At 46.4% G+C, this 57671-nt stretch carries 44 protein-coding genes (2 of these 44 cut by a window edge); 36 read left to right on the top strand and 8 right to left on the bottom strand.

Annotated elements, in window-relative coordinates:
• The 13 genes from MKX68_RS00465 to MKX68_RS00405 form a co-directional block, all read left to right on the top strand.
• Positions 1-575, top strand: the 3' end of a protein-coding gene (locus MKX68_RS00465; protein ID WP_340908314.1) for a response regulator. 1054 nt of this gene lie to the left of the window's left edge; the window shows 575 of its 1629 coding nt (coding positions 1055-1629); its start codon lies off the left edge, out of view; the stop codon is at positions 573-575.
• A 123-nt stretch (positions 576-698) separates the two neighbouring features.
• Positions 699-2390: a sugar ABC transporter gene (locus tag MKX68_RS00460; protein WP_339300570.1), complete on the top strand. Its 1692-nt coding sequence runs from the start codon at positions 699-701 to the stop codon at positions 2388-2390.
• 192 nt (positions 2391-2582) lie between these two features.
• Positions 2583-3473, top strand: coding sequence for an ABC transporter permease (locus MKX68_RS00455; RefSeq protein ID WP_074094500.1), 891 nt, complete (start codon positions 2583-2585; stop codon positions 3471-3473).
• A 29-nt stretch (positions 3474-3502) separates the two neighbouring features.
• Complete coding sequence (locus MKX68_RS00450; protein WP_074094501.1) at positions 3503-4381, top strand: carbohydrate ABC transporter permease; 879 nt, start codon at positions 3503-3505, stop codon at positions 4379-4381.
• Positions 4382-4413: 32 nt separating this feature from the next.
• Entirely contained in the window at positions 4414-5499 is a 1086-nt protein-coding gene (locus tag MKX68_RS00445; RefSeq protein ID WP_340908310.1) for a glycoside hydrolase family 53 protein, read from the top strand.
• Between the two features lie 131 nt (positions 5500-5630).
• Complete coding sequence (locus MKX68_RS00440) at positions 5631-7703, top strand: beta-galactosidase (RefSeq protein ID WP_340908308.1); 2073 nt, start codon at positions 5631-5633, stop codon at positions 7701-7703.
• Positions 7704-7912: 209 nt separating this feature from the next.
• Positions 7913-9352, top strand: a complete 1440-nt coding sequence (locus tag MKX68_RS00435) for an NAD-dependent malic enzyme (protein WP_340908307.1) — start codon at positions 7913-7915, stop codon at positions 9350-9352.
• Between the two features lies 1 nt (position 9353).
• Positions 9354-10076: an HD domain-containing protein gene (locus MKX68_RS00430; protein ID WP_340908306.1), complete on the top strand. Its 723-nt coding sequence runs from the start codon at positions 9354-9356 to the stop codon at positions 10074-10076.
• A gap of 300 nt (positions 10077-10376) precedes the next feature.
• Positions 10377-11444 carry an FUSC family protein gene (locus MKX68_RS00425; RefSeq protein ID WP_091032071.1) on the top strand — a complete coding sequence of 356 codons (1068 nt, stop codon included), beginning with the start codon at positions 10377-10379 and terminating at the stop codon, positions 11442-11444.
• A gap of 101 nt (positions 11445-11545) precedes the next feature.
• Positions 11546-12037: a pyridoxamine 5'-phosphate oxidase family protein gene (locus MKX68_RS00420; protein ID WP_340908303.1), complete on the top strand. Its 492-nt coding sequence runs from the start codon at positions 11546-11548 to the stop codon at positions 12035-12037.
• A gap of 245 nt (positions 12038-12282) precedes the next feature.
• Entirely contained in the window at positions 12283-14658 is a 2376-nt protein-coding gene (helD, locus tag MKX68_RS00415; RefSeq protein WP_340908301.1) for an RNA polymerase recycling motor HelD, read from the top strand.
• A gap of 312 nt (positions 14659-14970) precedes the next feature.
• Complete coding sequence (locus MKX68_RS00410; RefSeq protein WP_340908298.1) at positions 14971-16830, top strand: adenine deaminase; 1860 nt, start codon at positions 14971-14973, stop codon at positions 16828-16830.
• Positions 16831-17216: 386 nt separating this feature from the next.
• On the top strand, positions 17217-18137 hold the full coding sequence (locus MKX68_RS00405; RefSeq protein WP_338593733.1) for a hypothetical protein: 921 nt from the start codon (positions 17217-17219) through the stop codon (positions 18135-18137).
• Between the two features lie 157 nt (positions 18138-18294).
• Here the strand turns inward: MKX68_RS00405 and MKX68_RS00400 are convergent, their stop codons facing one another.
• Positions 18295-19215, bottom strand: coding sequence for an AraC family transcriptional regulator (locus MKX68_RS00400; protein WP_340908296.1), 921 nt, complete (start codon positions 19213-19215; stop codon positions 18295-18297).
• 172 nt (positions 19216-19387) lie between these two features.
• Here MKX68_RS00400 and yicI point away from each other — a divergent pair, with 172 nt between their 5' ends.
• The 4 genes from yicI to MKX68_RS00380 all read left to right on the top strand — a co-directional run bounded on the left by yicI (position 19388) and on the right by MKX68_RS00380 (position 27148).
• Positions 19388-21706 carry an alpha-xylosidase gene (yicI, locus tag MKX68_RS00395; protein WP_340908294.1) on the top strand — a complete coding sequence of 773 codons (2319 nt, stop codon included), beginning with the start codon at positions 19388-19390 and terminating at the stop codon, positions 21704-21706.
• 76 nt (positions 21707-21782) lie between these two features.
• Complete coding sequence (locus MKX68_RS00390) at positions 21783-22793, top strand: phosphotransferase family protein (RefSeq protein ID WP_340908292.1); 1011 nt, start codon at positions 21783-21785, stop codon at positions 22791-22793.
• Between the two features lie 19 nt (positions 22794-22812).
• Positions 22813-25764 carry a glycoside hydrolase family 3 C-terminal domain-containing protein gene (locus MKX68_RS00385; RefSeq protein WP_340908290.1) on the top strand — a complete coding sequence of 984 codons (2952 nt, stop codon included), beginning with the start codon at positions 22813-22815 and terminating at the stop codon, positions 25762-25764.
• 82 nt (positions 25765-25846) lie between these two features.
• A complete protein-coding gene (locus tag MKX68_RS00380) occupies positions 25847-27148 on the top strand; it encodes an MFS transporter (protein ID WP_338593740.1) in 1302 nt (433 codons plus the stop codon).
• Between the two features lie 153 nt (positions 27149-27301).
• On the opposite strand, the gene MKX68_RS00375 is transcribed toward MKX68_RS00380, so the two are convergent.
• Positions 27302-28645 (bottom strand): MFS transporter, encoded by a 1344-nt coding sequence (locus MKX68_RS00375; RefSeq protein WP_340908288.1) that lies wholly within the window; start codon positions 28643-28645, stop codon positions 27302-27304.
• Between the two features lie 30 nt (positions 28646-28675).
• Entirely contained in the window at positions 28676-29098 is a 423-nt protein-coding gene (locus tag MKX68_RS00370) for a MarR family winged helix-turn-helix transcriptional regulator (RefSeq protein WP_340908286.1), read from the bottom strand.
• A 260-nt stretch (positions 29099-29358) separates the two neighbouring features.
• Here MKX68_RS00370 and MKX68_RS00365 point away from each other — a divergent pair, with 260 nt between their 5' ends.
• From MKX68_RS00365 to MKX68_RS00350, 4 genes are all read left to right on the top strand, one after another.
• A complete protein-coding gene (locus MKX68_RS00365) occupies positions 29359-29832 on the top strand; it encodes an RbsD/FucU family protein (RefSeq protein ID WP_036609525.1) in 474 nt (157 codons plus the stop codon).
• A gap of 20 nt (positions 29833-29852) precedes the next feature.
• A complete protein-coding gene (locus MKX68_RS00360; RefSeq protein ID WP_340908285.1) occupies positions 29853-30068 on the top strand; it encodes a hypothetical protein in 216 nt (71 codons plus the stop codon).
• 6 nt (positions 30069-30074) lie between these two features.
• Positions 30075-30560 carry a GNAT family N-acetyltransferase gene (locus tag MKX68_RS00355; protein ID WP_445671054.1) on the top strand — a complete coding sequence of 162 codons (486 nt, stop codon included), beginning with the start codon at positions 30075-30077 and terminating at the stop codon, positions 30558-30560.
• A 77-nt stretch (positions 30561-30637) separates the two neighbouring features.
• Positions 30638-31258 carry a TraX family protein gene (locus MKX68_RS00350; RefSeq protein WP_339784660.1) on the top strand — a complete coding sequence of 207 codons (621 nt, stop codon included), beginning with the start codon at positions 30638-30640 and terminating at the stop codon, positions 31256-31258.
• 115 nt (positions 31259-31373) lie between these two features.
• Here MKX68_RS00350 and MKX68_RS00345 read toward each other — a convergent pair whose 3' ends face one another.
• Together MKX68_RS00345 and MKX68_RS00340 are read right to left on the bottom strand one after the other, a co-directional pair.
• Entirely contained in the window at positions 31374-35048 is a 3675-nt protein-coding gene (locus MKX68_RS00345; protein ID WP_445671098.1) for a non-ribosomal peptide synthetase family protein, read from the bottom strand.
• A gap of 79 nt (positions 35049-35127) precedes the next feature.
• Complete coding sequence (locus tag MKX68_RS00340) at positions 35128-36870, bottom strand: methyl-accepting chemotaxis protein (RefSeq protein ID WP_340915227.1); 1743 nt, start codon at positions 36868-36870, stop codon at positions 35128-35130.
• A gap of 510 nt (positions 36871-37380) precedes the next feature.
• Here MKX68_RS00340 and rpiA point away from each other — a divergent pair.
• From rpiA to MKX68_RS00275, 13 genes are all read left to right on the top strand, one after another.
• Entirely contained in the window at positions 37381-38052 is a 672-nt protein-coding gene (gene rpiA, locus MKX68_RS00335; RefSeq protein WP_091032039.1) for a ribose-5-phosphate isomerase RpiA, read from the top strand.
• A 25-nt stretch (positions 38053-38077) separates the two neighbouring features.
• Positions 38078-38677 carry a GNAT family N-acetyltransferase gene (locus MKX68_RS00330; RefSeq protein ID WP_340908279.1) on the top strand — a complete coding sequence of 200 codons (600 nt, stop codon included), beginning with the start codon at positions 38078-38080 and terminating at the stop codon, positions 38675-38677.
• 15 nt (positions 38678-38692) lie between these two features.
• Positions 38693-39154 carry a MarR family winged helix-turn-helix transcriptional regulator gene (locus MKX68_RS00325; protein ID WP_017689273.1) on the top strand — a complete coding sequence of 154 codons (462 nt, stop codon included), beginning with the start codon at positions 38693-38695 and terminating at the stop codon, positions 39152-39154.
• Between the two features lie 285 nt (positions 39155-39439).
• Positions 39440-40528: a cobalamin B12-binding domain-containing protein gene (locus MKX68_RS00320; protein WP_340908276.1), complete on the top strand. Its 1089-nt coding sequence runs from the start codon at positions 39440-39442 to the stop codon at positions 40526-40528.
• A gap of 15 nt (positions 40529-40543) precedes the next feature.
• Positions 40544-42253: an ATP-binding protein gene (locus MKX68_RS00315; protein WP_340908275.1), complete on the top strand. Its 1710-nt coding sequence runs from the start codon at positions 40544-40546 to the stop codon at positions 42251-42253.
• 36 nt (positions 42254-42289) lie between these two features.
• Entirely contained in the window at positions 42290-43243 is a 954-nt protein-coding gene (locus MKX68_RS00310) for an alpha/beta hydrolase (RefSeq protein ID WP_338593754.1), read from the top strand.
• A gap of 68 nt (positions 43244-43311) precedes the next feature.
• Entirely contained in the window at positions 43312-44025 is a 714-nt protein-coding gene (locus tag MKX68_RS00305) for a class I SAM-dependent methyltransferase (RefSeq protein ID WP_338593755.1), read from the top strand.
• 68 nt (positions 44026-44093) lie between these two features.
• A complete protein-coding gene (locus MKX68_RS00300) occupies positions 44094-45089 on the top strand; it encodes a BadF/BadG/BcrA/BcrD ATPase family protein (RefSeq protein WP_340908273.1) in 996 nt (331 codons plus the stop codon).
• A 55-nt stretch (positions 45090-45144) separates the two neighbouring features.
• Positions 45145-45582, top strand: coding sequence for a GNAT family N-acetyltransferase (locus MKX68_RS00295; protein ID WP_036609514.1), 438 nt, complete (start codon positions 45145-45147; stop codon positions 45580-45582).
• 217 nt (positions 45583-45799) lie between these two features.
• Complete coding sequence (locus MKX68_RS00290) at positions 45800-46258, top strand: MarR family winged helix-turn-helix transcriptional regulator (protein WP_338593757.1); 459 nt, start codon at positions 45800-45802, stop codon at positions 46256-46258.
• A complete protein-coding gene (locus MKX68_RS00285) occupies positions 46255-49422 on the top strand; it encodes an MMPL family transporter (protein ID WP_340908270.1) in 3168 nt (1055 codons plus the stop codon). Before MKX68_RS00290 ends, MKX68_RS00285 begins: the two co-directional genes overlap by 4 nt.
• A 202-nt stretch (positions 49423-49624) precedes the next feature.
• Complete coding sequence (locus tag MKX68_RS00280) at positions 49625-50251, top strand: GDSL-type esterase/lipase family protein (RefSeq protein WP_338593759.1); 627 nt, start codon at positions 49625-49627, stop codon at positions 50249-50251.
• Positions 50252-50343: 92 nt separating this feature from the next.
• On the top strand, positions 50344-51405 hold the full coding sequence (locus MKX68_RS00275) for a phosphotransferase (RefSeq protein WP_340908267.1): 1062 nt from the start codon (positions 50344-50346) through the stop codon (positions 51403-51405).
• A 120-nt stretch (positions 51406-51525) separates the two neighbouring features.
• Here the strand turns inward: MKX68_RS00275 and MKX68_RS00270 are convergent, their stop codons facing one another.
• From MKX68_RS00270 to MKX68_RS00260, 3 genes are all read right to left on the bottom strand, one after another.
• Positions 51526-52203, bottom strand: coding sequence for a tetratricopeptide repeat protein (locus MKX68_RS00270; protein WP_339784633.1), 678 nt, complete (start codon positions 52201-52203; stop codon positions 51526-51528).
• A gap of 14 nt (positions 52204-52217) precedes the next feature.
• A complete protein-coding gene (locus MKX68_RS00265; RefSeq protein ID WP_340908265.1) occupies positions 52218-54206 on the bottom strand; it encodes a translation factor GTPase family protein in 1989 nt (662 codons plus the stop codon).
• A 141-nt stretch (positions 54207-54347) separates the two neighbouring features.
• Complete coding sequence (locus MKX68_RS00260) at positions 54348-55274, bottom strand: AraC family transcriptional regulator (protein ID WP_340908263.1); 927 nt, start codon at positions 55272-55274, stop codon at positions 54348-54350.
• Positions 55275-55415: 141 nt separating this feature from the next.
• Between MKX68_RS00260 and MKX68_RS00255 the strand changes: the two genes are divergently transcribed.
• Complete coding sequence (locus tag MKX68_RS00255; protein WP_340908260.1) at positions 55416-56933, top strand: tagaturonate reductase; 1518 nt, start codon at positions 55416-55418, stop codon at positions 56931-56933.
• On the top strand, positions 56930-57671 hold the beginning of the coding sequence (locus tag MKX68_RS00250; protein ID WP_339784621.1) for a UxaA family hydrolase. The gene runs 773 nt beyond the window's last position; only the first 742 of its 1515 coding nucleotides appear in the window; it begins with the start codon at positions 56930-56932; its stop codon lies beyond the right edge, outside the window. Before MKX68_RS00255 ends, MKX68_RS00250 begins: the two co-directional genes overlap by 4 nt.

Raw genomic sequence — 57671 nt, 5'->3', positions numbered from 1 at the left:
TGAACACGGTTTTTGACGAGGCAGAACAGGTGCGATTGTCCAGAGAACACGTGTATGAGATGTATCTGTCGGTAACCAATGCATTTATGTATATCGCCCATAAACAGGGGCATCTGGTGCATGAGATTGATCATGCGGGATTCGATCTGCTCCTTGCGCATCAGTTGATTCAATCCCCCGAGAAGCTGCGGCGCTGGGCAACCGAGATGCTGGCGAAGCTTCAGGAAGAGTTGTCCGATCAGGAAGGTGTGCAGAGTCGCAGACATGTGATCAAACAGGTTCAGGAGTTGGTTACAAGAGATACAGGACAGGATCTGTCAGTGAAGATGATTGCGGACAAGGTATATCTACACCCCGTATATCTATCAAAAATTTACAAGGCAGAGACAGGGGAAGGTCTTGGGGACTACATGATTCGTATGCGCATGGAGCGTGCTCTGTATCTGCTTAAGAATAGCAACAAAAAAATATACGAGATTACAAGTGAGCTTGGCTATCAAAATCCGCAATATTTCAGCAAAATGTTCAAAAAACATTATGGTATGACACCAAATGAATTTCGGGATCAGGCATAATTACAACAACATTCCAGAATATAGGTTGGCAAAGGTGCAGAAATCTTGATTTCGTATCATAGGCTCAAAGGCCTGGTCAGCCTATAATGAAAGGGTAACCAAAACGATTTAAGGGGGAACAACATGAGAGCGCAATCAACGAAAAAGAGATTCTTGACGCTTCTCGCTACAACGCTGAGTCTAACTGTCGTTCTTGCAGGATGTTCAGGCGGCAGTGGGGGCGGAGATAGTGCAACACCAAGTACATCTGGAACCCAAAACGAATACAAAGAAAAGTATGATCCGGCAGTAACCATTACTACAGCATGGGGAATCGATCCTGAGCTGAAATTTAAAAATGGCGAATCCATGGAAAATAACGTGGCAACCAAGTGGGCCAAGGACAAATTCGGAATTGAAATCAAATCGTTGTGGTCCGTGACAGATACGAACAGTGCATTTGCGACCAAGCTTCGTCTTGCTATGTCCTCCGGCCAAGAAATGCCGGATATTGTGACAATAGGGCAGCCGGATAATTTAGTTGCTCAAGATTTAATTGACTCCGGTATGTATCAGGAAGTTGGACCACTGTTCGACAAATACGCTTCCGACACATGGAAAAAAGCAATGGAGCAGGACCCTAATGTATGGAACCCGTACAGTCGTGATGGCAAAAGAATGGGTGTCCCTGTTCTGGACTATGCCTACAACAATGACTACCTTCTCTGGATTCGTCAGGACTGGCTGGACAAGCTGAACATGAAGGCACCAAAAACCATCGACGAACTGGAAGCAGTGATGGAAGCATTTAAGAATAATAACCCTGACGGCTTGGCTCCAGATAAAGTCACTCCGCTCAGCGTCGGCTTCAAAACATCCATGAATACATGGATGGGAGATGTATCCTGGATCTTTGGTGCATATGGCACCTTACCTCAACAATGGAATCTGGCTGCGGATGGCAAGCTGGAGTATGGTTCTATCAATCCAGGTATGAAGCCAGGTTTGACCAAATTGAGCGAATGGCTCACGAAAGGTTATATCCCGCAGGAAGCAGCGTTGTGGGATGAAAACAAAACGGCAGAGCCAGCAGTTGCAGGCACAGCCGGCATTATCCCGGGTCCATACTGGATGAGCGGATGGCCGCTGAAGGATACGGTAAAAAATGCCCCAGGTGCGGTTTGGAAACCGATTGAAATTCCAACTGGCCCTGAAGGCAAAGCGATGCGTCATGGTACACATTTTGTTAATGGTGTAACATTGATCAAGAAAGATATGAAAAATCCGGAAGCATTCTTTACTTACCAAAACTACCTTTATGATAAATACGCAGATCCGCAACCAGGAAGTGAATATGATAACGGTCTATTTGCAGGCTATGACTATCAATTGGATGGAAATGGTAAACAAATGCCGATTGAAGAAATTGATGGCGGTTATGTAAACGTTGTGCGTTATTTGCTCGTGCGTGATGGCGCTCGTATTCCGGACGCCCAGATGAAAGCTCTGATGAATTTGGCGGACGGCAAAGAGCCGGAAACCAAGCTCGAAAAAGATGTTGCCGTGAACTATGGTAAGGAAACCCCTGCTGCTGCGAAAGTATTGCTGAGCCAAGAAGAAATTTCCTTCAAAAACATGTTCACAGGTCCAACAACGCAGACGATGAAATCCAAGCTGGACTATCTGAACAAAATCGAGAATCAAGCATTTAACGAAATTATCTATGGCAAAAATCCAGCGGATGCGTTTGATACGTTTGTACAAACGTGGAAATCCGGTGGCGGTGACCAGATCACTCAAGAGGTCAATGAATGGTATGACGGTGTGAAAAAATAGTTTTAAACGGCGCACAGACGGTACTCGTCTGTGCGCTTTTTTTTATGTGTATTTAGGATGAAGGGAAGTGGTTGAATTTGTGCCATTTATATTGCTTTTATGTGCTGTTTGGACCCCGTAAAAGGTTGATATAATCGCATTATAAGCCACTCAGGGAGTACTTGAGTAGGAAGAAATACAGGGGGAGCAATCATGAGAACTTTGAAACGCACTTGGCCATTCCACGTTATGCTGTTGCCAGCCATTATCTTTCTGATTATCTTCAGTTATGTGCCTATGGGCGGGATCATTATGGCATTCCAGAACTACAAGCCATGGCTTGGGATTAGCGGTTCTGAATGGGTCGGGCTGGACAACTTTAGATATTTGTTTGAACGTGAAGACAGCTTACAGGTTATCTGGAACACATTGATTATTGCTGTACTTAAACTGATTTTTAATTTATTTGTTCCATTTGTTTTTGCCATTCTTTTGAATGAGGTTCGCAAGATGGCTATACAGCGGACGATTCAAACACTTGTCTATTTACCTCACTTCTTGTCCTGGGTCATTCTGGGCGGGATTTTGATAGATCTGTTGTCAACAGGCGGCTTGGTTAACCGGGTTCTGGGAACCTTCGGACTTGGGCCATATTTCTTCCTTGGAGACAATAGTTGGTTCCGATCTACGGTCATTCTGACAGATGTGTGGAAAGAATTTGGCTATAACATGATTGTCTTTCTGGCTGCCCTTGCCGGAATTAATCCAGCATTGTACGAAGCAGCGGAAATTGACGGAGCAGGACGCTGGAAACAGACACTGCACATTACAATTCCTTCGCTTGTGCCGATGCTGATGGTTGTAGGAACACTGGCACTTGGTAACGTACTGAATGCCGGATTTGACCAGATATTCAACTTGTATAACCCGCTCGTATATCAAACGGGTGACATCATTGATACATTCGTATATCGTTCCGCAATGCAAAATGGTGAGATGGGCTTTGCAACCGCGATCGGATTATTCAAATCGGTCATTAGTATGATCTTGATTCTTGTATCTTACAGCTTAGCCAAAAAATACGCTGGATACCGCATATTCTAAACGAATGAACAGAGAAAGAAGGGACCACGATGTATCATAAATCATTGCCTTATCGCGTGTTTAATATAGTCAATACCTGCTTTCTGATTTTGATCGCCATTATGTGTATCGTACCGATGATTCATGTACTGGCAGTATCCTTTAGTACAAAGGCTGCTGCCGATGCAAATCTGGTCAATCTCTGGCCCGTAGGTTTTTCACTTGAGGCGTACAAAAAAACGATGAACAATCCAATTTTCTTGAACTCGCTCTGGATCTCACTTCTACGTACAGTGATCGGTACAGCCATTACGTTGCTGATTACTTTCCTGGCGGCGTATCCATTGTCCAAAGAGAATAGTGAGTTCAAAGGAAGAACGATCTACTCCTGGATTTTTGTATTCAGTATGATTTTCAACGGGGGACTGGTGCCATTCTACATGGTTATCCAGAAGATCGGGTTGATGGATTCCTTCTGGGTACTGGTACTCCCAGGAGCAGTTAACACATTCCTTGTCATTCTGATGCTGAACTTCTTCCGCGGTATTCCAAAAGAGCTGGAGGAAGCGGCGCTGATGGATGGAGCTAACCATTTCAGAACATTGTTCAGTATCTTCCTTCCCATCTCGATGCCGTCCATTGCAACAATTGCATTGTTCAGTATGGTGTTCCACTGGAATTCCTGGTTTGATGGATTGCTCTACATGAATAACGCCAAGGATTACCCACTTGCTACATTTATGCAAACGGTCATTATTGGACGTGATATGAGTAGCATGAGCATGAATCCAAAAGAAATGGAAGCTCTCTCTCAAACGACGGTAAGGGCTGCTCAGATCTTCATCGGAAGTGCACCGATCTTGATTGTGTATCCGTTCCTGCAACGTTTCTTTGTCAAAGGTATGACGTTGGGCTCAGTTAAAGGCTGAGCCTGTACCCCAAATTAATGGAGGTTGATACAGTGAGCAACTTGACGGAAAAGACATTCATTCTGGGAATGGATGTGTCTTTTATGGATGAAATCGAACAGCATGGCGGGAGTTATAGTGATGTGGATGGCAAGGAACAAGACTTGCTGTCCATCCTGAAGATTAATGACGCTAACGCGATACGACTTCGAATCTGGAATGATCCTGTTGGTGGATTCTGCAATCTGGAGCGGACGGTGGAGGTAGCCAAACGGATCAAGGAACAGGGCTTGAAATTTTTGCTTGATTTCCATTATTCTGATCGCTGGGCTGACCCAGCCAATCAATGGAAGCCGAAAGCATGGGAGAATCTGACCTATGAAGAGCTTCAACGTGCGGTATGCATGTATACGGCTGACGTTCTGAGAACGTTGAAGGAACACGATGCGCTTCCAGACATGGTGCAGGTGGGCAACGAGATTACACCAGGCATGTTATGGAGTGAGGGACGTGTCGGTGGAGAAGAGCATGATACGGATGAACAATGGGAGCGTTTTGCAGGCCTTGTGAAGTACGGAATTGCTGCGGTCAAATCCGTTGACGCGGATATTCAGATTATGATACATATTGACCGTGGTGGAGATAACGCCGAGAGCCGCAAGTTTTACGATCGCTTTGAAGCACTGGGTGTGGAGTTTGATATCATTGGTCTCTCGTATTATCCTTGGTGGCATGGCACACTTGATGCGTTACGTGATAATCTTCATGATCTGGCTGAGCGTTATGGCAAACCGATCAATGTAGTTGAAACCGCTTATCCATGGACGCTTGAGCAGCCGGAAGGCATTGAATGGATTTTGAATCAGGAAGATATGTTGTTACCAGGATACCCTGCAAGTGTAGAGGGACAGACCAAATATCTGAAGGATCTATTGCAGATTATCCGCGAAGTTCCTGGTGGTTTGGGGCATGGATTCTATTATTGGGAACCTGCCTGGATACCAAGTAAAGAAGAATGGTCGGTCGGACATCCGAATAACTGGGGCAACCTCACCATGTTTGATTTTAAAGGTCGCAAGTTGGAATCGTTTACAGCGCTTGCTACTGTTGAAGAATCAGATGTCGTGACATACGTGTAATATCATACAGGTTCGCAAGTTGTATCTGATAAAAAACATGAAGTCATGCCAGATGATGCTTGGTAATTTGAGCCTTGAATATTGTTGTATCAAATAAAAATTGTAATTCAAAAAGCAAGGGAGTTGTCCTTATGACATACAAATTTCCACCTGTAAGTTCCAAAGCCCCGCACATGTTGCATGGCGCAGACTATAACCCGGAGCAATGGCTCCGCTATCCTGAAGTTCTGGAAGAAGATATTCGCTTGATGAAGCTTGCCAAGTGTAACGTGATGTCCATTGGTATCTTCTCGTGGGTATCCCTTGAGCCGGAAGAGGGCGTATACACGTTTGAATGGCTGGATCAGGTGTTGGATCGTTTCGCAGCAAACGGCATCTATGCATTCCTGGCTACACCAAGTGGTGCCAGACCTGCCTGGATGTCCGCAAAGTACCCGGAAGTGCTCCGCGTATCCGAGAAGCGTGTCCGCAATCTGCACGGTTTCCGTCACAACCATTGTTATACTTCCCCGGTATACCGTGAGAAGGTTACTGCGATCAACACAAGACTGGCGGAACGTTATTCGGATCATCCGGCTGTAATCGGCTGGCATATCTCAAACGAGTTCGGCGGCGACTGTCATTGTGATTATTGTCAGGAAGCGTTCCGTGGTTGGGTTCAGAAGAAGTATCAAACACTTGATGAACTGAATCATTCCTGGTGGACGACATTCTGGAGCCATACGGTTACAGACTGGAGTCAAGTGGAATCTCCGGCTCCACACGGTGAGACACAGGTACACGCGATGAATCTGGATTGGCGCCGTTTCGTTACGGATCAGACAGCTGATTTTATCGTGCATGAAACGAAACCGTTGAAAGCTCAGAATCCTGATCTGCCAGTCACAACAAACCTGATGGAATTTTATGGTGGCCTGAACTATTGGAAGTTCGCTGATATTCTGGATTTCCTCTCTTGGGACAGTTATCCGACTTGGCACGATGCAGATGACGACGCGAAACAGGCATCCCGTATCGCCATGATGCATGATATCGTTCGTTCCATCAAAGGCGGTCAGCCGTTCTTGCTGATGGAGAGCACTCCAAGTTCTACGAATTGGCAAGATGTGAGCAAGCTGAAAAAACCTGGCATGCATTTGCTCTCTTCTCTCCAGGCTGTGGCACACGGTTCCGATAGTGTTCAGTACTTCCAGTGGAGAAAAAGCCGGGGGTCCAGTGAGAAACTTCATGGTGCGGTGGTAGACCACGTAGGAACGGAACACACTCGAGTGTTCCAAGATGTCACCGACGTAGGAACGGCTCTTGAAGGCATGGAAGCTATTGTAGGAACAGCGGTTCCGGCAGAAGTTGCGATCATATTTGATTGGGAAAACCGCTGGGCCGTTAATGATTCCCAGGGTCCACGCAATATCGGTGTGAAGTATGAGCAGACCGTGGAAGAGCATTATGAAGCGTTTTGGAAAAAGGGAGTCGCTGTAGACGTTATCGATATGGATGCAGATCTGTCCAAGTACAAGCTGCTGATTGCTCCAATGCTCTATCTGGTACGTGAAGGTGTCGGGGAACGCATTGAGAAGTTTGTAGAACAAGGTGGTACGTTTGTAGCAACTTACTGGTCTGGTATTGTTAATGAAAACGATCTGTGTTTCCTGGGTGGATTCCCAGGCCCACTGCGTAAGACACTTGGCATCTGGTCCGAGGAAATTGACGGATTGCATGATCGTGATCTGAACGGAATCATTCCTGAGAAGGGCAATGAGCTTCAGCTCAATACAGCGTATGATGCAATTGAACTGTGTGATCTGATTCATCTGGAAGGCGCGAAGTCTCTGGCTACGTACCGTTCTGACTTCTATGCCGGACGTCCGGCATTGACGGTCAACCAATTGGGTTCAGGAAAAGCATATTACGTAGCGACACGTCTGAAAGCACCATTCTATGATGATTTCTATGCGAAGCTAATCGCTGACCTGAACATTGAGCGTGGACTTGAAACAGAGCTGCCTGCCGGAACAACGGCACATACACGTACTGATGGTACAGCAGATTATGTGTTTGTACAGAACTACACACCAGATGAGAAACTGGTTGAATTAGATGGACAGTCCTATACCGATCTGCTCAGTGGTGATGCTGTGGAAGCAAGTCTCAGCTTGAAGCCATATGACATTTGTGTTCTGCGCAGACCGGCTGCCCGGAAATAATATAGATTTTATATGTTACTAAATAAATGAAATTAGTATTAAGAAGAGATGCCCTGAACGCCTGCATTGGTGTTCAGGGCATCTTTTTTATTTTATGTATTTGGCTGTTGAACGACTTTTTCTGGACAAGATAAAGGATAAACGTGTCCGCGCAGCGAAGACAAACACGTAACATGTAACTCAAGACTTTCAGTCTGGGAGGAATGGAAATGAATCAAAGAAATCTGGATGGTAACAGCATTATTATTCGACTGGAAATGACAACTAAGGATATCAAGTTTGGCGAAGTGGCTTCGGCCATCTCGGAAGCTGGGGGAGACATCATTGCCATCGACGTGATTTCCACCAATCAGGATGTAAGCGTGCGCGACTTGACGGTCGCCGTTACAGATGCGCAAGATAACAGTAAAATTATAGAAGGGGTGCGCCAGCTCAAAGGTGTGTCCATTATTAACGTATCGGATCGGACGTTCCTGCTTCATCTGGGCGGTAAGATCGAAGTAACACCAAAGACCCCGATTCAAAACCGAGAAGATCTGTCACGTGTGTACACACCGGATGTGGCTCGTGTATGTTCAGCCATTTCAGAAGAACCCGGCAAAGCCTTCTCATTGACAATTAAACGGAATACAGTGGCAGTCATATCTGATGGCAGTGCGGTGCTTGGACTTGGTAATATTGGTCCTCGTGCAGCGATGCCTGTGATGGAAGGTAAAGCGATGTTATTCAAACAGTTTGCAGGTGTGGATGCCTTCCCAATCTGCCTGGACACACAGGATACGGAGGAAATCATACGTACTGTGAAAGCGATATCACCTGGTTTTGGCGGCATTAATCTGGAGGATATCTCGTCACCGCGTTGTTTCGAAATTGAACGTCGTCTGAATGAGGAATTGGATATTCCTGTATTTCATGATGACCAGCATGGCACAGCGGTTGTGTTATATGCCGGTCTGATCAATGCGCTCAAACTGGTGGGCAAGTCCATTGATGATGTGAAGATTGTGGTCTGTGGTATCGGTGCAGCAGGTGTAGCATGCAGCAACATATTATTGTCCGCGGGAGCCAGCCGGCTTATAGGTGTCGATCGTGAGGGTGCGATTGTACGGACACATACCTATGAGAATGAAGTCTGGAGTGATTATGCAGCTCGTACTAATCCCGAACTGGAGACTGGCTCGCTGCGTGATGTCATTCGTGGAGCCGATGTGTTCATTGGCCTGTCCCGCGGGAATCTGTTAACTCGCGAAGATGTGCAGACCATGGCAGAAGATCCAATCGTGTTTGCAATGGCAAACCCGGTACCAGAGATTATGCCTGCATTGGTGGAAGACATTGTTGCGGTAATGGCAACAGGCCGATCCGATTATCCGAATCAGATCAACAACGTGTTATGTTTCCCGGGTATCTTCAGAGCAGTTTTGGATTGCCGTGCTACTGAAATTAATGAAGAAATGAAGCTGGCAGCTGCTCAAGCGATTGCTTCGGCCATTACGGATGAAGAGCGTACACGTTATTACATTATTCCGAGTGTGTTCAATGATAAAGTGGTCAAATCGATGCGCAGTCGCGTGATTGAAGCAGCTATTAAGACGGGTGTAGCTCGGCGTATTCCACGTGAACAGGCCCGTGAAGGCGGGGAATCGTAAGATGTCAGAGAACCCTCTTCAATCTGGTGGGAATCTGCAGGAATTAGGGCACATGCATAATATAGATGGAATAACGGCAGGAGAGGCTGTTCTGCGCGCCGCCCGATCCTTTGTTCAAGGGGACTCATCCAAGCATAGTGATGGTCATGACTGGCCGCACATTGAACGGGTAACCGCACTTGCGGTTGAACTCGCTCACCGCATGGGTGCAGATCCATTTGTCTGCGAACTGGCCGCATTATTACATGATGTACCGGATGAGAAGCTGAATGAGAGCTTGGAAGCCGGGATGGCCAAACTGAATGACTGGCTGGATACCCAGCCTCTTGACCCGGATATACGTAATAAGGTTGTGGGTATTATTAGCACCATCTCATATGCGGGAGGCCAACGTCCTGCAGTCAGTTCACTTGAAGCACAGGTTGTTCAGGATGCGGATCGACTGGATGCACTGGGTGCGATTGGGATCGCGCGAACCTTTGCCTTTTCAGGCGCCAGAGGGCGTGAGATGTACGATCCGTCCCTCCCCCCACGGGAGCAGATGACCCGTGAGGAATATCGCAATGGGCGCAGCACAACGATAAATCACTTTTACGAGAAGTTGTTCAAGCTCAAGGATCTGATGAATACCTCCTATGGCAGGGAGCTGGCGGAACAGCGTCATGATTATATGGTGCAGTTTGTGGACCAGTTCAAAAGGGAATGGGAGGGCACGGACCGTTAGGCAGGCATAATAAGCATGAGCATTCCACAAAGTATAATTAAGTAACGGAGGCGAATCTTTGAAGTGGTGAAAATCCATTTTGAAGATTTGCTTCTTTTTGGGTTAATAATGTGTATTAACATACATAAGGAAATCAATTTCACAATACCTCTGACTTATGACATGGCAACGGAAGACCTTACATGGTACAATAAATCGTTCTCCTGAATGAATTCAGGCAAAAAAAGAAATATGGGGTAATAATGAAAATGATCATCAAATGTAAAATTTCAGGTTCGGTAAAGAGGAGGGGTCACCACCATGTCGTTTGGTGCACGTGTACTTAAGACGGGGATCGCGGTCACGCTTGCCTTGTACCTAAGCAGCCTGTTCTTGAACCCGCAATCTCCCGTGCCTGCCGCAATCGCGGCTATATTCGCCATGCAGCCTTCGATCTATCGTTCTTGGAAATACTTCCTGGATCAGTTGCAAACGACCACGCTGGGAGCTATTGTCGCCCTTCTGGGGGGCATGGTGCTGTCCAATGAGCCAATCGCCGTTGGATTAATTATTGTACTTGTCATCATGATCTGTCTTAAATTGAATATGGGTGAGACGGTTGGCCTGACACTGGTCACGGTTGTATCCATTATGGAAGCCTCGGGTGACTGGCATTTTGCACTCAATCGTTTTCTGTTGACACTGGTTGGTATTGTCTCGGCGTTTCTCATCAACATTACGGTATTTCCTCCGAAACCGAAGGTTCAGTTCGTGAAGCAGATCCATAGTGTATTCAGCGGTATGTCGTTGCTTCTGCGAACCTCGATCTCGGATGAGATCAAGGAAGTTGTATTCCGGGAGGAGAAAAGCAACCTGGGCGGTTCCATTAAGTCTTTGTCCGACAAGTATAACTTGTTCGAAGAGGAACAGAAAAAGATGAAACGTTCCAAATTCAGCGAAACTCGGCAGATGGTGGTCTACAAACAAATGCTGCTGAGTTTGCAAAAAGGGTATGAGGTGCTGGATTCGGTGGAACGGCACTATTTCCAGGCACCGCGGACAACGGCCATGGATCAGTTTTTTGACTCACATCTTGAACTGGTTATCAAATTCCATGAGCATGCACTGCTCAAGTTCGAGGATAAGCTGAAACCTAATGGGGAAGAGGCCGCACAGTTTGTATTGGATAATGACCGTTTCATGGAGCAGGCGATCACCCAGTTTGATATCGACAAGGAAGGGATGTTACGATTGTCGATCGTGGCTGCTGCGATCTATGATTACGGATATCAGCTGGAACGTCTGAATCGACTTGCCGAACATGTGCATAGTGCCAGTGAAGACAAAGAATCACAGGACAAAATTTTGAACTGGCTTAAGTGGCCTTGATAACGAATTGCGCACCTGCTTTGTGATCATATACAATGGAACTACAACATTGCCCGGACAATCGTGTCCGGGTTGTTTTGTCATACATAAGGCTGAATGGCATGAATATTAACGAACCGAGGGATAGAGACATGATTATTGAGGAATTAGACGCTGAACTAATGGAATGGTTGAGTGGGACAAATCTGGAGCATAAACAGCATGAGGCCATGCAACTGCTGACCGTATCTGAGGATCAATGGCCGCATCAGGCGATGATCAGTATGGGGGAAGTGATTGCGATCAATCCGCATCAGCTTAGACTTGCTTTATGGCAAGGTACACAGACCAGTATGAACATGAGCAAAACAGGCAAGGCTACCTTGATTGCGGTTCAAGGACATCGATTGCTGCATATCCGTATAGAAGTAGAACGGTTACCTGAGATTAAGAGCGCTGTTCATCCGAGAGATCGTTTTGAAGCACATGTGCTCCATGTACGTGTGGATCACGCGCCATATGCGGAGATCACTTCAGGAATAACCTTTCAATTAAAAGATGAACTTGGGGCAATTACACGCTGGAAAGAGACGATTGAAGAATTACGAAAGTAGGCAGGAGTTAGCTAAGCCAGTTGAGGACCCGGTGATAGGGTAATAATGAAGAAGAAAACAACAAAAAACGCCTCCGCTTGCATCGGGACGTTGTCACTGGTAAAATAAAAAATGGTTTTCAGAAAATTAGAACTAATTAACATATAATTAAAATGTTTACTTTCTAATAATTATACCATTGCCTTTTCGGGCTTGTCAAATGGGATTTTGAGGACACAATCCGGGGAAAGAGGGGCTATTAACATATGAGTACAGAGCAGCAGTGGAGTGAAGAACAACAACGGGTCAATACGGTGACCGATCAGATTGAGCGCAAGATCACAACGTTAGAAGATGAAGTAGGCTCCTTCCGTGACGAAGTGGTAGGGATGAGAAAAGATTTCTGGGACGAAGTCACGATGAACTTTAGCGAAGCGGACGATGTCGGAGAGACATCAACGAGCATGCGGCAGCAGTCACAGGTACTATCCGATCGGGAGCGCAGCCATCTAAATACAGCGGCTGCATTGGACAAAATGAAACGACTGCATCACTCACCATATTTTGGCCGCATTGATTTCAAGGAAGACGGGTATCCAAATGCAGAACGCATTTATCTGGGTATTGCATCGTTGCTGGATGAGAAGGAAGAATCCTTTCTGGTTTACGACTGGCGTGCACCGATCTCCAACCTGTATTATGACGGAGCACCGGGTCCAATCACGTATCATACACCCAGTGGGGAGATCAGCGGTGATATAGAGATGAAGCGACAGTTTGTCATTCGGGACGGTCGTATCCGGTTTATGTTTGACACAGGGGTTACGATTGGTGATGAGTTGTTGCAGGCCGTGCTCAGTCGAACTTCGGATGCACAGATGAAGAGTATTGTAGCGACCATTCAGAAGGAGCAAAACCGGATTATCCGTAATGACCGGACACGTATGCTCATTGTGCAAGGCGCAGCCGGCAGTGGCAAAACATCCGCGGCGCTCCAGCGTGTGGCATATCTTCTCTATAAATACCGCGAGCATCTGCAAGCGGATCAGATGGTTCTTTTTTCACCGAATCCAATGTTCAACAGTTATGTCTCTACGGTACTGCCTGAGCTTGGGGAGGAAAACATGTTGCAAACGACCTTCCAGGAGTATCTGGAGCGCCGTTTGGGTCGTGAATATCAACTGGAAGATCCGTTTATTCAGCTCGAATATGTACTTACGGGGACGGAAGATCCTGATTACGATGTGCGCATGTCCAGCATTCGGTTCAAGTCATCCGAATCTTTCCTGAAAGTCATTACGCGTTACAAGGAAAGCATGTTGTCAGGTGGCATGAAATTCAAGCCAGTTCGCTTCCAGGGCCGAGCGATTGTCACGTCAGAGGCTATGGCTGAGAAATTCTACAGCTTCGAGTCATCCGTTAAGCTGGTGAGTCGACTGGAGATGTTACGGGACTGGATGCTGAAAGAACTGTCTGCCTTTGGTAAAGGTGAACTGGATGCGCCTTGGGTGGATCAGCAGCTTGATCTGATGGAGCCGGAGGATCTGCAACGTGCGTATCAACGGTTGAAGCGCAAGCAAAAAGGAAAGACCCATACGTTTAATGACTTTGAGCAGGAAAGAGAAATTCTGGCACGTATGGTGGTCAGTGACCGACTCAAACCGTTGCGGAAATGGATCAAGTCATTACGATTCGTTGATATAAGACAATTGTATGCACATCTGTTCAGCGATCAGGCTCAGATGGAGCGATTGCTGGGTGACGAAGCGCTCCCTGCTCAGTGGGATGAAATTGGTAAGATGACTTTACGCAGATTGAAGCTTCAGGAGTTGGCATATGAAGATATTACGCCATACTTGTACTTGCGTGAGCTTATGCTTGGATTCCATATTAACTCCAATATCCGCCATGTCATCATTGATGAAGCTCAGGATTATTCTGCGTTTCAGTTGGCATTCATGAAGAGATTGTTCCCACGGGCGAAAATAACAGCCCTTGGTGACTTTAATCAGGCCATCTATGCCCACTCTTCAGTGCTTAGTGGAACAGGACCTCTGACTAATCTGTACGGTCCAGACAATACAGAGGTCATTGAGCTGACGAGAAGTTATCGATCTACTCGGGAGATCGTGGAGTTTACCCGTGGCATGGTGCCTGGTGGGGAAGAGATTATTCCATTTAACCGTAGCGGCGAGAAGCCTAAAGTGATCGTTTCTTCTGATGCCGAGCATCATATGAACGTCATCACGACAGATCTCAAACACTTGATTGGGGAAGGATATGAATCAGTTGCAGTTATCTGCAAGACCGCCGAAGAGAGCAGAGACGTACATGCTGCATTGAGCAAGGCACTGCCCACAGCACCGAAGTTAATCAAAAAAACGACGCTGGCTTTTGAGCAGGGTGTTCATGTTATCCCGGCGTATCTGGCCAAAGGTGTGGAATTCGATGCTGTCCTGATCTATGACGGCTCTGTGGAGCAGTATGCCCAGGAGCATGAACGCAAATTGTTCTACACGGCCTGTACACGAGCGATGCATCTGTTGCATGTCTATTGTGTGGGCACACCGAGTCCGTTCATTACCGCCCAGTCGGAAGAATGGTATGATCTTGGCAAGGTGTCTGCTGCGCAAGTGGACTGACATAACACGTTCATGTGCTTGAAGAAGGCTTCCGTTCAATGGAACGGGAGTCTTTCTGTATATGATACATATATCGGGAAGAAGCTAGCTTAGCGAGGGAAGTATACATGATGAGGTTCCGGCCATATAGGTGATCGTATTGAATGAAAATAACTAACGTGAACTCGTAAGGATTGGGTCCCGTGGATAAATATGACTTGATAATTTGTATTCAAGCACAATGGATGTGATTTTTCTTTACACATGAGTTCCGGACTCATATAATCGTAACAATATATTTTTTTTGGATCGTTTATTAAAGGAGGCAACAATATGAACAAATCATCTTTTGAACGGCCACTGATGGCCGATTGTGTACCTGATCTGGTCGCTACAGCGCGGGGAGATTTGCCGGCGACTTTGGTCATTCGGGGAGGTACGCTGGTCAACGTGATATCGGGTGAGATTTTGCCGGAGATGTCCATAGCAGTACAGGGAGCTCGAATCGCTTATGTCGGTAAAGATGTAAGCCACACCATCGGAGAACATACCCGGATTATTGAAGCGAACGGTAAGTATATCGCTCCTGGTTTGCTGGATGGACACTGCCATATCGAAAGTACACAGATGAAAGTAACCGAGTTTGCGAGAGCGGTCTTGCCTTCAGGCACGACCGGAGGTTTCTTTGACCCGCATGAGATCTCTAACGTGCTTGGTCTCAAAGGTCTGAGACTGATGCTGGATGAAGCGCGGACCACACCGATGGCTGCTTATATGCAGGTGGCTTCCTGTGTGCCTTCCACCCATCCAGGACTGGAGACAACAGGTGCTTATATCGGGCCTGAAGAGGTGGCAGAGGCTCTTTCCTGGGGTCCGGACATGATTGGTCTTGGTGAAGTGATGAACTTCCCTGGGGTAGTCTATGGGGACGAGACGATGATCGGTGAGATACAGGCGACCCTCCGGGCAGGTAAAGTGGCAGATGGTCATTTCACCTGGGCAGCAGATGACTGGCGTCTGCCAGCGTATGCAGCGAGTGGGGTTACAGGGGATCATGAATGTGTGACCAAGGAAGATGTGGTCGAACGTCTGCGACTCGGGATGTACGCGAAGATGCGCCAAGGTTCGGCATGGCATGATGTGGCTGAGACAATCAAAGCTTGTACCGAGCTTGGACTGGATACACGCCGGATGATGCTGGTGACCGATGACCGAAGCTCTGAATCCCTTCTCAAAGAAGGACATATGGACTTTGTTGTTCGTCTAGCAATCTCCCAAGGTGTGAAGCCGGTTACGGCTTTCCAAATGGCGACCATTAACACAGCTGAGCGCTTCGGTGTTGCGCGCGATATTGGTGCGGTTATTCCGGGCAATATAGCCGATATTATTCTACTGGACGGCCGTTTGGCGGATGTACGCGTGGGCATGACAATTGCTGCCGGGCAAGTTGTAGCCGAGAATGGGAAAATGACGGCGGTCTGGGACAGCTTCACGTACCCGGAAGAAGCGCTGAACACGGTGAAGTTAGAAGCTAATATTCAGCCAGAAGATATGGAACTTGCTGCACCCATTACAGAGGGTGTGATTGGTGCCAAAATTATTCATGTGACAGAGAACCATGTAGATACAAAGGAGAAACACCTGCCTGTCACGGTAGAGAATGGCAAGGTTGTGGTTTCAACTTCAGGGGAAGTATGCAAAATAGCGGTATTGGAGCGTCACAAACAAACCGGGAATCGGGCGGTAGCGCTTGTTGGAGGCATCGGCTTCACATCACCTGCAGCGATTGCGATGACGGTTGCGCATGATAGTCACAACCTGTTGATTATAGGCAATGATGATGCGCTGATGGCTGAAGCCGGTAACCGTGTCATTCGCATGCAAGGTGGGGTAGCCGTAGTAACGGCAGCAGGTGTAACCGAATTCCCGCTGCGGATTGCAGGTTTGATGTCAACTGAATCTTTTGAAGTCGTTGCAGCCCAATCGGCAGCAGTCAGTGAAGCTTTACAGTCCGCAGGATGTACATTGAATAATGCATTTATGACGCTTTCGTTGCTCGCGCTGGTTGTAATTCCAGAACTACGTTTGTCCGACAAGGGGCTTGTGCGGATCTCGGCAGAAGGGATTGAACTGGTTTCCCTTTTCGATGAAGTGGTTAACAATACACCGGTAGCTCCATCAGGTAATGAATGAACGGAAATGTCGACTAGAGCATAATTAAATTGAGATACATGCAAAGCCGCCTTAGGGCGGTTTTTTTGTACGTTGTGGGAGAAAACGCTTTCTAGGTCTTCTGGATCTCGGTGTACATATGGCAATAATGACTTAAGTCATGCTGAAATAAGGGTGAATTTAGAAAATAGTGAATAATTGTGACTTTTGAACTATACATATAGAACTACGAATTCCCGAAATATAGTTATATGATTCTTTCGTAGTGAGTCTTAAAGATGATATTGCATATAGAAGCAATCCGAATTCGTCGTACCTAATAAATATCCATTACATTAATATGAAACGACACAATTTCATCCAGATTTGCACGTCAGAGCTGATAACTTCAGAGGGAGTGTACAAATATGAAAAGCAAAATGGGTTACCGTTTTATCGTATTACTGAGTTGTTTGATCCTGTGTGCGAGTACAGCCTGTTCTTCCAAAGCCATTGCGGATGGTTCAGTTGACAGTTATGCAACGATTCATGGAAAACTTGATGCACCGGTGAGAGCGACATGGGTGTGGGATACCACCCAGATCCGAAGTAATCCTCAAGAGGTGTTAAATTACGCTACAGCGAACAAGATCAATACGATCTATCTGCAGATGAACCGGGATATAAAAATTCCTGAATATAAAAGTTTTATTCGCCAAGCGAGAGCCAAAAACATTGCGGTTGACGTCATGGATGGAAGATCAGCGTGGGGATTGACGGAAAGCCGGGAGCAGATTGCATCTTTCCTGGACTGGATCGAGGCCTATCAGGCGCAGGCGTTGCCTAATGAGAAGTTTGCTGGTATCCATCTGGATATTGAGCCCCATGTGCATCCGCAGTGGAAAATCAATCAGGCCAGTGTAATTACCCAGTGGCAAGGAAATGTGGAGTACATTGTTGAGCGAGCATCACGGATGAAGATGCCGGTAGCGGCTGATCTGCCTTTCTGGCTCGATAACTACAAAATTCCGGGTTCCACGATGGCCGTAAGCAGTTGGATGATTCGCAAGTTTGATTCCATCACCATTATGGCTTACCGCGATACAGCTGCTGCAATCTATAGTGTAGCGAAGGATGAACTTGCAGAAGCAGCTCTGCTCGGCAAGACGATCTCGATCGCCGTGGAAACAAAGCAAAGCAAGGAAGGCGACTTCATTACTTTTTATGAAGAGGGATCTGCTTATATGGAAGCACAATTGAAGTTGGTTGAAAAAATGGCTTCAGTACATGCATCCTTTAACGGTTTCTCCGTACATGAGTACACTTCATGGAAGACGCTGAAAAAGTGAGACACCAATAACTCCTTAGCGCAAATACATGTAGTAGCAAATGAAATGAGTTCAAACGGAGAAAACGTGCCTCAGAACCGTATCTTGTTAGTTCTTGGGAATTGGAAGTGGATAAAGAAGGTGTTTGCAGCTGAATCGCTGTGAGCACCTTCTTCTTTTACACCTGAACCAGGGCAGACTCCATTCCTACGTTCTCATAGAACATTTTGCGATACTGTGAAGGTGTGGTGGATTTATGTTTTTTAAATGTAGTGATGAAGTAGCTTAGATGCTCAAAACCCACATCCATGGCGATATCAACAATCTTGTGGTCCGTATTCTCAAGCTGAACACAGGCCTGTTGAACGCGGTAATAGTTAATGTAATCAACAGGTGTTTTCTGCACCATTTGTTTGAAGAAACGACAGAAGTGTCCTTCACTCATATTGGCCTCATCGGCCAGTTCTTTCAGCTTTAATGGTTCAGGATACCGTTTGTGAATATAACTGAGCACGGATTTTAGGCGCTCTACCTTGTCATGACTCCCTGTAGCCACGGTGCCTTTGACCGGAGCAGGTCTCATATGTTCGAACATTCGGGCAAATATGAGGTACAGGTACGCTTTTGTTGACATTTCACACGTTTCGGTTCGGGTAGCATGGTCTGCAAATATACGTTTCAGGAGATCTAGAATTTCTTGTCCCCAATCCTCATCTGCCTTGATATGACAAGGGGGAATCACCGTTTTGCGTACCAGTGGACCGATGAATTTCTCTTGGACGGTATCGAAGGTACGGCTGCCAAGCAGCTCGGGATTAAATACAATGGAAGAGAATACGCAGGGAACATCACCCTTCAGATACCCCGCATGAATCTCGCCTCTATTGATGAAAATGGCTTCTCCAGCTTGAACCTCAACAGTGTTCATATCGATCTGAAAGACGGCGCAGCCCTTGGTCACCATGGTGAACTCCATCTCATCATGCCAGTGGCAATCGAGAATGCTATCTCCGTTTAGTTGTTGAATATCCGGGTACACACTGACGGGATACATGGCATTGCCGTGAATCCGGTCTTCGCGTAATCGTTCACGTTCCATATCAGATTCTCCTTTTGTATCATTATTAATGTAATCGTTTCCATAGATTGGTCTTGATGCTCAAGAATCGGATATATATTATCAAAATCGTGATATATTTGGTCAAAATAAGAGAAGAAATTCGTTATTAATATCAATATTATTATAATATAACCAAAGGGGGAAAGAAAACATGAAATTTACTGATGGATTCTGGATGACTCGTGAAGGGTACCAGATTCAAAACCCGACTGACATTCGTGATATTGTGCAAAAAGACAATGCTGTGACCGTATATGCGGCAACTAAATATATTCGTACCAAAGGCGACACATTGAACGGTACATTGCTGAAAGCAACGTACAGCTCACCTATGCCTAACGTTATCCGTGTAACCTTGAATCACCATAAAGGCGGAGTGAAAAAAGGGCCTGTATTTGAGCTTAACACACAAGAAGCTAACGTTGAGATCTCAAAAAATGAACAAGGGGCTGTTTTGAAAAGCGGCAATCTGGAAGTTCAAATCGATAAAACAAACGGTTGGGACATTAGTTTCCTGTATGGAGGGAAACGTATTACTGGTAGTGGTCAAAGAGCAGCTGGTTATATTACAGGTCCAAGCAAGGAAGCGTACTTCCGCGAGCAGCTGGATCTCGGTATTGGTGAATACGTTTACGGACTCGGTGAGCGCTTCACACCGTTTGTTAAGAATGGCCAAATTGTAGATACCTGGAATGAGGACGGTGGTACAAGCAGTGAACAGTCCTATAAGAACATTCCGTTTTATTTGTCCAATAAAGGATATGGCGTATTTGTAAACCATCCTGAACGCGTATCATATGAGATTGCATCTGAGAATGTATCAAAAGTGCAGTTCAGCGTAGAAGGAGAGACTCTGGAATACTTCATTATCGGCGGTGACAATCCGAAAGATGTACTTGATAATTATACGAAATTAACAGGTAAACCAGCGCTTCCACCGGCATGGACTTTTGGTCTGTGGCTGACAACTTCATTCACAACGGATTATGATGAAGCAACGGTTAACCATTTTGTAGATGGTATGGCTGAACGTGATCTTCCGCTGTCTGTATTCCATTTTGACTGCTTCTGGATGAAGGAATACCAATGGTCTGATTTCGTATGGGATGAAGCAATGTTCCCGGATCCGGAAGGCATGCTTGCACGTCTGAAAGAAAAGGGTCTTAAAATCTGTGCTTGGATCAATCCATATATTGCAGAAAAATCCTACTTGTTCGATGAAGGTATGGAGAACGGTTATCTGGTCAAAACAGCCGATGGCAGCGTATGGCAATGGGATATGTGGCAAGCAGGCATGGCTCTGGTGGATTTCACGAATCCGGATGCTGTGAATTGGTATAAGAGCAAGCTGGAAGTCCTGCTGGATCAAGGTGTAGATTCCTTCAAGACCGACTTCGGTGAAAGAATTCCAACGGATGTTGTATACTTTGATGGTTCTGATCCGGTTAAAATGCACAACTATTATACACAGCTCTATAACAAAGCTGTATTTGAATTGCTCGAAGAGAAGATTGGCAAAAACGAAGCTGCCCTGTTTGCACGCTCTGCAACAGCAGGTGGTCAACAGTTCCCGGTTCACTGGGGCGGTGACTGTTCTTCCACGTATGAATCCATGGCTGAATCGCTTCGCGGTGGTCTCTCACTGGGGCTTTCCGGTTTCGGATTCTGGAGCCATGATATCAGTGGTTTTGAAAGCACAGCGAGCCCTGACGTATACAAACGCTGGGTACAATTCGGACTGTTATCTTCACACAGCCGCTTGCACGGAAGCACTTCGTATCGTGTGCCTTGGTTGTTTGACGAGGAATCCGTGGACGTTGTTCGTGACTTTACCAAACTCAAAATCAGCCTGATGCCGTACCTGTACAATTCTGCGGTAGAGTCAACGGTAAAAGGTATTCCGATGATGCGCGCTATGCTGCTGGACTTCCCAGAGGACCCAACAACATACAGCCTGGATACTCAATACATGTTTGGTGACTCGATTCTGGTGGCTCCAATCTTCAACAAGGAAGGTGATGTGCGTTATTACCTGCCTGAAGGAACTTGGACGAACTATCTGACAGGAGCGAAAGTACAAGGTGGACGCTGGATCAGTGAAAACCATGACTTCAAAACACTGCCAATGATGGTTAAACCAAACAGCTTGATCGCTGTGGGTGCGGTGGATAACAAACCGGATTACGACTTTGCGAATGATGTGTCCTTGCACTTGTTCGAACTGGCTGATGGTCAAACGGCTCAAGCTGTCGTTGTGAACCAAGCGGCTGAACAGGAGCTGACTGTAAACGTTACACGTAATGGATCAGTGCTGGATGTTCGTGCTGAAGGTGCGGGCAAACCGTGGAACATCGTACTTCGCGGCATTGAGAGTGTGTCCAGCGTTGAAGGTGGTTCCCAAGTGTCTGGTGCAAATGGTGTTGTCGTTACGGCAGCAACAGGCGCAAGCGCGATTACAATCCAACTGTAAAATGATATAGTAAAAGAAAAGGACGGTGCCGAAAAGGTGCCGTCTGTTTGTCTACGATGATAGGAGATTGAATGAAATGAGTACAATGAATTCCGGTTTGCACTGCACGATATCAACAGAGATGCTGCATCATCTGGTAGAACTTAATTTTGGAAGCGATACCAAAGTGAAGGCGTTTGGTCTCCTGCAAGGTGGACTTTTTAATACAACCTATCGGATTCAACTTGAACATACATCCTATACGGATGTGATTTTACGTTTGGCTCCAGAGCGGGGTGAGATGGCGGCTGGTTCTGCGAGTGATCCCCTATTTTCGTTTGAACGCACAATGATGGCGGCTGAACCGATTGTGTATGAATATTACCGTAAAGCAGGCATTCCTGCTCCAAACATTATCGCCTGTGATGATAGCGGATCCATCATTCCAAGAACGTACATGTTTATGGAGTTTATTCCGAGTAAGCAGCTGGATCACGCATCGATTTCAGACAGAGAAAAAGAGCGATTGTATCATCAGCTTGGCGCGTATACCGCCATCATGCATCAGATCCAGGGTGCATCGTTTGGCTGGCCGCAAGGAGATGGGACGATTAAAGGCTCGGATCAATGGTCCGAGGTGCTGCACTCTTTTGCAGAAGAAACGGCACTTAAAGCGGCACAAGCCGATTACATGTCAGGTGTGGGAGAAGAGATCGCTGCTATTTTCATCCAAAATAAAGACTTATTTGATCAAGTGACCCGTCCGGTACTCGTTCATAATGACCTGTGGGAAGCAAATGTACTTGTTCATGAGGAAAATGGTGAGCTGAACATTGCAGCCATCATTGACGGAGATCGTTCCATGTTTGCCGACAGGGAGTTTGAAGCCATATTGTCGTCAGAATCGGTGGCTTTTCATGAAGGATATAATCGTCCACTGGACTCATCCGCTGAAGGACAGGCACGCAGGCTTGCCTATCGAATACTGTCTTCATATTTTAATGCCTACGTTCATGAACATCAGGTCAATCAACCTGAAGATGGTCAGAAGTATCACCAGCGCACGCTGGATCTACTGGAGCATTGGAAGCAACTTGGACTTAACTAATTCGCAGGGGGAATGAAGGATGAAGGAGTATCATCAATACCCGATGTGGGATGCGTCACTTTCACTTGAGGAAAGGTTGGATGACCTGATTGCACGATTGACAACGGAGGAGAAGATCAGACTAATTCCTACACGCGAAGCAGCTGTACCAAGACTGGGCATTCCAGCCTACAACGTTGGGGGTGAAGCTGCCCACGGGGTTGCATGGAAAGGGGAGGCAACCGTATTTCCGCAACCTCTCGGTCTATCAAGTACCTGGAATACGAGGCTCATGCGGGAGATTGGTTCCGTCATTGGCGATGAAGCGAGGGCATACCATCACCGTAATCCTGAGGTTCATGGGTTGACCTTGTGGGCACCAACGGTTGATCTGGAACGTGACCCACGCTGGGGCAGAACGGAAGAGGGATATGGCGAGGACCCGGTTCTCACGGGAGAAATGTCGGCAGCTCTCGTCAAAGGTATGCAGGGCAATGATCCTTTTTATCTGAAAATGGTCGCTACATTAAAGCACTTTTTTGCCAATAATAATGAGAAAGATCGGCTGAATTGTTCATCCAGCATCGATCCGCGCAATCTACGGGAATATTATTTAAAAGCATTTGAGACACCATTTGTGGAAGGCGGAGCCTTGTCCATGATGACAGCTTACAATTCCATTAATGGTACACCTGCCATTGAGAGTCCGTATGTGAATGATGTGGTTAAGGGCGAGTGGGCGATGCCAGGTTTTATTGTATGTGATGGAGGAGATCTGTCTCAGACGGTAGACTATCACGGTTATCATACCAGCCACGCGGAATCAGCAGCAGGTGCGTTGAAGGCAGGAGTGGATTGTCTTACGGATGAAGTTGATCTTGTGGTATCTGCTCTGGAGGATGCTCTTGATCAGGAGCTGTTGGAGATCGCTGATTTGGACCGAGCGATTCGTAACATCTTTGGTGTGCGGATGCGACTTGGGCAGCTGGATCAGTCCGGACGCAACCCCTATGCGTCTATCCCCGAGTCGGTATTATGTGTACCAGAGCATGCCAAACTTAGTTATCGTGCCGCTGTTGAATCCATTGTTTTACTTCAAAATGATGGATTTCTTCCTTTGAAGCCAGAGGCATTACAGAAGATCAGTGTCATTGGACCACTTGCCGATGTTGTCTATACGGATTGGTACAGTGGCACATTGCCTTATCGTGTATCCGTCCTCGATGGACTGCGTAATCGACTACCCCAAACAGACGTAACGTATATAGATGGGAATGACCGTATTCAGTTGAAGACGGCAGACGGACAGGTTATAACCTTGGGTGCGGAAGGTGCACTCGTCGCTGTACCAGAGGGCAATGCACCTACGGCCACCGAATTTATACATCAGGATTGGGGTTGGGGAAGTCATACCCTGAGAAGTTTGAACAATAATCGATACGTTAGCTTAACCGAGCAAGGCATTTATCAAGCAAACGCACCGGAGATTGGTGGCTGGTTCGTGAAGGAAGTTGTTCGTATAGATCCTCTAACGGATGGAAGTAACACCTTGCGGACGTGGAACGGTACCCCTGTTGGACTGAGCGAATATCAGGGTCATTCTGCTGTATCACCACTCCGGCCACAAGGAGAACAAACTACAGCTACAGATACAAACCCGAATGATATTGGTGACTCTGGACACGCAAGTCAATCACCAGGCAATACACAGATACCTTCTGCATTCAATATTGATATTGTGACCAGCGGAATACAACAAGCCGTAGAAGCTGCACGTAGCAGTCAGGCATCTGTCGTTGTTGTTGGCAACAGCCCATATATCAACGGCAAAGAAGAAATTGACCGCCCAAGTCTGCTGCTTCCGCCGAGTCAGGTCGAGCTTGTCAAAGCTGTGTGTGAAGCCAATCCCAATACGGCGGTTGTGATTATGGGCAGTTATCCATTTGCTTTGCAGGAGTTGAAAGGTATTGCCCGCGCAATCGTGTATATGACACATGCAGGTCAGGAATTGGGGAACGCTCTTGCAGATGTGCTGTTAGGTCATTATGCCCCGGCAGGCAGATTAAACATGACATGGTATGAAGATGAATCACAGCTTCCTGACATGATGGATTATGACATTATTCAGAGTGGCATGACCTATATGTATCATGAAGGACCTGTTCAATATGCATTTGGTCATGGCCTGACGTATTCTGAATTCGAATACGAAGCGATTCGTGTAAGTCGCAGTGCTCCGGCGGAAGCCACCACCACAGATCAATTGAAGATTGAAGTGGAGGTACACAATACAGGTGAACGTGACAGTGATGAAGTTGTACAGATCTATGGATCTTCACATACCTCGCGTGTGAAACGCGCTCAGAAGCAACTGCTTGCTTTTCGTCGTATCCATCTGAAAGCAGGGACGCGTGTTACGATACGTTTCGAGATTCCTGTTCAGAAGCTGGCGCTATGGGATGTTACCCGAGATCGATACTGCCTGGAGACAGCGACCTGGGCCATTCTGGCAGGGCGTTCTTCCGCAGATATCCGCCAGTCGGCTGATATTGAGATTGAAGGTGAGACGATTCAGGACCGTCCTCTGCACTTACTTACCTTTGCCGAGAATTACGATGCTTGTGCAGGTGTTCTGTTGGATGAATGTCTGGAAGGACGTTCGGCAGTTCGGGCAATCACTCAGAAAGAACCCTTATATCGAGATGGTCAGTCATCCTGGATCGCTTTTCACCATAATGCTGTTCAGGAAGTAAAAGGATTTGAAGCCAGAGTGGCAGCTTTTGGGGAAGAGGGCAGACTGGAGATTCGTTCTGGAGGACTGGAGGGCGAACTGCTCGGTGTGTGTGAAGTATCTGGACCTGGAGGCAGTGTGAACGGGAAAGATATCAAGTGGACAACGGTCCAGTGTTCGCTTGAGGCGTCACATAAGGTGAATGAGCTATATATTATTTTCAAAGGTGGAGCAGCGTTACGGCACTTTAGATTGTTGTAGTTGTAGCATGTCCTGCATAATCAACCTCCGAAACAAGCACAATAATGCTGTTGTGTGTAGAATCTGTAAAGGTGGTTGTGGTATGAACGATAAAAAGTGGGACCTCGTCGCACTTGCTTCCATCCCTTTAATTATGACCTTGGGTAATTCCATGCTTATACCGATCCTGCCACAGATTGAACGTGAGTTGAAGGTATCTGCATTTAAGGTCAGTATGCTCATTACAGTCTACGCTGTAGTTGCCATCCTGCTTATTCCTCTTGCAGGGTACTTGTCGGATCGTTTTGGCAGAAAAGCAGTTATCATTCCCAGCCTCGTTATTGCAGCCGTCGGAGGTGCTGTCGCTGGTGTGGCAGCATGGATGCTGAACGGAAACATAGCCTACTGGACCATTCTGGGTGGCAGGTTATTGCAGGGAATAGGTGCTGCCGGCGCATTTCCTATCGTTATCCCGTTGGTTGGGGACATGTTCAATGATGAAAACGAAGTTAGCAAAAGCCTGGGTATCATTGAGACCTCAAATACGTTCGGTAAAGTCATAAGTCCGATTCTGGGTGCAGCGCTGGCGGTCTGGTTGTGGTATGCGCCATTCATGGCTATTCCTATACTTTGTGTGCTTTCGCTGGTTCTTGTTATTTTTCTGGTGAAGACTCCCCGGAAAAAAGAAAAGCCTCCCACCTTTCCTGAATTTGTGGCATCGATTCGTGACGTATTGAAAGAAAAGGGACGCTGGTTGTATGCGTTGTTTGCAATCGGCGGTATTTGCATGTTTGTCATCTTTGGTGTGTTATATTATCTATCCGAGACGCTGGAGAGCGAATTCGCCCTGAAAGGTGTTCTTAAAGGACTTGTCCTTGCGATTCCGCTGGCAGCGTTATGTCTGTCTTCTTTCCTGGCAGGGAAGTGGATTGGCAAGAACAAAACGCGGATGAAATGGCTTGGCTTCACAGGACTTGCGCTTCTGACGGTATCCCTTGGCGTTATAGGTTTATTCGATAATATCTATGTTGTAGTAGGTCTTTTCACATTGGGAAGTGCCGGAATAGGTGCCACGTTACCATGTCTGGATGCCTTGATTACAGAAGGCGTGGACAAAAAACAGCGGGGCACAATCACGGCTCTGTTCAGCAGCATGCGATTCATTGGGGTATCTCTCGGTCCACCTGTCGTTTCTTTGCTGATCGGTTCTCATCATTTTTTGCTTTTTGGTGTGCTCGCTGCGTCTGGCGCAGTGGGCGGATTGCTCACATTATTCGCAGTTAAGCCGGATAAGGGAGACCAACCTACTTCAGGAAGCAAGCAGAAACAGGATGAAACATCTATGGATGTGATCGAGACGAGTAGAGGGTATGCTTCCATAGGTCGCAAGAGAAGTCCATTTTAGATAGATGGTGCTGTATGCTACATTCATTTCCATGTTGTCTTCACTTTAACATTCAGATCTGTTCCAATAAAAAACGCGTTTACGCCTAAGAGAGCGGATGAATTTGCTTTCTCGGTGTAAACGCGTTTTTATGTTCAGAATGACGTTAACCAATCATTCGTGTTTTCTTATATTCGACTGGCTAGTTTCGGTGTTGCCGGCTACAGATTCTGAATTATTGGATTGATCTTGAGGTGGTTCCGTTGCAGTGATATGAGTATGAGTGAGCAGAGCATGAGGTTCAATGGAGAAGCTGCCGCTTCGTTTTCCCTGAATCAGATATATAAGCAAGAACAGAATCATAAACATTACGGAATATCGATACATATCGGTGTAACTGGTTATGGCCGCAATGGCGCCAAGAAGAAGGGCGCCGGTTGCAATACCCAGATCCAGCGAGTTCAAAAACATACCGTTAGCCATACCCCGCTGAGTAGGAGACACAACTTGAATCATCCAGGTCTGCAGAGACGACTGCATGGAACCATAACCGATCCCGTAGACAAAGGCAGCAATGAACAGGACAGACATGGAGGTTGCATACGAGAGCAGAATGAGGCCGACAGCAACGAATATTGCCCCTGGAATGAGCAGTGCTTTTGGACCTTTATTGTCATAGATCCGCCCTGCAAATGGTCTAACCAATAACACGGCGAGTGCATTGAACAAAAAGAACAGCGCAGGATTGGCCAGATTGGCTTCCTTACCATACAAAACGATGAATCCGACAAGCCCACCATAGGTGATGGATAACAGGCAGTTCAGTACACTTGGCAGAATCAGCTTACGATTGAAAGGTGTCTTCTGTTTTGGATTGGACTCTGAAGCAATTGTTGTAGCTTGTGGCATGATATTTTCACTGTTATCGGTTCTGACTGCTTTTTTGCGTGTCAGCGAATAACTCAGTGGATAGATCACAGCGAGTACACCCGCAGTACATAACATCAAGGTTACAAATCCAGCACCCTGTAGCAGAGTGACCCCAATGATTGGCCCCATAGACATAGCCAGGCTAGTCGATAGACCAAAGTAACCCATACCTTCGCCCATTCGTTTGACGGGCACAATGTCCGAGGCCATCGTTGGAAAAGCGGTACTGCTCATACCAAACCCGATACCAAACAACATTCTCAGCAACAAGAGCACAGCTATACCGGCAGCAAAATAATAGCCGAGCGTTGCCAGCAGGGCTACGGACAGGCCGATATAGATCATGGCGTTACGAAGGCCCTTCTCCAGTGCTTTCGCGGAATAGAGACGGGCTGCAATGGCACTTAGTGCAAACAGACAGGTGAATAAACTTACTTCAAATGCATTGGCGTGAAATCGCTCCTGAACGTAGGACGGAAGCGGAGAGACGATCATGTGCAGTTGCAAGAACAACAAGAAGTTGCACAGCATCAGCAGTATAAAATCGGTGGTCCATAGTCTAACTTGTTGTGTAGATTGTTCTTTCATGATGATGTATTCCCCCTGAGTTGTGATTCATTACAAGTTGCGGTTAATGAGGGAAAGAGTATGTTTAAATGCTTCCATCTGGTCTTCAGATATACCTTCAGCAAGTTCTTTATTCATTTCTCTTTCAATCGGAACGAGGATATCAATTAACGCTTTGCCTTCCATGGTGAGATATAACAGGTAGGCTCTGCGATCCTGTTCGCTGGTCCGTCGTTCTACCCAACCTTTTTTCTCAAGCAGATCAATAATCCGCGCAGTGGTGGGTTGGTCTTTGAAGACACGTGCAGCGAGCTCCTTCTGATTCACACCTTCACCGCGGTCAACATTAAAGAGAACAGAAAATTGCTCTGTCGTAATATCATAAGGTTTGAATCGCGTCGCTAGTAAAGCTACAGCTTTACGATGTGTGAAACCCAGCATGAATCCAACAGATTGTTCCAGTGTATAGTCCATGTGATTGCTAGACCTCGCTTCCATAATAAAATGTCCCAATTAATTAGTTGTTATAACAACTATATGTCAAACAAGTATTTTTGTCAAAATGAAATATTCTCATATCGAACGTACGTGTGCGCTGTGCAATGATCTAAAAATACTGTTAGAATGGTAATGAAACCGCTTTTATAGAATCAATGTCTAGCGTGCTTGAAGAATGGAGAAAACCAAACCAATTTGCTCTAACTGATGTTGGAGATGAACAAGGAGAGCTGTGTATGCTAAAGAATATACCCGCAATAATACCTCCAGAGTTACTCAAAATCATGTCCGAAATGGGTCATGGAGACGAGTTGGTTCTGGCGGATGGCAATTTCCCCGCAGCCAGTCATGCTAAGCGACTGGTACGCTGTGATGCACTGGGAGTCGTTGAACTGCTGGATGCCATCCTGCAATTATATCCACTCGATACCTATGCTGAGCGTCCCGCTGCTGTCATGCAGGTTGTGAAAGGGGATCAGGTGATCCCGATCATATGGGAAGACTACCGCCGGTTGATTGAAGAATATGAAGGCATCACGGATGCTTTTGATCATGAAGAGCGATTTGATTTTTATAAACGTGCTTCGAATGCCTATGTGATTGTTGCAACTGGTGAGCGCGCGCAATATGCCAATCTGATTTTGAAGAAAGGCGTCATTTTCCCCGATGCTGATCCTGGTCAGGAACAGCAGAATGCTGAATCGAACTGAATAATTATGGCGACGGAGCAGTGGATGCTTTGGTCGCCTTTTTATTTTTACCAATACGAAGTCAATATAACAAAACGTACAGAATTGGCATGGACTTGATAGCAAGAAGCATACTGGAAGCGCTCATGAACGAATGTCAGCTCACTGCTCAAGATACTACAAATTTTGATGCAGATGATGAATGGGGAAAAGGAAAGGAATGTTTTACAATTGAAGAAATACAAACGAGGAGATGATGGTCTGTGTCCATCCCAGAGGAGTTGAGTGAAATGCAGCACCGAATCAGACAAGCGGATCTTCCTGATTGTAACGATGTGGGACGTTTGTTCAATGAGTACAGGATGTTCTACAACCAAAATGCTGACATTGAGGCAGCACGTCAGTATATTAGAGAACGAATGGAACGCCATGAATCGGTGATTTTGGTAGCAGAAAAGCCAATCTCGAATGGCTTAATTTGCACCGGATTCGTTCAGCTGTATCCAAGTTTCAGTTCAGTATCGATGGGACCCGTCTGGGTGCTTAATGATCTATATGTGCATCCGGATTATCGTCAGCAAGGAATTGCTAGGAAGCTCTTGCAAGCAGCCAAGCAATTGGCATCTGAGCGAGGGGTTCTTCGTATATCACTCTCAACTGAGTTAAGTAACAAGCAAGCGCAAGCTTTATATGAATCCGAAGGATATGCACAGGATACCAAATTCATGTATTATGAACTTAATGTATAAGAGGTTGCTCAAAAAGACGCACTATATGAATGAATGGCACACTCGTGTCGTCGGCAACAAGGGAGGGGAGTCGCAACATGATGCAGTGGATTGCCATGATCACGATGTTAATTGATCATATAGGGGCTGTCTTTTTTCCACATATTATAGAACTGAGGATCATAGGTCGTATCGCTTTTCCAATCTATGCTTTTGCAGTGTATATCGGTTATAAACATACACGAGACGTACAAAAATACATATGGCGGCTGTTCTGGATCGCGATCATATCACAGGTGCCGTTCATGGCTGCGTTTAATCATTATTCTCTGAACGTGGTATGGACATTGTGGTCAGCCCTGTTGGTATTATTCGTTATTGATAAATTGCCATCCAAACTACTGGGGATTCCGATTGTAATTGGAGCAGGTTGGTTCATGGAAATTAGCCATATGGATTACGGGATGTACGGATTGTTATTGGTTCTGTTATTCCGTTATTTCCAGGGTCCTGTACTTGTCGTGGCACATGTCTTGTTAAATGCACTATATCTTCTGCTGCATAACAGCTCTGTGCAAATGTATAGTGTGCTCGCAACCGCTGGCATTGCTATTGCTCAGTATTACCAAGCGGGATTCCGTATGAAGGGGCCACGTTGGGTCTGGCGCTATTTCTATCCAGCGCATCTTGCCATCATTGCAATCATCCGATGGGTCTAAAAGAATGATCCAAAAATGCAAAGAAAAGAAGCCATCTTATCGTCAGTGAATGACGATAAGATGGCTTCTCTTCGTGTGACCTTATTTATTAATAAATGCTGATGATAGAGTGAACTTACTCCATTGCTGTAGAAGTGCCCTTATGGTCCCGAATTGCGGCGGGGAAGTACCCAATCTGAACAGCGTAGTCCAACATGGCGGAGATGAAGCGATCATCTGTTCTCGCACATGAGATACCGGCTGGTTCCACATAAGCCGTTGTGACAGGGCAGGCATAGACATAAGCTGAATCCTTCGCACCGTCGCCTTCAAGCTGTGCAATAGCCAACTGAAGAGCCTCAGGCTCCTTGCTAATGCTCGCATCGAACAACCAACGTGTGTAATCCGCAAAAGGTAGCGTTTCGACTTCATAACCAGCCCGATTTACAGAACGAATCAGCTCATCATAACGGATGGGCTCCGGATTACAGATGTGGAATACACGACCGGCGGTATCCTGACGTAAGGCCAGGTGAACGATAGCTTCACTTGCATAGTTGATCGGTGTAAAATCAACCATCCAGTCAGCCGCAGGAGCCTTGCCGAGCAATAACATTGCTTTGATCATACGATAAAAGGCGTTGCTATCAATATTGGACTGGAAGCGTCCAGTTTCGGAGTGGCAAGTGAGATTACCTGCACGATAGATGCTGACAGGTACACCTTCCTCTGCCGCAATCATGAGCACTTTCTCGGCTTCAAGCTTGCTGTCCGAATACAGGTTGTCCACATGCAAGTCAGCCGGGAACCGATCATATTGCAGGGAAGATTCCCATTGTCCGCTGAGTGCCAGGTCTTCCGGAATACCCATCGTGGATACATGGTGGAAGGAAGCACCTGGTTTGCTGCGAATCAAGTCTAACAATGCGACCGTTCCTTCCACGTTTGTTTTGGCGAACTGATCAGCATCGCCAAAATGACGTACGTCTGCAGCGCAGTGGATGACACGGTCAATTCGATCCTGAACATAAGCCGTTTGTTCAGTGGACAGACCGAGATTAGGTTGTTCGAGATCCCCTTCAATAATCTCCACGCGAGTGGAGAGTTGGTCAGTCAGTTGTTTGCCGAAATAACCTTCCAGCACGTTAGTCAAACGTTCCAATGCAGTTATTCCATTGGATGGTCGACGAACAAGGGCGTAGATTCGTGTACTGGAATTCAGAATTAACTGTTGCAGCACATGAGAGCCCAGATAACCAGTTGCTCCGGTCAATAACACATGCTCAGGTTCACGAATGAGCGGGTACCCCAACTGGGATGTTAGCTCCACAGGATGTTCGGATAATTGTGTAATCATGCCATCGGTCACCACTGAATTCGTAACTTCTGCAGCACTGAGAGACAATACTTCCACACGACGAGCGAGAGCGCGGACTGTTTTCTCGGCAAAGAAGTCGGCAATTTTCAGCTGTGGATAATGTGGCTTCAGAATAACAAGTACATGAATGACCCGGAGTGAATCACCACCGATATTGAAGAAACTGTCTTCGACACCGAAGTCATCGTGCTGAAGGATTTCTTTCCACGCATTCAGGATAATGGATTCCGTCCCCGTCTCAGGCATGACCCGATCAGGACGATCTTCATGTCGTTCAACATGAGGCAGGGATACCATCGCTTTGCGATTGATTTTTCCAGTCGGTGCAATCGGCATTTCATCCAGCTGACAGATCCACTTTGGTACAAAATAAGAAGGAAGTTTCTCCGTCAGTTCTGCCTTGATGTCCGAAACAGAGAGGGTACTGCCATCTTTCGATGTAAAGTAACCAACCAGCATATTTTGTCCATCGGATTCTTTCTTCGGAATGACAGCAACGTTCTGGATCTGATCAAGCCGTGCAAAGTGATCTTCAATCTCCCCGATCTCAATTCGGTGACCACGAATTTTTAGCTGAGAGTCACTGCGACCGACATATTCCAGCAACCCGGTATCCAGCAATTTGGCAATATCGCCAGACTTGTAGATTTTCTCACCCATCGCAAACGGGTTCTCAATGAATGCTTGCTCAGTACGTTCTGGCTGATTCAGATAACCTTTGGCCAGTGCAGGGGTAGCAATATATACCTCACCAGGTACACCTGCTGGACAGAGTTGTTGTTCTTCATTCACAATGTATACTTTGTAGTTATGAATCGGTTTACCGATAGGGATGTTCACCACATGTTCCGGAACCTGCTCACTGATGCGGTGAGTAGCTGTGGCTACTGTACATTCGGTAGGTCCGTACACATTAACAATATCAATCTGGTTTCCAAATTTGCGCTGGAAGGCACGAACCTGTTCTCCATATAACGCTTCTCCGGCTACAGTAATGATTCGGACTTTGGCCAGCTTGTGGAAACCTTCATCGGATAAGTAGGAAGCAAGCTGATTGAAGAAAATCGTAGGCAGTATCGTAATGATGTTTGTTCCTGTTCGTTCAATTGCACTTGCGAATTCTTCAACGGATACACGTTCTTCCGCAGACAACAGATATAATTCTGCTCCATAGAACAAGGCGCCAATGGTATCCCACACGGATGCATCAAAGCTGTATGTAGCAAACTGGGTTAATACATCACCTGGTTGAATGTCACAATCACGCTGAACCACACTGCCAAGATTGGTTACACCTCGGTGGGCAATCAGTGCACCTTTGGGCTTACCGGTCGACCCTGACGTGTAGATAATATACGCAAGATCGTCTGGCTGAATATCCAGATTGGGGTTACTTGCTGCAAATCCGGCTAAACGACCATCCACAGCGAGAATCTGACGGACCGTAGCTATACTGGAGAACAAGCTGGAAGCTTGGGCATAAGAAGCCTCCGTTGTCAGCACAAATGAGGACGCCGTATCTTCCACGATATAACTGTTACGTTCTTGTGGATGCTCAGGGTCGATCGGAACATATGCACCGCCTGCCTTCAGAATACCAAGTAGGGAGATGATGGTTTCCAGACTTCGATCCATAAAGATACTGACGAATTCACCTTTCTGCAATCCATTGGATATCAGAACACGTGCAACCTGATTAGCTCGTTCATTTAATTCTCTGTACGTATAACTTTTGGATGGCGATGTTATTGCCGGTGAATCCGGATATGCCGCTGCCGTTGCTTCGAACCAGCCATGAACCGTCTGATTCTCTGGTTCGAGAACAGAAGTATCATTCATTTCACGGTAAAGCAATCGATCTGAGGCGGAAAGAATATCTACCGTACCGATAGCTTTCTCACCGTCACGCACAAGGGCGAGTAGAAGAGTCTGATAATATTCTGCATATCTCAGCACGGTAGACTCTTTCAACAGTGAACTATCATAGAACAGATCGAGGATGAGCATGTTCTGATCATCTCGAACGTTCCAGTTTAATATTTGAGGAGCTTGAGGCAACTGTACACTATTCAGCATAAAAAACGATTCAGGGTATCCACCGTTTTGCAACGTGTATTCAATCTTGAGCTGCTCTGACACCTGATGACATAGTTGGCTGAAGGTCAATTTTCCCTGAATCTGTAATGAAAGATAGGAAGCTGCCTGATCGGGGGAAAGTATACCTATGGCAAGTTCCTGTTCAGCTGACAATCGGAATAACAAGGCTGCATAAGCTGAGAGGAGTACCGGGTACACCATCTGTTCTCCATACTTCTGTTTAAGTTCACGGCTCAGAGAAGCATGTAATGTGATTTGAGCAGACTGATAAGAGAATGATTGTTGACGTCGCCCAAAATCCAGTGGAATCTGCAGAACTGGCAAGCTAGATTCCATGGAATGGGAAGAAGATGGTTGGTTTTCAATCACTTCAGTTATTCCTCCTTGGTTCAAACCGAATGTTTGTGGATTTGAATTATTGTTTGCTTACATTGAAATGAGAGATCAGTTCTTGGAGTTCCTCAGACATGCTGTTAAGGCGTGTGGAGGAGTCTACCAGTGTTATCAAAGATGCTTTTTGCTCATCAACAGATGAGGAAATTTGTTCACTGCTGTTTGCTGTCTTACTTACGCTTGAAGACAAGTCATCTGCTGTAGCGGTCATTTCCTCCGTACCCGCAGAGATTTCCTCCGTCGCGCTTGATACTTCCTGAATCTGATTAGATACTTTTTTCGCTGCTTCTAAAATATCTTCGAACAGTTGTCCTGTTTGATCGGCTACGCTGAGCCCTGTATCTACTTCTGACGTACCTTGTTCCATAGCACGTACAGCTTGTTTAATTCCAGCTTGAATCTCTTGGATCAGTACGCCAACCTGGCTGGTTGCTTGTTCAGACTGCTCGGCAAGTTTGCGTACTTCACCTGCAACAACTGCAAATCCTCTTCCTTCTTCACCAACACGAGCTGCTTCAATGGATGCATTAAGAGCAAGCAAGTTGGTCTGGCTGGAGATTCCCGAGATTATATTGAGAATATCGCCGATTTCCTGTGAACGACTCTCCAGAACCTCAATGGCAGAAGCCGTATTCTTAACCGATTCCGTAATCAGATTCATCTGTTCAGATACCTGACGGACAACACTGTTACCTTGTTGCGAACGACGTTCCATCTCATAGGCTTCATCCGCTACACTTGCCGAGCTGCTGGCAATCGTCTGGATTACGGTAGCCATCTCGGACATGGCACGTGCACTATCCCGGGTTGCCTGTTCCTGTGAACGAATGTTGGAAGTGATTTGAGTCACATTATTATTAATAGAATCTGCATTCTCACTGTTGCGCTCGGATACTTCATATAGTTCTTTGGCAGACTGATTTACTTCTTGTGATGTGATTTGCACTTTAACGATAGTATCGTTGATTTTGCGAACCATGGAGTTGAACTTCTCGTTAACGAGTCCCAGATCGTCTTTGCCTGTCGGAATGTTGACATTCAAATTACCCCGACTTACGTCATCAATTCCTTTGATCAAGTGACGGATAGGGGAAAGTGTGTTTTTAACTACAAGGTATTGGATAATCAGGAATAACAGCAAGAAGGCGACAAGGATGATAATTCCGTTTTTGAGCAAGGAGTTCAGTCCTGCGGGTACGGCTGATGCATCTGCATCAATGGCAAAATATGAGAAAATCTTTCCGTTGCTGTCTTTGATTGGATATGCAATGGTTGTCCATGTTCCGAAATCATCGGAATAAAATGTTGTGAATGTTGGGCGATCCGTATTGAGCATTTCTTTCAGTGCATTGGCTACAACGACCGGCTGCTCATACATGTCACCAATATTTACGTTCTCACTTTGAAAAGCCTCTCTTAGGTTGGTCGGCATCGCTACAAGGGAAGTTAATCTCTTGTTATCGCCACCGAGCTCGACACCGAAGATGTAGGCTTGTGCAATGTTAGGATAATATTCTTGCATTTCATCGAAATACGCTCGTAATTTCGTTTGTGTTGCTCCATCATAGCTACCTTCCGCAATAGCAGCTTGTACCTCGGCAGGATTGATATCTTCAGCCCACTTTTTGGTAATTTGTTCCACCTGTCCATGCAGTTGATCAACAAGAACTGTTTTTTGGAAATAGTAACTGCTTGCGATAAGTGCTACCCCGATGATAATGATATTGGTAAATGAGAGTAACAGATTTTTGGAGAAAAACGACATGCTTTTCCAACTTAATGATTTCACTTAATTCCACTCCTGATCTTCTTTAAATTAAGAAACTTTAGGGTTGCATTCGTACAGTGAACTAGATCATTCCGTGATCCCCTCCAAAGGAAATTTATGCGACCATGGTCTTGGTTTATCAGTCGCTTTCGTAGAGACTTATGTACCGTATGAACCATAGGTGTCTAATTATTAAAACACATCTATAATTAATATGTCGTATAAAATGTCGTTAAATTGAATAGTATCGTTAAATTTTTTTTAATATTTTACGTATTTATGGACATATCAGATGTATTATAGGTATTTAGAACTGTTTATTTTAAAATTTCCCATTTTTTAGCTTCATTCTGTATTCTATAACATGGTGGGTAAAAATACATCCTTCAACAAAACAAAAATATGATGGCAAAGATGCAACAGAAGGCACGGATATACATCGGAAGCGGTTTTATCTATAATAACTACATATGCATTTCTCAAATTATGAGCAGCGGGGGTTTATAGATGAATCTTAAACAGATAGCAGCAGAGCGTGCGGCAGAATATGTTGAGGATGGAATGAAGGTTGGTTTGGGTACAGGTTCAACAGCTTATTATGCCATCTGCCGGATCGGTGAGCGGGTACGTGATGGATTGAACATTCAAGCAGTTGCCACTTCAGAGGCTTCGGACAAGCTTGCCCGTGAATGGGGGATTCCCATCGTCCCATTTGACCAGATTGGACGTCTGGATCTGACCATTGATGGCGCTGATGAAGTAGATCCCGAATTTAACCTGATTAAAGGGGGGGGCGGGGCTCTTTTGCGTGAGAAAATCGTGGCAGCCAATAGTGACAAATTGATTATTGTAGCGGATGGCAGCAAAGCCGTGCAAAAGTTGGGGAAATTCCCGCTTCCAGTTGAGGTGGTTCCATTTGCTTCTGAGTGGACCTTACAGGCGCTCGAAAAATTGGGGTGTCAACCACAGTGGCGGATGGATGGACAGCAACGTTATCTGACAGACAACGGAAACCTGATAGCAGATTGCCACTTGGAGGCGATTGATCACGCTGCGGACCTTAATGTTCAGTTGAACATGCTGCCAGGTGTTGTTGATAACGGACTATTTGTGGATATGGCTAGTACAGTCATTCTTGCCAATGCGGACGGAAGTATCGAAGAGCTTCATCGTTCTTAATATGGAAGAGGGTGCTTTTCATCGTATGAAAGAACTGCCTATCGTTGATGGTGAACTTGTACTCAGGTGTGTGGAGAAACAGGATCTGAAAGAGCTCTATGAATTGATCTACAGTGATGACGTACCTGAATGGAAGCAATGGGATGCACCCTATTACCCACTTAAACACGAAAGTTATGAAAGTTTTGAACAAGGTATGCTCAAACGTATGGACGTAAATCCAGGCGATTCCAAACCCGTGTCAATCCGTATTATTGAATCCGACAGACAAATTGTGGGTACAATCAGCTATTACATAGAAGATGAGTTATCCATGTGGCTGGAAATGGGGATTGTAATATACAGATCTGTCCAGTGGGGACGCGGGGTTGGCACACGTTCACTTACCATGTGGTCAAGTCATTTGTTCGAACAGATGCCTTTGGTTCGGGTTGGATTGACTACTTGGTCTGGTAATGAACGTATGATGCGTGCGGCTGTGAGAGCCGGATTACAGGTGGAGGGGCGAATGCGGAAGTGTCGTATCGTTCGCGGGCAGTACTATGATTCAATTCGTATGGGGATGCTCCGTGAGGAGTGGGAGCAGAAGCGGGCCTCTCATACGAGCCGAAATGTAAACAACTGATGGAGGATTATTGAAATGCTGAACACGGAGGACAACCGGGAACTGTCTTTACAATTATTCGTGGTTCTTGTTCGGGCCTACAATTCTGTGACCTCACGTTCCAATCGGGACATTCAGAGTCACGGACTGAATACGACAGAATTTGGTGTGCTTGATTTGTTATATCATAAGGGACCGCAGGCATTGCAAAAGATTGGTGAAAAGGTGTTAATGTCCAGTGGTAATATTACGTACGTTGTAGATAAGTTGCAAAATAAAAATCTGCTGTTTCGTCGACCATCCAAAGAAGATCGGCGTGTCATTTACGCTGAGTTAACCGAGGAAGGAAGAGAATTGTTCACACAGATATTTCCTCAACACCATCAGGTCATCATTGATGCTTTGGAAGGACTTGACCCTTCCGAGAAAGTGGATGCGATTAAGATGTTGAAGAAGCTGGGATTGGCGGCAGAAGGGAAAACTGACTTGCGTTCATAACGCAGGTCAGTTTTTTTGTGGATCTCGAAAAGTACAGGCATATACTGGCTGACTGGCTTGCAAGGCCCTCCATAATATAGGAAGATTGTTCTATACATGCATCGTGTGTAAAACATGATCATCGAAAGTTCATGTATAATGGAACAGAACGATTAAGAGCGGAATGGATGGATTGGATCAAGTAGAAGAACCTATCCCGATTGCAAGTTAGCTAACATCGATCTCATTCTGGATTAGTCACGAATGATGATGGAGATGTGATGCGGGTAGAGGAGAGGTGCATCTATGAGTCATCAAGAAGCAGGAGAACGTTTGCTCCAAGAATCTGCGAAATTAGCTGATAAAATAACGGAGAAACAGTATCTCAGACAGCCCGATTTACTTGAGCGATTTGGCGAGAATGGAAAAATGCGAACCAAACAGGATTCGGAGTATAGCTTGAACTATTTGGCAGAAAGTGCGCTCGTACAGAGTCCAGGTCTGTTTACTCATTATATTGCCTGGCTGAAAGTTCTACTTGAGGGTTATAAGGTATCACCAGAAGACCTGGCAATTAATCTCAATCTGATCAAAGAGACATTGGAAGAAGAATTTGACTATCCGTCAAAGGCATTTTTGCTCGAGTATCTGGAGATGGGAATATATAGAACAACACACATGGAGTCACAGGCGGGTTACATCAACGAATCCATGCCATATGGAGATGCCGCGCAATCGTACTTGCAGTGTTTGCTTGAGAATAAACGGAAAGAAGCCTTCGAGATCATTGAAGCCCAGTTAGAAGCTGGGGTGACGATTCGTGATATTTATCGATATATCTTTCAGCCCACCCAATATGAAATTGGACGATTGTGGCAATGCCATCGTATCAGTGTGGGACAAGAACACTTTTGTACGGCAGCGACTCAGTCATTCATATCACGTCTTTATTCTCGCTGGTTGATTCATACAGGTCAGGATAAAAAACTAGTGGCTACCTGTGTAGGTAGTGAACAACATGAGATCGGACTGCGTATGCTCACAGATGTGTTTGAGATGGAAGGTTGGGATACGCACTATCTAGGAGCCAATGTTCCCAATGGAAGTGTAATAGAGGCTATAGAGCGGCATCAGGGCGATGTTGTTGCGATATCGGTTACGATGACATATCACCTTCATCTGGCCAAAGAGTTGATTCATCTGATCCGTCATCATCCGGCAACGGCACATGTGAAGATTATGGTTGGGGGATATCCCTTTAATATTGATCAGGAGTTGTGGAAAACGATAGGAGCTGACGGTTATGCTCCAGGAGCCGATGAAGCGGTAGCGGTTGCAGAACAATTACTGGCTCAGCCAGCTACATGTAATCAGCTTGATATGGTTAGGGATTAAGAGAGGGATGATGTGATGTCTAATGAGAGCGGAGAGATACAGAGGCTACGCAGAACGATTGAGCAGTTATCGGATCAGATGATTCGGAGTAAAGAGCAAGAGGAACGGACACTTGCAGAATTCTCGGATATGAATAATGAACTGGTGACACTCCAGCGTCTGCTTGCAAAGAACAATAACAGTCTTGAAGCTGCACGTCAGCAAGCAGTAGATGCAGGTGATTCAAAAATCGCATTTATTGCAGGTATCAGTCATGATTTTCGTACACCATTAAATGGCATATTGGGGATGGCTGAGATGCTTAAGTTGTCTCCCTTGTCTGAAGAACAGGAGAATTCGGTTTCCGTTATACAGGATGCTGCCAAACTGCTGCTTAAGCTGATTCAGGATCTTCTGGATCTGTCCAAACTTGAGGCGGGTCAGATGCGACTTGAACTGGGACAAGTGGATCTGCAAGAGACGATAAACTATATTGTTCGTTTGCTCGAACCCCAAGTCAGAAAGAACGGAAATCAGTTATCCATAAACTGTGACCCCAGAATCTCTACTCCTCTTGAAGGGGATCCAACGAGGATTACACAGATACTGATCAATCTAATTCAGAATGCGAACAAATTCACATCAGAAGGTACGGTGCGGATACGAGTTACCCTTATGGAAGATGATGAGAGCAAACAAATGATCCGATTTGAAGTCGAAGACACGGGGATTGGTATCTCGGAAGAAGATCAGAACCAGTTATTTCAACCCTACATGCAGACTGAACGAGGACGCTCAAGTGAGTATGGAGGAACGGGCCTTGGATTATCGATCTGCAGGTCGCTCGTTACACTGATGGAAGGTCAGATTGGAGTAGACAGTCAGGAGGGTGAAGGATCAACATTCTGGTTCGAACTTACACTTGGTAAGAAAGACGGTAACCAGTCCGCTAACCAGTCTGTTGCTTCCGCTCAAGAGCATCAGGGGCAGGACATGGATGATAAAGCTTCTTCTGTATCTGTATTGCTGGCTGATGATAATGTCATCAACCGACAGCTTGTTATGTTACAGCTCAAAAAACTGGGAATAACCCAAGTGGATGCTGTAGTGAATGGGGAAGAGGCGATAGCTGCTTTTCTCAGCAAAAAATACAGTTTGATTCTCATGGACTATATGATGCCATTGATGGACGGTTTGGAGGCAACACGCAAAATCCGCTCGATAGAAATGGATGAAATGCGCCATATCACACCCATTATTGCAATGACAGGTAATGTCATGCAGGGAGAGAAAGACAAGTGTATGGAAGCCGGGATGAATGACTTTATTGGGAAACCCTTCACGCTGGAAATTCTGAGTAAGATGATCGAGAAGTGGCAGCAATCCTCCGAACCGACAGAGGTACTAAATATGAACATCGTACATGAGATTGCGGAATTAAACACCGATGGCGATCGTACCCTCCTCGGTATGTTGTTGGACATGTATCGTACCGAGACACCCGGCAAGATTGAGGTGCTGCGCAGACATATTGTGTCCGGCGACCATGTTGCTGCAACCGAGGTAGCCCATGATCTGAAATCAGGGAGTCTGAGTCTTGGGATTCGTTATTTATCAACTTTGTTTGCCCAGATAGAGCAGTTTGCGAAGAAAGGTCAATCACGGAAAGCAGAACCTTTGCTGGATGCTTTGTTACCTGCCTATCAAGCAGCATGTGAGTCACTTCAACGAGTAAGTAAAGATTGAACATATTTTAATAAGGAAAGAGGGTAGAACTCGTTCATGTTATTTTACGTACTTGCAGTACTGGTACTGATCGTTCTTGCTCTTTTGTGGGCAGGTGGGCTTTATTTTTTCAAAACGGCCATTCGCCGTACACCAAAAACGTTTTTGGTGGATAACCCGAATCTGATGCCTGAACCGGACAATGAAATTATCAGCAGTGCTTCCGATCTGAAGTGGCTTGATGGTCAGCCTACAGAAGAGATATCTCTTCAATCACATGATGGATTAAAACTGCATGGTACATGGCTCAGTTCCAATAAAGGGTCGGATCAGACGGTTATTCTGGCACATGGTTATTCGGGGAGAGGCAGAGAAATGGCTGGTTTTGCCCGATTCTATGCTGAAAAGCACGGCTATAACGTACTCATGCCAGATGATCGAGGTCATGGACAGAGTGAAGGTGATATCATCGGTTTTGGCTGGTTAGATCGGAAGGATTATGTCCAGTGGACCAACTGGGTGCTTGAAAAAGTGGGTACACAAGGGGAAATCGTATTGCACGGCATATCCATGGGAGGAGCAACCGTACTGATGACAGGTGGTGAAGCTCTGCCGACTCAGGTTAAAGCGATTGTGTCTGATTGTGCGTATACATCCGTGGAAGAAGAACTGACGTTCCAGTTAAAGCAATTATACAAGCTACCTGCATTCCCGTTTATACCTGTCACAAGTCTGATCTCCCGGTGGAAAGCAGGGTATTCCTTCAGAGAGGCTTCGGCTCTCAAGCAGCTTGCCAAAGTTAACGTTCCTGTGCTGTTCATCCACGGTGAGGCTGATACGTTTGTACCAACGGAAATGGTGTACAGGTTGTATGAAGCTTGCCCAACCAAAAAGGAATTGCTGACCGTCCCCCGTGCGGGTCATGGCACAGCGTTTCAAGTTGACCGCACCGGATATGAGGCGGCACTGGAATCCTTTATGAAAAAGAATCTGTCGCCTGCGTTTAATTGATTTTTTTGTGACAATCTGGGTATTAAGTAGAAGATGCAAATCATTTTCTAAACGATGGGGGTGCTTTGATGGGAAATGAACAATTTGAGGCTGCACGAAAAGCAGAGGCAGGTTATCACTCCAACTTCTATCAGAACAATGAATTATTCGCCTCTGGTACCTGGATGTCGAGGCCCATGCCTATGGTGATGGATATGCTGGAACGTTTACTTGCTCATAAGGAGGACTTGCGTGTCCTCGATCTGGGATGTGGAGTGGGAAGGCATACGATACCGATTGCACAGCGTCTTGCAAAAACGAACAGTGAAGTCATCGGTGTGGATTTGCTTGACGAGGCTATAGATGGACTTCGCAAGTATGCGAAAGAATATCAGGTTGATCATCTCGTGCAGGCAGTGAAAGCAGATGTTGAACATTATGCTGTTGAGAAGGATTATTTTGATTATATTGCTGCTTGCTCATGTCTGGAACATGTATCGAATAAGCAAGCTTTCATGGAAGCGCTAGAGCGATTACAAGCGGGAACTCGAACAGGAGGCATTCATTGTATTACGATGAGTACCAATGTGGAGGAAAAAGAAATAAATACAGGCCGTGAGATTGAGCCGTTAATTGAGCTGAACCTGCCCACAGCCGAGGCGATTGCTATACTGGAGAAGGCTTACAAAGGCTGGAATATTCTGCTTCAGGAACATGTCACACAGACGATTGAAGAGGAAAAGTATGATGAGCCAACACAGTTTCGTTGTGAACTGCTTCGTTTTGCTGTACAAAAGCAATAAACTCTCTGCCGGGACCTGACAATGGACCCGGCACTCTTAATGTGTGGTCTGAAGGGAGATCGTTAAGGATGAATACATATGTAATAGGGATGGATGGAGGAGGGAGCCACACGCGTGTGGCTGTCGCAGATCAGAACGGGAAGATTTTATCCTATGTGCAAAAGAGTGGTTGCAACCGTTATCACGATACCAATGCCGAGCAAAATGTGCTGGAAGCTATCGCCGAAGCGATAACTCAGGCTGGACTCCAATCAGATCAGATCGCTGCCATTCAGGCAGGAATGGCAGGTCTGAATCAGCCTGAAGATACGATTTGGTCGGAGGCATTACTCGCTCGTACGGGGATTACAGGCAGGATCAGTGCGGTAAACGATACGCACATCGCACATACAGCGGCCTTCGATGGTGAGCCAGGTATTGTCGCTATTGGAGGAACAGGATCTCTGATCCTTGGCAGAACCGAACAGGGAGCTTGGCTCCGCAACGATCAGTTCGGTCATTATGCGCCGACAGCAGCACGTTTTCTGGCTTACAACACCGTGCATTCAATCCTCGCAGGACGTTATGGGCCGCATGACCAAGCTTGGATTGAGCAGGTGTTGAGATATTGGAATGTTGCCTCAATTCGAGAACTCGCTGCGCTGGGAATAGCGGGTTTTGCCGAAAATAAACAGGCGACCAACCGGAAATTTGGTCAGATGGCGTCTATGGTGACTGAAGCTGCTGATCGGAATATTCCCCTCGCAGTTAGGGTGTGCGGCTCGGCAGCCGATACGGCTGTTGTGGGAATCCTCATGCTGGCATCCTGTTTCGATCAGCCCACAGTGTCCATGACGCTTACCGGAAGTTGTCTGAGTTCACCATATATGGTGGAGGCTGTTCAGAAAGGACTGGATGCTGCCAATATGCGCGAAGGGAAAAAAATTCAATACATATCCAGTAACTTGCCGGCAGTTGGGGGCGCACTGCTGGATGCCTATCATTTGGCGCAGATCAACGTATCGGATAACATCTCAACTATGCTTCAATCGGAGCTGAATCGGCCACACGACTTGAACTTTTAGAGGCTAACGACTACAATACGATAACGGAAACAAGCAAGGTATAGGAGGAATCAAGGTGTTAATTAATCTGAAATCACGCATACAGGAGCCGGAAGTACAGGAACTATTGTCCTACTCGGTCTTTCCTGATCCGGATCACTTGAACCGTGCGTTGCAACAATATGTAGAGAAAGACGAATTGCAGATGGGCGGTTACGAAGATGAGGGACAATTGATCGGTCTGATTGGATATGAGAAGACAGGAACAAGTGAGGTTACCATTCATCATATCTCGGTTTTGCCTGAAAACCGCTTTAAAAATTATGGACGTGGTATGATCTCACAACTGTTAGCAACATACAATCCTGATAGACTGATTGCTGAGACCGAGCTGGAAGCCGTCGAGTTTTATCGGAATACGGGGTTTGTGGTATATAGTCTGGGTGAATTATACCCAGGTGTGGAGCGATTCCGTTGTGTGCTTGAAAAAGAGGAAGATACGGACGAAGAGTAGCGCATAGGCTTTTTATTATTACTTTAAGAAATATATGAATTATAATCATTACAGGATGTTGGATTTGGCAATGAGCTGAGTCGGACGTCCTGTTTTTTTGTCGTTTTCATCAAAAAAACAGGAAAAAAGTATTGCTTTATAAGATTGTTTCATTATAGAATAGTTTCACAGAAGAATAGTTCGTTAAGTGAACTATATTGTGAAAGGAGAATGATGAATGAGCACACCGGATGCTAAAAGTCTTATTAATCGCTATTTGGATGCATCTTTCCTGATGACTAAACGATTTGATACCAGAATACGTGAACGTGTAGGGCAGATTTTGACGATGGATCAGTTCTGTTCACTTCGACTCATTAATGAGAAGCAGTCTTGTACACCCTCTGATCTTGCAGAACTTCTGTGCATAGGCAAGAGCAGTATTACTGCTTTGGTCAACAAGCTGGTGGATCGGGATCTGGTCCATCGAGCCGGAGATGAACGTGACCGCCGGGTCGTATATTTGACGCTGACAGAGACCGGAAGCCAGGTGTACAGGGAGACAGAGCAGGAAATACAGCAGATTCTGGAGCCGTATCTGGTTCATTTTACACCGGAAGAGGTTCGTAATTTCATTGAATCTTTTGAGAAGCTTGCAGCTTTGTTATCGCATGAAGGAGGACGGGAGAACGAATGAGAACGATATTGAAAGCACGATGGTGGTTGATGGGGTTATGGGTAGTTGTAGCTGCCGTATTGATGTTTACTGCCCCTAACATGAGTGAACTGATTCGGGAGAAAGGACAGATTTCGGTTCCTGAAGGATACTCGTCGACCAAGGCATCGGCGATTTTGGATGAAGTTGCAGCACAAAAAGGAGAACAGCAGGGCAGCCAGATTGCCCTTGTATTTTATAATCCCGATGGTCTGGGTACCACGGGAAAACAAGAGGCAGAGAAGGCCGTTAAGCAATTGGAGGGCGACAAAGAGAAGCTCGGCATTCTGTCCATTCTGGAACCTTTCTCTCAGCCTGAATTGTCCGAGAAGATGATCTCGGCTGATGGCAAAACGATTCTAACGTCGCTATCCATTGATCTGGGAGATCGTACGGTCAAGGAAATGCGGGAAGACCTGAATGAAGCATTGAAGTCCGTCAATGTGGAGCACTACATAACCGGTAAAGGTCTGATTGACGAGGATACCATTGAAAGTTCCCAAGAGGGGCTTAAGAAATCGGAATATATTACCGTTGTCTTTATTTTACTTATTCTGTTCCTGGTGTTCCGTTCGTTTGTAGCTCCGTTTGTACCGCTGCTGACGGTGGGGATCAGTTACATTGTATCGCAACAGATTGTTGCATTCCTGGTGGATGGGTTGGACTTCCCGATATCCACGTTTACACAGATCTTTATGGTCGCCGTCATGTTCGGGATTGGTACGGATTACTGCATCCTGCTGATCAGTCGGTTCAAGGAAGAACTGGCTCATCATGAGAATACGTGGGATGCCATCATTGCTACCTATCGTACTGCTGGTAAAACGGTACTCTTCTCAGCACTTGCCGTGCTGGTTGGATTCATTGCGATCGGCTTTGCTCAGTTTATCTTATACCGTTCTGCGGTTGCTGTAGCTGTTGGTATTGCAGTTATGATGCTTGCACTGGGAACTATTGTACCGTTCTTCATGGCCGTGCTTGGCAAAAAGATGTTCTGGCCATCCAAAGGTTCACTGGAACATGCCGAGAGCAAGATCTATGGTGCAGCTGGTCGCTTCTCGCTGAAACGTCCATGGGCTGCGTTGCTCATCATTGCAGCAGTATGTGTTCCTCTTCTGGCAACCTACGATGGCAAACTGTCGTTCAACAGTCTAGATGAGATTGGTGAGAAGTATGATTCAGTAAAAGCGTTCAACATTATCTCCGACAGCTTTGGTCCGGGCGAATCACTTCCAAGTCAGATCGTCATTCAGAACGATGAAGCGATGGATAATGCGAAGTATATGGCCGTAGCTGAGAAAATCAGCCGGGAAGTTGAGAAAGTACCCGGGATCTCCGGTGTCCGTAGTATGACACGACCTACGGGTGATGAGATCAAAGATTTTGAAGTTACACAGCAAGTGGGAACATTATCGGATGGACTGGGTGAAGGCAAGACGGGTCTCGACAAAATCCGTGATGGTCTGAGTGAAGCCAGCAGTCAGCTAAGTAAAAATGAACCACAATTAAAAGAAGCTGCCGCTGGAGCAGGGGAACTTACCAAAGGGACCTCCCAGTTGCAATCAGGTATCACGCAACTCAGCGAGGGACTTGGGCAGATTGAAAAAGGGATTCGAGATGGTTCTGCAGGTGCGGGTGATCTGAAAGCCGGACTTCAGCAAGCCAAAACGAGTGCAGATCAACTTGCACAAGCGAACAATCAGTTACTTGAAGCCTATCGTCAGGCGGGAGCTGGTGTCGCTGCACTCGGGGAAGGAACTCGTGAACTGGAGCAACAGCTGAGCGGGGTTTCAACGGCTTTGACCAGTCTCTCGGAATCCTTCACAGCACTTGAAGAGCGTTATCCTGAATTACAGCAAGATGCTGACTACCAGCGTATCAAAGGTACGATTGGTGAAACAGGTTCTGGTACAGCGCAGCTCGCTCAAGGTTTGGGGCAGATTCAGACCAAGCTGGGAGAAGCCGCTGCTGGAATTAATCAGGCCAATGAAGGTTTTGCCTCCGCAGCAGCCGGACAGAAGGCTCTTGCCGATGGTCTGAGCCAAATTGTGACGGGAATCGGTCAGTTGCAGTCCGGTCTCAACCAGGCTGCTGATGGTCAGGGTAAAGTGATCAGCGAAATCCCTTCCATCCAGGATGGTCTTGGTCAGCTTCAGGGTGGACAGGAGAAAATTCAGCAAGGTTTCTCAGATCTGAGTGGTCAGCTGACACAACTGACAGATGGACTGAACCAGAGTGTCGATGGCATCAAGCAAGTTTCGGGAGGATTGGATTCGGCACAAGATTATCTGACCGAGCTGCAGAATTCACCTGATTCGGATCTGGCAGGCTGGTACGTTCCTGAAGAAGCATTGAACAACAAAGACTTCAAACAGGTATTTGATACGTATCTGTCCAAAGATCGTAAAACGATGACGATTGACGTTATTTTCGCCGAGAATCCATACGGAACAGAAGCCATTGATCGTGTTCCTGACATTGAGGCGGCAGTACATCGTGCGGTACAAGGCAGTGCGCTTGAAAAAGCAGACATAGCTGTAGGTGGCGTTACGAGTACGTTTGCAGATTTGCAGGAAATCTCGAATAACGACTATACACGTACTGTAATACTGATGCTGGCGGGTACATTTATTATTCTGGTTGTGCTGCTTCGCTCGGTCATTATGCCACTGTATCTGATCGTTTCCTTATTACTGGCTTATTTCACATCGATGGCGGTAACTGAAGTAGTCTTTGTTAATATCCTTGGGTTCGCAGGCATCAGCTGGGTTACTCCATTCTTCGGATTTGTCATGCTGATTGCACTTGGTGTGGATTATAGCATCTTCCTGATGGACCGTTTCAATGAGAACAAAGGCATGAAAGTACAGGATGCCATGTTGTACGCGATGAAGAACATGGGAACTGTTATTTTATCTGCCGCGGTCATTCTGAGCGGTACATTTGCTGCCATGTATCCATCCGGTGTTCTCTCGATGATGCAGATTGCCACAGTAGTCCTTAGCGGACTGATCTTGTACTCTCTGCTGTTCCTGCCATTCTTCGTTCCAGTGATGGTGAAGATGTTTGGCCGGGCCAACTGGTGGCCATTCCCGAACAAGGAACAATCAGATTCCGTTGATTCGGATCGGACCATAGGCATGTAATGCATTGCAATAAATCAGGCTCTGCCGCGTTATGCGGCAGGGCTTTTTTCTTTTTTTACCTCTACAGAGAAGAAATATGGTTTTATGCAAAAGAAAGGTGCATGCCTAAGGACACCATCCCGCGCCTTGTCTTGCCACTCATCATAAGATATAGAGCAATTCATTATGGTTCAGAGAAATCACAGCAGAGAGGGGCGACGGGATGGTATATCGATATGTGGCTATAGGCGATTCATTAACGGTAGGTACAGGAGCGTTGCTGGGCACCGGCTTTGTTCCTTTATATCGGCGAATGGCAGAAATGAATGTTCGTACGTTTGTATCCATGGAAAATATGGGCGTGAATGGACTGACGTCGGGGGAAATGTTGCAGATGATCTCTTCGCATCCCCGAGTGCGGCAATCGCTCCGTGAAGCGAATATCATTACCATATCCATTGGCGGGAATGATCTGATTCGTACGTTTAAAGCAAGTAACGGCATTCCAAATGCCAGCAAAATGACACAGGTGCTCGGAGAAACCCGCAGTAATGTATCCCAGATCATGCGGCACATTCGGCAGTTAAAGGGAAACAGTGAGTATATGGTCCGATCCATCGGATTGTACAACCCGTATCCACAAGCGACGGAAGCTGCGTACTGGGTGCGCCAATATAATTCTTTTCTGAATGGAGCGGGATCAGGCAACTATGCGTGTGCTCAGGTCTATGACAGGTTCGAAGGTCGTGAGCGTGAACTTTTGTTCTGGGACAGAGTGCATCCCAATGCAAGAGGATATCGTGTCATTGCGGAGCAGCTTAATCGGACGGGATATTATCCGTTCTCTTGATCACTTTGGAACAGAACTAGACCAAGCGATGGACTTCCTTTAAGATAAATAGAAGACAGTTCCATTTTGTGAGATAAAGGGGTTAATTTTTGGTGCAAAACATCGATTCCGGTTCCCTCCATCCTTCAGAGCAGCAGCGTATATCCGAAGTGTTGGCCTTATACGGTTTCACATCGGATTGGAAAGGCGAGCGTGGAAAGGGTGGGATGAATAATTCTACTTACATGCTCCATGTAGACGGGACTAATTACGTCATGAGACAATATGAAACACATAATGATCCGATGAAAATCACCTTTGAACACGAGGTGCTGGAAGCCCTCCAACGTTCGAACTTTAAGCTTGATACACCTTCACCTGTAAGGCGGTTATCTGGTGAGGCAGGTACATTCCTTCCTGTAAAAGATACCCTCACAGGTCATACCAAAATCGTGACTCTGTTTCATTATAGGGAAGGCGTCAATCCCATCTGGCATACACCAGATCAATTGATAGGGCTCGGTAAAGCGGCGGGGGCCCTGTCTTCTGTTATGGCTACGTTGGATATAACAATTGAACCTGTATACCCACCGTACTATCAAATTCAGGATGCGTATCCGCTCTGTTCACCAGAACGATTATTACAGTTATGCACATCGCCTTCGGAGCAATTGGCCGCATGTGCAAATGAGTTGAAGCAACTGAGAGATGCGCTGCCAGATCTGTTTGAAGCTCTGCGGGGAATGGAACATCTGCCTCATCAATTGGTTCATGGGGATATGAATGCCTCGAATGTATTGGCAGATCAGCAGGATGGTGAAATCTGTGCCATTTTGGATTTTGAATTTGCGACATGGGATTTGCGGGTAATGGAGCTGGCTGTTCCGATGTCCGACCTCCTTACCATGGACAAGAGTGAAGAATGGATGTGGCAGGCACAAGAGGGACTGATCAGGGGATTTCGGGAACATGTCAGCCTGGAACGGGAAGAGTTGTTAGCTATACCTCGATTAATTCTGCTGCGCAGTCTGGATGTGGTCATGCATTTCATCAGCCGGATGTTTGAGGGTACAGATGAGCCGGAAGTGGCTGTGGATCAGATTGTGAAGCTCAAACAGCGGATTGACTGGATGTCTCTTCATGAAGAACGACTGCGTGAGATATTGGTATATTAATGTTGTTGTTAAGAATAAAGTGCACTGTTTCTGCTCATACGAGGGCAGAGATCAGTGCACTTTTATTGGTTAGAAGAGTGATATATGAAGATTACAGCGTATAACGGATGACATTACGCATTACAAGCCACGTTTGCGGAACCAACTGCGCACAGCCCAGCGGCGCTCCTGACGTTTTTTGTATTTGGGCAACGAACGATACACGTCCAACGATTGCTCGTAAGCCTGTTTCGCATCAGCATTGCGTCCGAGGGAACGATGAACCGTGCCGAGCAGATAATAAGCTTCACTGGAAGAGGAATGAATCTCCTGAAACTGATGCACATAATCCAGCGCTTTGTCTTCATGCGTATCTTTGAAGGCTCCAGCAAGGGTTAGGTACGGGCGTCCGTACTTGACTCTGGGGTTGATCTCAAGGGCTTGCAAAATATGACGTTCGCCTTTTTCGATGTTGCCCAAATGAAGCTCAGTTGTCCCCAATGCCTCCCAGTACTCAGCCGATTGTTCGTATGGGCGCTCCAGTTCAAGCAATAAGGCATGTGCCTCACTATACCGCTTGCGTTCAATTAACAGACGAGCCAGTTCCAGCTTGGAAGAAACTTCATTGGGACTCATGGCAAGCTGCTGCCGAAGCCGGGAGATGTTACGCATACGCTTGAGAGGTTTCGTGAAGCTTGGGAACACCCCAACGTAACGACGATCCAGAAAATACAGTATAACGAGTAAAATAAGGATGGCAATGAACGGATTACCTACAATCCGCCATAGAAGCCCAAAGATAAGAAATTTTATAAGCACAGGTTCAACTCCATTTATGATGTAATCGCGTTTCGTACACTTAAAATATATTTCGACTGATCCAGCGGGTCAACTCCTCTGCGTTTGCGAGCATGATTCACATCCGCAGGACAATCTTGGTATCCGGCAAACGAAGTCGTAAGCACCCCGCGGCCGCTTGTCTCGGAACGCAGTTTCACCGGATAATCCATTGAGGTGGCAAGAGGCATAACTCCTTCAATAATACAACGTCCGCTACCAATGACGGGGGCTTCGAAGGTTGCCCGCATATGTACCAGATCACTAAGGGCCTTACCGCCGTATTCTTCCGGGACCGTCAGCCGGAACTGAAGAAGGGGTTCCAGTAACGTGGTACCTGTTCTCGACAATCCATCCATGATTCCCATAGGCGTGGCTACGACAAAATCCAGCGGATGCGTATGCCAGACATGATGTTCCCCTTCAACCAGCGTGATACGCAGATCAGTTACTTCCCAACCGAGCATACCTTGAGACAAGGCTTCCGGAATTCGTCGTTCAACTTCATTCTGATAACGTAGCAGCAGATCATCTGTCCTTACGGTTGAGGAATATACCAGACCGCTTCCGCGAGGAAAAGGTTCAATCTTGAAGCGGAGGATGGCCCAGCAGGGCTTAGGCATCGTATAGGCGATGTAACCTTCTCCGGCTGTACGAGGTGTCTCCTTATAGATGACGGATGGCGGATCAAACACGACATCCAATCCGAAACGACTCAGCAACAGGCTGGATAAAATCTCAAGCTGAATGGTTCCCATGACCTTGAGATGCAGTTCTCGTTCCTCCGGTAACCATTGCAGGTCGAGTAAGGGGTCTTCATCCGTCAATTCTTGCAATGCTGCGACAAGATCGGGGTAACGTGCCGGGTCCTTGCCATGTACTTGTACGGTCAGCAAAGGTACAGCCATCTGTGGAAGAGGAGGTACACCCTCAGGATTGCCGATAATGTCACCCACATGTGTGTCACTCAGTCCGTACAGCATAGCAATCTGCCCCGCGTGAACGGCACCGGTATCCGCCCATTTCCGTCCATCCATGCGGCGAATCTGCGTCACTTTCTCTTCAAGCTCCCGCGTCGAATTATGGATGGTATCCCGATTGTGTAAGCTGCCACCATACATACGGACGTAAGCCGTGCGTCCCATCGTGCGATCACGTTCAATTTTGAACACAACACCGGATACGGGAGAGTCCACTGGTTGTGCAGGTGCAGGCAGAAATGCAAGGACCGCGTCCAGCAATGCCGTGACGCCAATTCCTTTGCCGGAAGCGCCATAACACACAGGGAACATCTCACCCTGATGCACATACCGCAGGAATGCTTCATTCAGATCCCTTTGCGATAACGGAGTCTCCTGGAGGTAGGCTTCCATGACCTCTTCGTCCAGCTCGGCAAGTATCTCGACCAGACCTGGAATGGAAGGTGTGCCATCTGACAGAGAATCTTGATTCGGGTTCCAGAGGGAGTCGATGCCATGAAATGAACCTTCATGGATATGGCATGTTTGGATTTCGCATGCGAAAGGGGACAGGGTGGAACGAATCTGCTCCATTACCGCTGGGGCAGATGCGCCAATCCGATCCATTTTATTAATATAGATGATGGTTGGGATGCGAAGTGAACGAAGGCCATGCCAGATGGCTTCACTCTGGGACTGAATTCCTTCTACTGCCGACAGAATGAGAATAGCGCCATCCATTACCCGTAGCGTTCGCTCTACTTCGGAGCTAAAATCAATGTGACCTGGCGTATCAATGAGGTCAATGATGGTGTTCTTCCAGATCAGAGAGGTCATGGCTGCCTGAACGGATATGCCACGTTCTTTCTCAATGTCCAGGGAGTCTGTGGCTGTTGTTCCGTCATCTACACGTCCCGGACTGCGGACGACACCACTCTCAAATAACATATGCTCGGTGGTGGTTGTTTTCCCCGCATCCACATGGGCGAAGATGCCAATATTCCTGCGATTCAATTCGTTTAACATGGAATGCTAAGCTCCTCTGACAACGGAATGCAATGTTTCCGACAAGTAATAATCCAGATTATCATACCACATCTTCCATATGGAAGAATATGTGGATATATATGATTAGACTCAGGAACCTACGTCCAGTCTGGTTCTATTTTAACGAGAACTGTTCATGGTTCTGCGATAAGCTGCGGGCGTTGTGCCGGTTAATTTTTTGAATTGACGGTAAAAGTGGGGCAGGCTGTCGAACCCGCAAGCATCGGCAACGGCTGCCATCGTCTCATCACCTTGTACCAGATGCTCTTTCGCCATAATGACCCTTCGCGCTAATGCGTAATCCGTTAGAGTCATTCCCGTGTATCGTTTGAAGGCACGACTGAAATGGGCAGGGGATACAGAGGCGTACTGCGCCAGTTCGGGGAGGGACAGGCCACTCCGAAGGTTATCGTCAATATGAGAGATCGTAGAAGAGAGCCATGAGGGACCCGGAGCGGATTTACCCGGATTCGCAGGTCCTGCAGCTTCCAGACGTTCCAGAAAAATGAGTAACAGTTGTAGCCTTAACAGGGCCGCATGTGCGCTTAGATGATGACCTAGCTGGAATTCGGTCTGAATATCATCAATAAAAGCGGCCACCTGTGATTGCTCCTCTGTGTTTAGATGCCTCTTATACACGCGTTGTTTACGACAACGTTCAAACAGGCTTAGCAAGGAAGAAGCAGCACCTCCGGCGGTGGATGCAAGCAATCCCGGGCTGAAGAACAATGCCGAAGATGTGACAGGGTTGCCTGCATCCGGCAAGGCTCGGTGAACCGTGCTGCCTGGAATGATGAACAGATCTCCTTCTTGCATATTCTCAAGTCCCGTATCAATAAAAATGCTTCCCTGTCCACGATATACATAGATAATTTCATGCCAGTCGTGAAGGTGATCTGGCAGTTCGTTCTGAGGGGATTTGGTGTCGCTGTACACCAGGCGGAACGGAATACCGGATTCTGCTTGAATAGTCGTACGAACAGGTGAACGTTCCATAAAGACTCCTTTCCAGACGATCGTCTTCAACGAGATGTTATACCTGGTCATGAGAGAGTATATTTACCGCAATATAAGCAATTTAATTTCCTTTTATTGATGATACAATGAATTTAAAGCGTTTACAATAAAAGGGTGCAGAGCCTTTGAGCTGCATTCCGACAGTACAAATAATCGATGAGGTGAGTGTCCATGTCGGCAAGCACGAAACGGCCAAGATTGAAGCTGAATTTACTGGGGAGCGATGGTCAGCGCAAGTGCAAGGAGATTATGGAGCGTCCCGTGAAGGTTTTGCAGATTGGAGAAGGTAATTTCTTGCGGGGATTTGCAGACTGGATGCTTCATGAGAGTGCCAGACAAGGCAAATTCCATGGAAGTGTAGCTGTTACCCAACCACGACCGGGAGGCAAGGCCAAGCTGGAGCAGATTCGCGATCAGGATGGGTTATATACAATGATTACGCGTGGTCTGTCTCAAGGAAAGCCGGTTGAGCGGACAGAATTGATCTCCATTTTCTCACAGTGTATCAATCCGTATGAGGAATGGGATGCCTTTCTGAACTTGGCGGAACTGCCTTCACTTGAGTTCGTTATTTCCAATACAACCGAATCAGGATTGAAATATACGTATGCGGACTATATCGAGGGTGAACCCGTTCAATCATTTCCGGGGAAATTAACGGTTTTTCTGCATCAGCGATATTTGAAATTTGATGGTGATCCATCCAGAGGTTTGATTCATCTGCCATGTGAGCTGCTTGAAGGCAATGGGGATGTGCTGCGCAGTTGTGTCCTCCGTCATAGTGAGGATTATGGGTATTCGGATGGCTTCCGTTCATGGATCGAGAAACATAATCACTTCTTGAACAATCTGGTAGACCGAATTGTCACAGGTGCGCCGACCCAGGAGGAAGCCGATTCCCTGACGAATCGTTGGGGTTATGAGGACCAGTTGATTAATACGGCAGAGCCATATCATTTCTGGGCCATTCAGGGTGATGAATCATTGGACAAAAAACTTCCTCTCAAGCAGGCAGGTCTTAATGTACATTGGGTGAAAGATCTGAAGCCTTTTCAGGTACGCAAGGTTCGTATTTTGAATGGGGCGCATACCTTAATGTCATCCCTCGGCATTCTTCAAGGCAAGCAGCATGTGAGAGAAACAATGGAAGATCCACATTTTGGCTCATGGATCAGGGAAGCTGTGCATCAGGAGATCGTCCCTGCTCTGGATATGCCCGATCATCAGCTGGACCAGTATGCAGAAGAAGTGTTCGAACGGTTCCTTAACCCGTATATTAATCACAAATTGCAAGATATTGCTTTGAATACGATCGGGAAATTCAAGGTTCGTGTGCTGCCGACACTTTTGTCTTATGAGCAAAATCAGGGAAGTTGGCCAGAACGTTTAATTCAAGGGTTTGCTGGATTATTGTGTCTCTACCGTCCGGTAAATACGCCAGAAGGTTACAAGGCACAACGACTGAATGGGGACGACATTCTGTTGCGGGATGACCCGGATGTCCTGGCTGCTTTGGCTGCACACTGGGAAGGTTATGACACTCTTAACAGGAATCAGAAGCAACTGGATAACCGGGTAGCGGCTGTGTTGTCGGATACCCTGATCTGGGGCGAAAATCTGGATGCAAGAGAAGGGCTGCGTGCAGCACTTGTTCGTGAAATCGGATTGTTGGAAGGTGAAGGGAAATGAACACAACAAGTACAATCAATGACTGGATTGCCATTCAACCGCAGGATGATGTTATTATAGCGCTTCGGGATTATGCCAAAGGAGAATGCATTACCCTGTCAGACGGTGTTTCCTTTACACTGCTCGATGACGTGCCGAAGGGGCATAAGATTGCTGTGCATACGCTGGCCCCAGGTGATGATGTGATGAAGTATGGTTTCTCCATCGGGATTGCCCAAGAGCAGATTGAGCAGGGAAGCTGGATTCATAGTCACAACCTGAAGACGGGGCTGCACGGATTGCTTGAATATGAATACCAACCGGGGGCCCAGGTTCAGACGGACATGCCACCGGAACATCTGCGCTCATTCGATGGATATTTACGTCCCAATGGTGAAGCAGGTATCCGTAATGAGATCTGGATTGTGAATACGGTTGGATGTATCAATAAAGTGTGTGAAGCATTGGCACGTATGGGTCAGTCCCAATTTGGAAGCCGGGTAGATGGTGTATTTCACTTTCCACATCCATTCGGGTGTTCACAGCTTGGCGATGATCTGAAGTATACACAACAGTTGCTGGCCTCCTTGGTGGAGCATCCGAACGCAGGAGGTGTGCTTGTCATCGGTCTGGGCTGTGAGAACAATCAGGTCGATGAATTCCGTGAGTGTATTGCTCCGGAATACCGCGGAAAAGTACGGTTTCTCAAAGCACAGGAAACGGATGACGAGCTTGAGGAAGGGCTTCGACTGATGGAAG

Origin of the sequence: Paenibacillus sp. FSL M8-0212 (genome assembly GCF_038004645.1) — a bacterium.
In the GTDB taxonomy this organism is placed as follows: Bacteria; Bacillota; Bacilli; order Paenibacillales; family Paenibacillaceae; genus Paenibacillus.
This window is presented reverse-complemented; position numbering and strand designations above follow the sequence as displayed.

Excerpts from the sequence above, each read along its gene's own strand:
- MKX68_RS00460 (WP_339300570.1), top strand. The coding sequence starts at position 699 with ATGAGAGCGCAATCAACGAAAAAGAGATTCTTGACGCTTCTCGCTACA.
- MKX68_RS00455 (WP_074094500.1), top strand. The coding sequence starts at position 2,583 with ATGAGAACTTTGAAACGCACTTGGCCATTCCACGTTATGCTGTTGCCA.
- MKX68_RS00450 (WP_074094501.1), top strand. The coding sequence starts at position 3,503 with ATGTATCATAAATCATTGCCTTATCGCGTGTTTAATATAGTCAATACC.
- MKX68_RS00440 (WP_340908308.1), top strand. The coding sequence starts at position 5,631 with ATGACATACAAATTTCCACCTGTAAGTTCCAAAGCCCCGCACATGTTG.
- MKX68_RS00435 (WP_340908307.1), top strand. The coding sequence starts at position 7,913 with ATGAATCAAAGAAATCTGGATGGTAACAGCATTATTATTCGACTGGAA.
- MKX68_RS00430 (WP_340908306.1), top strand. The coding sequence starts at position 9,354 with ATGTCAGAGAACCCTCTTCAATCTGGTGGGAATCTGCAGGAATTAGGG.
- MKX68_RS00425 (WP_091032071.1), top strand. The coding sequence starts at position 10,377 with ATGTCGTTTGGTGCACGTGTACTTAAGACGGGGATCGCGGTCACGCTT.
- MKX68_RS00420 (WP_340908303.1), top strand. The coding sequence starts at position 11,546 with ATGAATATTAACGAACCGAGGGATAGAGACATGATTATTGAGGAATTA.
- helD (WP_340908301.1), top strand. The coding sequence starts at position 12,283 with ATGAGTACAGAGCAGCAGTGGAGTGAAGAACAACAACGGGTCAATACG.
- MKX68_RS00410 (WP_340908298.1), top strand. The coding sequence starts at position 14,971 with ATGAACAAATCATCTTTTGAACGGCCACTGATGGCCGATTGTGTACCT.
- MKX68_RS00405 (WP_338593733.1), top strand. The coding sequence starts at position 17,217 with ATGAAAAGCAAAATGGGTTACCGTTTTATCGTATTACTGAGTTGTTTG.
- MKX68_RS00400 (WP_340908296.1), bottom strand. The coding sequence starts at position 19,215 with ATGGAACGTGAACGATTACGCGAAGACCGGATTCACGGCAATGCCATG.
- yicI (WP_340908294.1), top strand. The coding sequence starts at position 19,388 with ATGAAATTTACTGATGGATTCTGGATGACTCGTGAAGGGTACCAGATT.
- MKX68_RS00390 (WP_340908292.1), top strand. The coding sequence starts at position 21,783 with ATGAGTACAATGAATTCCGGTTTGCACTGCACGATATCAACAGAGATG.
- MKX68_RS00385 (WP_340908290.1), top strand. The coding sequence starts at position 22,813 with ATGAAGGAGTATCATCAATACCCGATGTGGGATGCGTCACTTTCACTT.
- MKX68_RS00380 (WP_338593740.1), top strand. The coding sequence starts at position 25,847 with ATGAACGATAAAAAGTGGGACCTCGTCGCACTTGCTTCCATCCCTTTA.
- MKX68_RS00375 (WP_340908288.1), bottom strand. The coding sequence starts at position 28,645 with ATGAAAGAACAATCTACACAACAAGTTAGACTATGGACCACCGATTTT.
- MKX68_RS00370 (WP_340908286.1), bottom strand. The coding sequence starts at position 29,098 with ATGGACTATACACTGGAACAATCTGTTGGATTCATGCTGGGTTTCACA.
- MKX68_RS00365 (WP_036609525.1), top strand. The coding sequence starts at position 29,359 with ATGCTAAAGAATATACCCGCAATAATACCTCCAGAGTTACTCAAAATC.
- MKX68_RS00350 (WP_339784660.1), top strand. The coding sequence starts at position 30,638 with ATGATGCAGTGGATTGCCATGATCACGATGTTAATTGATCATATAGGG.
- MKX68_RS00345 (WP_445671098.1), bottom strand. The coding sequence starts at position 35,048 with ATGGAATCTAGCTTGCCAGTTCTGCAGATTCCACTGGATTTTGGGCGA.
- MKX68_RS00340 (WP_340915227.1), bottom strand. The coding sequence starts at position 36,870 with ATGTCGTTTTTCTCCAAAAATCTGTTACTCTCATTTACCAATATCATT.
- rpiA (WP_091032039.1), top strand. The coding sequence starts at position 37,381 with ATGAATCTTAAACAGATAGCAGCAGAGCGTGCGGCAGAATATGTTGAG.
- MKX68_RS00330 (WP_340908279.1), top strand. The coding sequence starts at position 38,078 with ATGAAAGAACTGCCTATCGTTGATGGTGAACTTGTACTCAGGTGTGTG.
- MKX68_RS00325 (WP_017689273.1), top strand. The coding sequence starts at position 38,693 with ATGCTGAACACGGAGGACAACCGGGAACTGTCTTTACAATTATTCGTG.
- MKX68_RS00320 (WP_340908276.1), top strand. The coding sequence starts at position 39,440 with ATGAGTCATCAAGAAGCAGGAGAACGTTTGCTCCAAGAATCTGCGAAA.
- MKX68_RS00315 (WP_340908275.1), top strand. The coding sequence starts at position 40,544 with ATGTCTAATGAGAGCGGAGAGATACAGAGGCTACGCAGAACGATTGAG.
- MKX68_RS00310 (WP_338593754.1), top strand. The coding sequence starts at position 42,290 with ATGTTATTTTACGTACTTGCAGTACTGGTACTGATCGTTCTTGCTCTT.
- MKX68_RS00305 (WP_338593755.1), top strand. The coding sequence starts at position 43,312 with ATGGGAAATGAACAATTTGAGGCTGCACGAAAAGCAGAGGCAGGTTAT.
- MKX68_RS00300 (WP_340908273.1), top strand. The coding sequence starts at position 44,094 with ATGAATACATATGTAATAGGGATGGATGGAGGAGGGAGCCACACGCGT.
- MKX68_RS00290 (WP_338593757.1), top strand. The coding sequence starts at position 45,800 with ATGAGCACACCGGATGCTAAAAGTCTTATTAATCGCTATTTGGATGCA.
- MKX68_RS00285 (WP_340908270.1), top strand. The coding sequence starts at position 46,255 with ATGAGAACGATATTGAAAGCACGATGGTGGTTGATGGGGTTATGGGTA.
- MKX68_RS00280 (WP_338593759.1), top strand. The coding sequence starts at position 49,625 with ATGGTATATCGATATGTGGCTATAGGCGATTCATTAACGGTAGGTACA.
- MKX68_RS00265 (WP_340908265.1), bottom strand. The coding sequence starts at position 54,206 with ATGTTAAACGAATTGAATCGCAGGAATATTGGCATCTTCGCCCATGTG.
- MKX68_RS00260 (WP_340908263.1), bottom strand. The coding sequence starts at position 55,274 with ATGACCAGGTATAACATCTCGTTGAAGACGATCGTCTGGAAAGGAGTC.
- MKX68_RS00255 (WP_340908260.1), top strand. The coding sequence starts at position 55,416 with ATGTCGGCAAGCACGAAACGGCCAAGATTGAAGCTGAATTTACTGGGG.